The organism is Stenotrophomonas sp. TWI1183 (genome assembly GCF_039673115.1).
GTDB classification, from domain to species: Bacteria; Pseudomonadota; Gammaproteobacteria; order Xanthomonadales; family Xanthomonadaceae; genus Stenotrophomonas; species Stenotrophomonas maltophilia_AA.
Genome location: NZ_JBDJKZ010000003.1, coordinates 54069 through 109451, shown reverse-complemented (window position 1 = coordinate 109451; position 55383 = coordinate 54069). Strand labels below are relative to the sequence as shown.

General features: G+C 68.0%; 56 protein-coding genes (2 of these 56 running past the window's edge). 21 read left to right on the top strand and 35 right to left on the bottom strand.

Translation table 11 applies throughout. The features are described from left to right. Positions 1–129 carry the 3' end of a membrane-bound PQQ-dependent dehydrogenase, glucose/quinate/shikimate family gene (locus ABE434_RS04550; RefSeq protein WP_346477983.1) on the top strand. The gene continues 2331 nt to the left of window position 1, outside the view, so 129 of the gene's 2460 nt are visible here — the last part of the coding sequence; its start codon lies beyond the left edge, outside the window; it ends in the stop codon at positions 127–129. A gap of 96 nt (positions 130–225) precedes the next feature. After that, positions 226–1080, top strand: coding sequence for an IclR family transcriptional regulator C-terminal domain-containing protein (locus ABE434_RS04545; RefSeq protein ID WP_346477982.1), 855 nt, complete (start codon positions 226–228; stop codon positions 1078–1080). Between the two features lie 6 nt (positions 1081–1086). On the opposite strand, the gene pcaC is transcribed toward ABE434_RS04545, so the two are convergent. The 15 genes from pcaC to ABE434_RS04470 all read right to left on the bottom strand — a co-directional run bounded on the left by pcaC (position 1087) and on the right by ABE434_RS04470 (position 15852). After that, positions 1087–1479, bottom strand: a complete 393-nt coding sequence (pcaC, locus tag ABE434_RS04540; protein WP_346477981.1) for a 4-carboxymuconolactone decarboxylase — start codon at positions 1477–1479, stop codon at positions 1087–1089. 49 nt (positions 1480–1528) lie between these two features. Beyond that, positions 1529–2305: a 3-oxoadipate enol-lactonase gene (gene pcaD / locus ABE434_RS04535; protein ID WP_346477980.1), complete on the bottom strand. Its 777-nt coding sequence runs from the start codon at positions 2303–2305 to the stop codon at positions 1529–1531. 15 nt (positions 2306–2320) lie between these two features. After that, the gene (locus tag ABE434_RS04530; RefSeq protein WP_346477979.1) at positions 2321–3673 is read right to left on the bottom strand and encodes a 3-carboxy-cis,cis-muconate cycloisomerase; all 1353 of its coding nucleotides are present in this window, start codon (positions 3671–3673) and stop codon (positions 2321–2323) included. A 68-nt stretch (positions 3674–3741) separates the two neighbouring features. Continuing rightward, the gene (gene pcaG, locus ABE434_RS04525; protein WP_346477978.1) at positions 3742–4305 is read right to left on the bottom strand and encodes a protocatechuate 3,4-dioxygenase subunit alpha; all 564 of its coding nucleotides are present in this window, start codon (positions 4303–4305) and stop codon (positions 3742–3744) included. 4 nt (positions 4306–4309) lie between these two features. Continuing rightward, on the bottom strand, positions 4310–5020 hold the full coding sequence (gene pcaH / locus ABE434_RS04520) for a protocatechuate 3,4-dioxygenase subunit beta (RefSeq protein ID WP_346477977.1): 711 nt from the start codon (positions 5018–5020) through the stop codon (positions 4310–4312). A 106-nt stretch (positions 5021–5126) separates the two neighbouring features. Then, positions 5127–6335, bottom strand: a complete 1209-nt coding sequence (gene pcaF / locus ABE434_RS04515; protein WP_346478080.1) for a 3-oxoadipyl-CoA thiolase — start codon at positions 6333–6335, stop codon at positions 5127–5129. Between the two features lie 7 nt (positions 6336–6342). Beyond that, on the bottom strand, positions 6343–6990 hold the full coding sequence (locus tag ABE434_RS04510; protein ID WP_346477976.1) for a 3-oxoacid CoA-transferase subunit B: 648 nt from the start codon (positions 6988–6990) through the stop codon (positions 6343–6345). Beyond that, positions 6987–7676 carry a 3-oxoacid CoA-transferase subunit A gene (locus tag ABE434_RS04505; RefSeq protein WP_346477975.1) on the bottom strand — a complete coding sequence of 230 codons (690 nt, stop codon included), beginning with the start codon at positions 7674–7676 and terminating at the stop codon, positions 6987–6989. Before ABE434_RS04505 ends, ABE434_RS04510 begins: the two co-directional genes overlap by 4 nt. Positions 7677–7826: 150 nt before the next feature. Then, entirely contained in the window at positions 7827–9146 is a 1320-nt protein-coding gene (locus ABE434_RS04500) for an MFS transporter (protein WP_346477974.1), read from the bottom strand. Positions 9147–9195: 49 nt separating this feature from the next. Next, positions 9196–10047, bottom strand: a complete 852-nt coding sequence (gene aroD, locus ABE434_RS04495; protein WP_346477973.1) for a type I 3-dehydroquinate dehydratase — start codon at positions 10045–10047, stop codon at positions 9196–9198. Next, positions 10047–11342, bottom strand: a complete 1296-nt coding sequence (locus ABE434_RS04490) for a carbohydrate porin (RefSeq protein WP_346477972.1) — start codon at positions 11340–11342, stop codon at positions 10047–10049. The genes aroD and ABE434_RS04490 overlap by 1 nt, the downstream gene beginning before the upstream one ends. Before the next feature lie 20 nt (positions 11343–11362). After that, positions 11363–12874 (bottom strand): right-handed parallel beta-helix repeat-containing protein, encoded by a 1512-nt coding sequence (locus ABE434_RS04485; RefSeq protein WP_346477971.1) that lies wholly within the window; start codon positions 12872–12874, stop codon positions 11363–11365. A 311-nt stretch (positions 12875–13185) separates the two neighbouring features. Next, complete coding sequence (locus ABE434_RS04480; RefSeq protein WP_346477970.1) at positions 13186–14751, bottom strand: protein adenylyltransferase SelO; 1566 nt, start codon at positions 14749–14751, stop codon at positions 13186–13188. 37 nt (positions 14752–14788) lie between these two features. Next, on the bottom strand, positions 14789–15481 hold the full coding sequence (locus ABE434_RS04475) for a glutathione S-transferase (protein WP_346477968.1): 693 nt from the start codon (positions 15479–15481) through the stop codon (positions 14789–14791). A gap of 161 nt (positions 15482–15642) precedes the next feature. Next, complete coding sequence (locus ABE434_RS04470; RefSeq protein ID WP_017356920.1) at positions 15643–15852, bottom strand: cold-shock protein; 210 nt, start codon at positions 15850–15852, stop codon at positions 15643–15645. 300 nt (positions 15853–16152) lie between these two features. On the opposite strand from ABE434_RS04470, the gene ABE434_RS04465 reads away from it, so the two are divergent. After that, positions 16153–16620 (top strand): YaiI/YqxD family protein, encoded by a 468-nt coding sequence (locus ABE434_RS04465; protein ID WP_346477967.1) that lies wholly within the window; start codon positions 16153–16155, stop codon positions 16618–16620. Between the two features lie 177 nt (positions 16621–16797). Here ABE434_RS04465 and ABE434_RS04460 read toward each other — a convergent pair whose 3' ends face one another. Then, on the bottom strand, positions 16798–17682 hold the full coding sequence (locus tag ABE434_RS04460; RefSeq protein WP_346477966.1) for a pseudouridine synthase: 885 nt from the start codon (positions 17680–17682) through the stop codon (positions 16798–16800). Positions 17683–17723: 41 nt separating this feature from the next. On the opposite strand from ABE434_RS04460, the gene ABE434_RS04455 reads away from it, so the two are divergent. The 3 genes from ABE434_RS04455 (at position 17724) to ABE434_RS04445 (ending at position 21618) form a co-directional block, all read left to right on the top strand. Further along, entirely contained in the window at positions 17724–18275 is a 552-nt protein-coding gene (locus tag ABE434_RS04455; protein WP_123729025.1) for a YaeQ family protein, read from the top strand. After that, entirely contained in the window at positions 18272–19456 is a 1185-nt protein-coding gene (locus ABE434_RS04450; protein ID WP_346477965.1) for an NAD(P)/FAD-dependent oxidoreductase, read from the top strand. Before ABE434_RS04455 ends, ABE434_RS04450 begins: the two co-directional genes overlap by 4 nt. A 92-nt stretch (positions 19457–19548) precedes the next feature. Beyond that, positions 19549–21618: an EAL domain-containing protein gene (locus ABE434_RS04445; RefSeq protein ID WP_346477963.1), complete on the top strand. Its 2070-nt coding sequence runs from the start codon at positions 19549–19551 to the stop codon at positions 21616–21618. 138 nt (positions 21619–21756) lie between these two features. Here ABE434_RS04445 and fabV read toward each other — a convergent pair whose 3' ends face one another. The 6 genes from fabV to queA all read right to left on the bottom strand — a co-directional run bounded on the left by fabV (position 21757) and on the right by queA (position 28917). Beyond that, positions 21757–23016 carry an enoyl-ACP reductase FabV gene (gene fabV, locus ABE434_RS04440; protein ID WP_346477962.1) on the bottom strand — a complete coding sequence of 420 codons (1260 nt, stop codon included), beginning with the start codon at positions 23014–23016 and terminating at the stop codon, positions 21757–21759. Positions 23017–23246: 230 nt separating this feature from the next. Then, positions 23247–24221 carry a protein translocase subunit SecF gene (gene secF, locus ABE434_RS04435; protein ID WP_176989757.1) on the bottom strand — a complete coding sequence of 325 codons (975 nt, stop codon included), beginning with the start codon at positions 24219–24221 and terminating at the stop codon, positions 23247–23249. Between the two features lie 19 nt (positions 24222–24240). After that, positions 24241–26094: a protein translocase subunit SecD gene (gene secD, locus ABE434_RS04430; RefSeq protein WP_346477961.1), complete on the bottom strand. Its 1854-nt coding sequence runs from the start codon at positions 26092–26094 to the stop codon at positions 24241–24243. 58 nt (positions 26095–26152) lie between these two features. Beyond that, positions 26153–26497 carry a preprotein translocase subunit YajC gene (gene yajC, locus ABE434_RS04425; RefSeq protein ID WP_019183141.1) on the bottom strand — a complete coding sequence of 115 codons (345 nt, stop codon included), beginning with the start codon at positions 26495–26497 and terminating at the stop codon, positions 26153–26155. Between the two features lie 155 nt (positions 26498–26652). Next, positions 26653–27783, bottom strand: a complete 1131-nt coding sequence (gene tgt, locus ABE434_RS04420; protein ID WP_176989755.1) for a tRNA guanosine(34) transglycosylase Tgt — start codon at positions 27781–27783, stop codon at positions 26653–26655. A 66-nt stretch (positions 27784–27849) separates the two neighbouring features. Further along, positions 27850–28917: a tRNA preQ1(34) S-adenosylmethionine ribosyltransferase-isomerase QueA gene (queA, locus tag ABE434_RS04415; protein WP_346477960.1), complete on the bottom strand. Its 1068-nt coding sequence runs from the start codon at positions 28915–28917 to the stop codon at positions 27850–27852. 211 nt (positions 28918–29128) lie between these two features. Here queA and ABE434_RS04410 point away from each other — a divergent pair, with 211 nt between their 5' ends. Beyond that, on the top strand, positions 29129–30625 hold the full coding sequence (locus ABE434_RS04410; protein ID WP_346477959.1) for an aminotransferase class III-fold pyridoxal phosphate-dependent enzyme: 1497 nt from the start codon (positions 29129–29131) through the stop codon (positions 30623–30625). Between the two features lie 237 nt (positions 30626–30862). Then, positions 30863–31456 (top strand): TIGR00730 family Rossman fold protein, encoded by a 594-nt coding sequence (locus ABE434_RS04405; protein WP_123729018.1) that lies wholly within the window; start codon positions 30863–30865, stop codon positions 31454–31456. Positions 31457–31477: 21 nt separating this feature from the next. Here ABE434_RS04405 and ABE434_RS04400 read toward each other — a convergent pair whose 3' ends face one another. Next, a complete protein-coding gene (locus tag ABE434_RS04400; protein WP_346477958.1) occupies positions 31478–34327 on the bottom strand; it encodes an EAL domain-containing protein in 2850 nt (949 codons plus the stop codon). A gap of 203 nt (positions 34328–34530) precedes the next feature. On the opposite strand from ABE434_RS04400, the gene ABE434_RS04395 reads away from it, so the two are divergent. The 5 genes from ABE434_RS04395 to ABE434_RS04375 all read left to right on the top strand — a co-directional run bounded on the left by ABE434_RS04395 (position 34531) and on the right by ABE434_RS04375 (position 38697). Then, positions 34531–35085 carry an RNA polymerase sigma factor gene (locus ABE434_RS04395; RefSeq protein WP_346478079.1) on the top strand — a complete coding sequence of 185 codons (555 nt, stop codon included), beginning with the start codon at positions 34531–34533 and terminating at the stop codon, positions 35083–35085. Further along, the gene (locus ABE434_RS04390) at positions 35082–36023 is read left to right on the top strand and encodes a hypothetical protein (protein ID WP_346477957.1); all 942 of its coding nucleotides are present in this window, start codon (positions 35082–35084) and stop codon (positions 36021–36023) included. The genes ABE434_RS04395 and ABE434_RS04390 overlap by 4 nt, the downstream gene beginning before the upstream one ends. Positions 36024–36067: 44 nt before the next feature. Next, a complete protein-coding gene (locus ABE434_RS04385; RefSeq protein ID WP_346477956.1) occupies positions 36068–36676 on the top strand; it encodes a YigZ family protein in 609 nt (202 codons plus the stop codon). Continuing rightward, a complete protein-coding gene (locus tag ABE434_RS04380; RefSeq protein ID WP_346477955.1) occupies positions 36669–38435 on the top strand; it encodes an ABC transporter transmembrane domain-containing protein in 1767 nt (588 codons plus the stop codon). Before ABE434_RS04385 ends, ABE434_RS04380 begins: the two co-directional genes overlap by 8 nt. Before the next feature lie 67 nt (positions 38436–38502). Continuing rightward, positions 38503–38697: a hypothetical protein gene (locus tag ABE434_RS04375; protein WP_176989748.1), complete on the top strand. Its 195-nt coding sequence runs from the start codon at positions 38503–38505 to the stop codon at positions 38695–38697. Between the two features lie 147 nt (positions 38698–38844). On the opposite strand, the gene ABE434_RS04370 is transcribed toward ABE434_RS04375, so the two are convergent. From ABE434_RS04370 to hrcA, 6 genes are all read right to left on the bottom strand, one after another. Beyond that, a complete protein-coding gene (locus tag ABE434_RS04370; RefSeq protein ID WP_346477954.1) occupies positions 38845–39957 on the bottom strand; it encodes a prephenate dehydrogenase in 1113 nt (370 codons plus the stop codon). After that, positions 39954–40862, bottom strand: coding sequence for a pyridoxal kinase (gene pdxY / locus ABE434_RS04365; protein WP_019183153.1), 909 nt, complete (start codon positions 40860–40862; stop codon positions 39954–39956). Before pdxY ends, ABE434_RS04370 begins: the two co-directional genes overlap by 4 nt. A gap of 108 nt (positions 40863–40970) precedes the next feature. Continuing rightward, entirely contained in the window at positions 40971–42107 is a 1137-nt protein-coding gene (gene dnaJ / locus ABE434_RS04360; RefSeq protein ID WP_121042065.1) for a molecular chaperone DnaJ, read from the bottom strand. A gap of 164 nt (positions 42108–42271) precedes the next feature. Then, positions 42272–44200 carry a molecular chaperone DnaK gene (gene dnaK, locus ABE434_RS04355; protein WP_176989745.1) on the bottom strand — a complete coding sequence of 643 codons (1929 nt, stop codon included), beginning with the start codon at positions 44198–44200 and terminating at the stop codon, positions 42272–42274. Between the two features lie 174 nt (positions 44201–44374). Continuing rightward, positions 44375–44890, bottom strand: a complete 516-nt coding sequence (gene grpE / locus ABE434_RS04350; RefSeq protein WP_176989744.1) for a nucleotide exchange factor GrpE — start codon at positions 44888–44890, stop codon at positions 44375–44377. An 82-nt stretch (positions 44891–44972) separates the two neighbouring features. Next, positions 44973–46040, bottom strand: a complete 1068-nt coding sequence (hrcA, locus tag ABE434_RS04345) for a heat-inducible transcriptional repressor HrcA (protein ID WP_019183158.1) — start codon at positions 46038–46040, stop codon at positions 44973–44975. A 125-nt stretch (positions 46041–46165) separates the two neighbouring features. Between hrcA and recN the strand changes: the two genes are divergently transcribed. Then, positions 46166–47827: a DNA repair protein RecN gene (gene recN, locus ABE434_RS04340; RefSeq protein ID WP_176989743.1), complete on the top strand. Its 1662-nt coding sequence runs from the start codon at positions 46166–46168 to the stop codon at positions 47825–47827. Between the two features lie 124 nt (positions 47828–47951). Here recN and ABE434_RS04335 read toward each other — a convergent pair whose 3' ends face one another. Beyond that, the gene (locus ABE434_RS04335; protein ID WP_346477953.1) at positions 47952–48869 is read right to left on the bottom strand and encodes a LysR family transcriptional regulator; all 918 of its coding nucleotides are present in this window, start codon (positions 48867–48869) and stop codon (positions 47952–47954) included. Positions 48870–48965: 96 nt separating this feature from the next. Between ABE434_RS04335 and ABE434_RS04330 the strand changes: the two genes are divergently transcribed. After that, positions 48966–50207, top strand: a complete 1242-nt coding sequence (locus tag ABE434_RS04330; protein WP_346477952.1) for an SGNH/GDSL hydrolase family protein — start codon at positions 48966–48968, stop codon at positions 50205–50207. Between the two features lie 87 nt (positions 50208–50294). Here the strand turns inward: ABE434_RS04330 and fur are convergent, their stop codons facing one another. Continuing rightward, the gene (gene fur, locus ABE434_RS04325; RefSeq protein WP_070470227.1) at positions 50295–50702 is read right to left on the bottom strand and encodes a ferric iron uptake transcriptional regulator; all 408 of its coding nucleotides are present in this window, start codon (positions 50700–50702) and stop codon (positions 50295–50297) included. A gap of 104 nt (positions 50703–50806) precedes the next feature. Here fur and bamE point away from each other — a divergent pair, with 104 nt between their 5' ends. Further along, positions 50807–51199 carry an outer membrane protein assembly factor BamE gene (bamE, locus tag ABE434_RS04320; protein ID WP_121042056.1) on the top strand — a complete coding sequence of 131 codons (393 nt, stop codon included), beginning with the start codon at positions 50807–50809 and terminating at the stop codon, positions 51197–51199. A gap of 16 nt (positions 51200–51215) precedes the next feature. On the opposite strand, the gene ABE434_RS04315 is transcribed toward bamE, so the two are convergent. Both ABE434_RS04315 and ABE434_RS04310 read right to left on the bottom strand, forming a co-directional pair. After that, positions 51216–51476, bottom strand: coding sequence for an RnfH family protein (locus ABE434_RS04315; protein ID WP_176989740.1), 261 nt, complete (start codon positions 51474–51476; stop codon positions 51216–51218). Between the two features lie 3 nt (positions 51477–51479). Continuing rightward, positions 51480–51908 carry a type II toxin-antitoxin system RatA family toxin gene (locus ABE434_RS04310; RefSeq protein WP_176989739.1) on the bottom strand — a complete coding sequence of 143 codons (429 nt, stop codon included), beginning with the start codon at positions 51906–51908 and terminating at the stop codon, positions 51480–51482. Between the two features lie 57 nt (positions 51909–51965). Here ABE434_RS04310 and smpB point away from each other — a divergent pair, with 57 nt between their 5' ends. Continuing rightward, on the top strand, positions 51966–52469 hold the full coding sequence (smpB, locus tag ABE434_RS04305; RefSeq protein ID WP_179459174.1) for an SsrA-binding protein SmpB: 504 nt from the start codon (positions 51966–51968) through the stop codon (positions 52467–52469). Continuing rightward, entirely contained in the window at positions 52469–52897 is a 429-nt protein-coding gene (locus tag ABE434_RS04300; RefSeq protein ID WP_346477951.1) for a GNAT family N-acetyltransferase, read from the top strand. Before smpB ends, ABE434_RS04300 begins: the two co-directional genes overlap by 1 nt. Before the next feature lie 5 nt (positions 52898–52902). Here the strand turns inward: ABE434_RS04300 and ABE434_RS04295 are convergent, their stop codons facing one another. Next, positions 52903–53202 (bottom strand): metalloregulator ArsR/SmtB family transcription factor, encoded by a 300-nt coding sequence (locus ABE434_RS04295; RefSeq protein ID WP_346477950.1) that lies wholly within the window; start codon positions 53200–53202, stop codon positions 52903–52905. 155 nt (positions 53203–53357) lie between these two features. Between ABE434_RS04295 and ABE434_RS04290 the strand changes: the two genes are divergently transcribed. Together ABE434_RS04290 and ABE434_RS04285 are read left to right on the top strand one after the other, a co-directional pair. Further along, positions 53358–53783 carry a YeeE/YedE family protein gene (locus ABE434_RS04290; RefSeq protein ID WP_346477949.1) on the top strand — a complete coding sequence of 142 codons (426 nt, stop codon included), beginning with the start codon at positions 53358–53360 and terminating at the stop codon, positions 53781–53783. After that, complete coding sequence (locus ABE434_RS04285; protein ID WP_346477948.1) at positions 53780–54217, top strand: YeeE/YedE family protein; 438 nt, start codon at positions 53780–53782, stop codon at positions 54215–54217. Before ABE434_RS04290 ends, ABE434_RS04285 begins: the two co-directional genes overlap by 4 nt. On the opposite strand, the gene ABE434_RS04280 is transcribed toward ABE434_RS04285, so the two are convergent. Further along, positions 54196–54936: a hypothetical protein gene (locus ABE434_RS04280; protein WP_346477947.1), complete on the bottom strand. Its 741-nt coding sequence runs from the start codon at positions 54934–54936 to the stop codon at positions 54196–54198. The two genes, ABE434_RS04285 and ABE434_RS04280, sit on opposite strands and share 22 nt — an antisense overlap. A gap of 167 nt (positions 54937–55103) precedes the next feature. Here ABE434_RS04280 and ABE434_RS04275 point away from each other — a divergent pair, with 167 nt between their 5' ends. After that, on the top strand, positions 55104–55383 hold the 5' portion of the coding sequence (locus ABE434_RS04275) for a hypothetical protein (protein WP_121042052.1). Its footprint extends 74 nt past the window's final position; only the first 280 of its 354 coding nucleotides appear in the window; its start codon is at positions 55104–55106; its stop codon lies off the right edge, out of view.

Here is a 55383-nt window from a genome sequence, read left to right as displayed (position 1 = left end):
GGCACGCCGATCACCTATGTGTCGCCGAAAACCGGTCGCCAGTACGTGGTGATTTCGGCCGGCGGTGCACGCCAGTCGCCGGATCGCGGTGACTACGTGATCGCCTACGCGCTGCCGATGACACGCTGAACCTCGTGCGCCACGGTCCACCGACCGTGGCGCGGCGACTTCGCTTCGCCGCGTGCAGCCCTTACCATGCACGATCACCGAGCACGAACCACCGCCATGTCTGCCGCACCTCCCAGCCGTCGTCCCAAGCGCGCCCCTGCCCCACCGCAGGATCGCGGGCTCAGCCACGAGCTGATGCAGCAGATCCAGGACAACCAGGGCGATCCGGATTTCATGACGTCCCTAGGCCGTGGCCTGGTCGTGCTGAGTGTGTTTTCACAGCACCCGCGCGAAGTGACGATGTCCCAGATCAGCACCGAGACCGGCATCTCCCGCGCGGCCGTACGGCGTGTGCTGTACACGCTGGAGAAGCTGGGCTACGTGGGCGAACAGGGCCGTGGCTTCGTCCTGCTGCCGCGCGTGCTTGGCATCGGTGGCGCCTACGTTGCCTCTTCGTCGATGACCGCCGCCGCCCAGCCGGTACTGGATGCACTGCGCGACGATGTGCATGAATCCTGCTCGCTGGGCGTGCTCGACGGTGACGACGTGCTGTATGTGGCCCGCGCCGAAACCGTGCGGATCATGTCGATCGGCCTGCGTGCCGGCAGCCGCCTGCCGGCGTACTGCACCTCGATGGGCCGCGTGCTGCTGGCAGCGTTGCCGCGCGACACGCTGGAAAGTTACCTGGAACGCAATCCGCTGCGTCCGCGTACCGAGCGTACCGTGACCCGCATGGAGGACTTCCTCGACATGCTGGATCGCGTGCGCCACGAAGGCGTCTCACTGGTGGACCAGGAGCTGGAGATCGGGCTGCGCTCGATCGCGGTGCCGGTGCATGCGCGCAATGGCACCGTGGTGGGAGCGCTCAATATCGGCACCCAGGCCGGACGGATCAGCCTGGGCGTGATGCAGTCGCAGCTGCTGCCGCGGCTGCGCGAAGCGGCACAGCGCTTGGGCAACCTGCTGCATTGACGCCGGTCAGCCGGCCTGTTCGCCGGCCTGCTCTTCGAGGATCGGCTTGGCCAGTGCGAAGGCGTGGTTGGCGGCGGGCACGCCGCAGTAGATCGCGGCCTGCAGCAGAGCTTCCTTGATCTCCTCCGGGGTGACGCCGTTGTTGCGGGCGGCGCGGATGTGCAGCTTGAACTCTTCGTCGTGGCCCAGCGCCACCATCATCACGATGGTCAACAGCGAGCGCGTATGCCGCGGCAAGCCATCTCGGGTCCAGACCGTGCCCCATGCGGTGCGCGTGATGAAGGCCTGGAACTCCTCGGTGAAATCGGTGCGTGCCTGCAGCGAGCGCTCCACGTGCGCTTCGCCGAGCACGGCGCGGCGTACGGCGAGGCCGGCTTCGTATCGTTCCTGTTCGTCCATTGTGGGGTACTCGTTCTGAGGAAGAGGCGTGCCGACCCGCGCGGGCCGGTCAGCGAAGGTGGGCGGCGAGCGCTGCGGTGAACGCGTCGGCGGATTCGATGTTGCAGATGTGGCGGCCAGGCACCGCGATGGCGTGGCCATCGGCCACGCCCTGCGCGATCGCATCGAGATCCGCCGGAGGGCATACCGGATCGTCGTCGCCGGCGATCGCCAGGGTCGGCACCGTGATGCGTCCCAACAGGCCGCGGAAGTCCGCCGTGGCCACGGCATGGCAGCAGCCGATGTAACCGGTCACGCGGGTGGCGACGAAACGCTGCAGGATGTCCTCCACCACGGCGGGCTGCGCCTGGGCGAAGGCCGGGGTGAACCAGCGCTCGGCCGTCCCCTCGCGCAGCGGCAGCAGGCCGTCGCGCTGCACCTGGGCGATGCGCGCCTGCCAGCTTTCCAGCGTGCCGATCTTGGCGGCCGTGGCGGCCACGGTCAGGGTCTGCAGGCGCGCTCCGGCGTGGACGCCCAGCCACTGCCCGGTCAGCCCGCCGATGGAGAGCCCGCAGAAATGGCTGCGCTCCACGCCCAGGTGGTCCCACAGCGCGAGCACGTCCTCGCCCAGCGCCGCGACGCTGTACGCACCCGGCGGCGCGCTGGACTGGCCATGACCACGGCGGTCGTAGCGCAGGATGCGGAACGTCGCCGACAGCGCGTCGACCTGCCGGTCCCACATGTGCAGGTCGGTGCCCAGCGAGTTGCAGAACGTCAACCACGGCGCGTCGGCCGGCCCGTCGATGCGGTAATGCAGGCGGTGCGACTCCAGCTCAAGAAACGGCATGCAACACTCCAGGCATCAGGGGGAACCGCGCTGCGCCAGCACGCGATCAATCCAGGTATCGGCCATGCCACGCCAGCTGTCCGGCGCGAACAAAGCATCCAGTTGCGTCGGCGAGAGCTGCGCGGTGACCTCGGGCATCTGCGCCAGCACCTCGCGCAGGTGCCGCGACTGCGCGAGCGCCTCGCGCGCGGCCTGTTCCACCAGCGCATGCGCGGCCGATTTACCCAGTGTCTCGGCCAGGGTGACGGCCACCGCCTCGGCGTAGAGCAGGCCACCATGGCTGTCCAGGTGATCCTGCATCCGCGCACGGTCAAGCTGCAGGCCCTGCACCACCACGGTCACCTGGGCCAGGCTGCCGGCGCACAGGCGCACGATCTCCGGCACGGTTTCCCACTCGGCATGCCACTGCCCTGCGGCGCGCTCGTGCGGCTGCGGCATCGCCACGAACAACGTGGACAACAAGCCCGGCACCCGGCTGGCCGCGGCGATCGCTGCCACGCAGCCGACCGGGTTGCGCTTGTGCGGCATCGCGGAGGAACCGCCCTTGCCCTCAGCGGCCGGCTCGAACGCCTCGGCCACTTCGGACTGCATCAGCAGCACGATATCCGTGGCGATCTTGCCCAGCGTGCCGGTCAACAGGGCGAACACGCTGCCGAACTCGGCAACGCGATCACGCGCGGTGTGCCAGGGCAAGGCCGGCACCGGCAACTGAAGCTCCTCGCCCAGCGCCTGCGCCACGTCCAGGCCGCGCGTCTGCAGCGACGCCAGCGTCCCCGCGGCGCCGCCGAACTGCAGCACCAGCGTATCGGCACGCAACGCCTGCAGGCGGCGCTGGCTGCGCTGCAGTGCATCGAGCCAGCCGGCGGCCTTCAGGCCGAAGGTCACCGGCACCGCCTGCTGCAGCAACGTGCGCCCGGGCAGGCCGGTATCGCGTTCGGCATCGGCCAACGCGCCCAGGGCATCGCACAGCCGCTGCAGGCGGTCCTGCACCCACCCCGATGCGGTACGCAGCTGCAGCACCGCGCCGGTATCGATGATGTCCTGGCTGGTCGCGGCCCAATGCACCCACCGTGCGGCCTCGGCGCTGTCCCGCGCGACCTGCGCGGTCAGCGCCTTCACCAGCGGGATGGCCGGATTGCCGGCCAGCGCGGTTGCTCGGCCCAGCGCGGGCACCTCGTACAACTCGGCCCGGCAGGCCGCTTCGATCGGACCCAGCGCGTCAGCGGGGATCACCGCACAGCGCACCTGCGCCCGCGCGAGCGCGGCTTCAACGTCGAGCATCGCCTGCAGCCGTGCGGTGTCGGTGAACACCGCATCGACCTCCGGTGCACCGAACAGGCCACCGAGCAGGGAACAGGAATCGCTCATCACGCGTCATCCATCCAGTAGAGGAGCCAGCTTACCCGCGCCCGGTCGGCGCGACATACACGCCAGCATCAGTAATCGAAGAAGACCGTTTCCCGTTCACCCTGCATGCGCACGTCCCAGTGGTACAGGCCATTGCCCTGCGCCTGTGCGATGAGGGTGGAGCGGCGCTCGGCCGGCACCAGCGCCAGGATCGGATCGTCGGCATTGCCGGGCGCATCGCTGAAATACAGCCGCGCACTGGCCGCGCGCAGCAGGCCGCGCATGAAGACCAGCACCATCAGGTGCGGCGCCTGTGCCTGCCCGCTGGGCCCTGCCACGCTGCCGGGGCGCACGGTGGTGAACGCGAAGCGGCCGTGCTCATCGGTCGGCACCCGGCCCCATCCGTCGAACGCCGGATCGTGGTCGGCGTGCCGCGGGTCTTCCGGGTGTGCATAGATGCCCTGCGCATCGGCCTGCCAGATCTCCAGCACGGCATCGGAGACCGGTACGCCCAGGCCGTCGAACACCTGCCCCTGGATCTGCACGCGTTCACCCTGCGCCTGTGCCGGTGCGATGTCGGTGCGGTACAGCGGCTCCAGGCCCAGCCGGTAGTACGGGCCCACGGTTTGCCACGGAGTGGATTGGAAACTCATCTGCTTACTCCCACACGGTCATCTTGCGGCCACGCAGGACGATATCGAAACGATAGCCCAGCGCGAACTCGTTCTCGGTGGTCTCCCAGTCGAAGGAGGACACCATGCGCGCGCGGGCCTTGGCATCGTCCACGCAGTTGTAGATCGGGTCGAACTCCAGCAGCGGATCGCCGGGGAAGTACATCTGCGTGACCAGACGTTGGCCGATGCCCTCGCCATGCAGCGAGAAATGGATATGCGCCGGCCGCCATGCGTTGAAGTGGTTGCGCCACGGATACGCACCCGGCTTGATCGTGGTGAAACGGTAACGGCCGTGCTCATCGGTAAGCACTTGGCCGGTGCCGGTGAAATTGGGGTCCAGCGGCGCATCGTGCTGATCGCCTTTGTGCAGGTAGCGGCCGGCGGCGTTGCACTGCCACACCTCGACCACGCGGTTGCGGACCGGGCGGCCGTTCTCATCCAGCACCCGGCCGCTGACTACGATGCGCTCGCCCAGCGGCTGGCCCTTGAAGCCGGCGGTCAGGTCAGCCGCGTGCTTGCCCAGGGTGATGCGGTCCAGGGTGGGCCCGGTCACTTCGGACAACGTGGCCGGCATCCGGATCGGATCGCGGCCCGGGCCGCGCAGGCGCGTGGACGCATACGGCAGGTGGATGCGGTCCGGCTGGGTGCCGGGATATAGCCTGCGGTAACCGCGCAGGTCAGTGGGATCGCTCATGGCGTACTCCGATTGGCGGGCGGCCGGAAGACCGCGGCTGTGGTGCTACGGCACGCTGCCACGCGGAGGCGACAGCGGCCGTGAAGCGTAGGAAAGGAAGACGGATTCAGACGCGCTCGATCGCCAGCGCCACGCCCTGGCCGACACCGATGCACATGGTGGCCAGGCCGCGTCGGCCGCCGCTGGCCTCCAGCTGGCGCAGCAGCGTGAGTGCGAGCCGCGCACCGCTCATGCCAAGCGGATGACCGATCGCGATGGCGCCGCCGTTGGCGTTGACGTGCGCGGCATCGTCGGGGAGCCCGAACTCGCGCAGGCAGGCCAGCCCCTGCGAGGCGAACGCCTCGTTGAGTTCGATCGCGTCGAAATCGGCGATGCCCAGCCCGAGCCGGCCCAGCAGGCGGCGAGTGGCCGGCACTGGGCCCATGCCCATGATCGCCGGCTCCACGCCGGCACTGGCAAAGCCGAGGATGCGCGCACGCGGCGTCAGCCAGAGCGCCTTCACCTGCGCACCGGACGCCAGCAGCAGCGCCGCGGCCCCATCGTTGATGCCCGAGGCATTGCCGGCGGTGACGGTGCCGGGCTGACGGAACAGTGGCTTGAGCTTGCTCAACGCCTCGATCGTGGTGTCGGCGCGCGGGTGTTCGTCGTACGCCACGCGCACGCTTTCGCCACGTTTGCGACCCGGCGCGTCGACTGCGACGATCTCGCCCTCGAAGAACCCGCGCTGCTGGGCCGCGGCGGTGCGCTGCTGGCTGCGCAGCGCGAACGCATCCTGGTCCTCGCGCGAAATCGCGTAGCGCTCGGCGACGTTTTCCGCGGTCTGGCCCATGGTTTCCACGCCGTGCAGCTCGCGCAAGCGCGGGTTGATGAAGCGCCAGCCCATGGTGGTGTCCTCCAGGGTCTGATCCCGCGCGAACGCGGCACCCGGCTTACCCATCACCAGCGGCGCGCGCGACATCGATTCGACCCCGCCGGCGATGGCCAGCCCAAGCTCGCCGGTGGCGATACCGCGGGACACCGTGCCGATCGCATCCAGGCCCGAGCCACACAACCGGTTGACGGTGCTGCCCGGCACGCTGACCGGCAGGCCGGCCAGCAGCAGGCTCATCCGCGCGACGTTGCGGTTGTCTTCGCCGGCCTGGTTGGCGCAGCCCAGGTAGACCTCCTCGATCAGCGCCGGGTCCAGCTGCGGATGACGCGCCAGCAGCGCCTTGATCGGGAGCGCGCCCAGGTCGTCGGCACGGATGCCGGAGAGCGCCCCGGCGTAGCGGCCGATCGGGGTGCGGATACCATCGACGATATAGATGTCCTGCAGGCTCATGTCAGGCTCCTTCACTCATCTGCAGCGGCAGGCCGGTCAGCTCGCGCAGCTGCGCCAGCGTCACCCCGTCGACCATCTCCAGCACGGTCGCGCCGTCCTTGCCCAGGTCGAACACGGCGACATCGGTATAGACCCGCGAAACGCAGCGCAGGCCGGTCAGCGGATAGCTGCATTCGGCCACCAGCTTGCTCTGGCCCTGTTTGGTGAGCAGGTCCATCATCACGAAGACCTGCTTCGCACCGATCGCCAGATCCATCGCGCCGCCTACCGCGGGAATCGCATCGGCGGCACCGGTGCTCCAGTTGGCCAGGTCGCCCTGCGCCGATACCTGGAACGCGCCGAGCACGCAGATGTCCAGGTGGCCGCCACGCATCATCGCGAACGAATCGGCATGGTGGAAATAGCAGCCCCCGGTCAGCAGGGTCACCGGCTGCTTGCCGGCGTTGATCAGGTCCGGATCCTCCTCGCCATGCGCAGGCGCCGGGCCCATGCCGAGCAGGCCATTCTCCGACTGCAGGAAGATTTCCTTGTCGGCCGGCAGGAAGTTGGCCACCGTGGTCGGCAGTCCGATGCCGAGATTGACGTAGGCACCTTCGGGGATGTCACGCGCGACGCGCGCGGCCATCTGTTCGCGGCTGAGGCGGTTCATGCGCGGTCTCCTGCAGCGGTGGACGCGGGCAGTTCGACCACCCGTTGCACGAAGATGCCCGGGGTCACGACCGCCTCGGGGTCGAGTTCACCGAGTGGCACGACCGACGACACCTGCACGATCGCACAGCGCGCGGCCATCGCCATCAGCGGACCGAAATTGCGCGCGGTCTTGCGGTAGACCAGGTTGCCCCAGCGGTCGCCGTGGTGGGCCTTGATCAGCGCGAAGTCGGCATGCAGCGGGTACTCGAGCACGTAATGGCGGCCATCGATCTCGCGGGTTTCCTTGCCCTGCGCAAGCTCGGTGCCATAGCCGGTCGGGGTGAAGATCGCCCCCAGCCCCGAGCCGGCCGCATGGATGCGCGCGGCCAGGTTGCCCTGCGGCACCAGTTCCAGTTCGATCTCGCCGGCGCGGTAGGCCGCGTCGAAATGCTGCGAATCGGCCTGGCGCGGGAACGAACAGATGATGCGGCGCACGCGCTTGTGCCTGATCAGCGCGGCCAGCCCGCTGTCACCGTTGCCGGCGTTGTTGTTGATGATGGTCAGCCCGCGCGCGCCCTGCGCGATCAGGGCATCGATCAGCGCGTCAGGCATGCCGGCGGTACCGAACCCGCCGATCATCACCGTGGCGCCGTCGTGGATATCGGCCACCGCTGCGTCAGCGCTGGCCACGGTCTTGTCGATCACTGCATTGCTCCTTGCCACGCACTGCGATGCGCGGCCACGTGCGGGAAGACTCTGGAAAGGACCATGGTGCGCAGCGCAGCGCGTACGGTCAATCCGATATTCGGCCACTTGATTCGATAATCGCACATCATTGTGATTCTCCTGCCGGGCTCAGATACGCGTCTGGCCCACGCCCACGCGCAGCCCAAGGCAGGCCCACGCGGCGAGGGCCAGCGGCAGCGCGCACAGCACGTACAGCGCCGCCGGCGACCAACCCGCATCGACCAGCAGGCCCACGCTCAACGGCGAGAGAATCGCGCCGACGCGCCCGATCCCGATCGCCCAGCCGAGCCCGGTGGTGCGCACGTCCGCGGCGAACACCACCGGCGCGGCGGCATACAGGCCGGCCATCGCCCCGAACAACGCTGCGCCGATCACGAAAGCGATCGGGAAGGCGATCTCCAGGCGGGTGTTGAAGCCGGCGAACAACAGCATCGCCAGCATGGCCAGCACCAGGCTGGCGGCGGTCAGCCGCGACAGCGCCCAGCGCGAGGCGAGCCAGCCGAACAGACTGCCGCCGACGATGCCACCGAGGTTGAGCAGCACCCCGCCGGTGATGCCCTGCTGCGCCGAGACGCCGGCGGACACCAGCAGTTTCGGCGTCCAGCTCAGCACGAAATAGAACGCGAACATGTGCAGGAAGAACGCCATCGCGATCAGCACCGCCACCCGCCGCAGATCGCCGACGAACAGCGCCGCATAGCCCTTGCGCCCGTCGGCACGCACCGGCACCGGCGGCAAGGCCTGCAGGGTCGGCATCCGCATGCGCGCCAGCAGCGCATTGAGCCGCGGCAACGCATCCTTCGGCCGACGCGCGACCAGGAAATCCAGCGATTCGGGCAGGCAGGCGATCACCAGCGGGATGCACAGCAGCGATGCACCGGCACCGATCAGGAACACGCTGTGCCAGCTGAAGTGCTCCAGCATCCACGCGGCCAGCAGGCCGCCGAGCGTGGCCCCGATGGGATACCCGGTCGCCTGCATCGCCACCGCCGTGCTGCGCCATTTCGCATTGGCATACTCGGCCGTGATCACCCCTACCCCGGCCAGCATGCCGCCGATGCCGATGCCGGTGAACACACGCAGTGCGGCGAGCTGCCAGGCGTTGGCGGCCAGCGCGGATGCAGCCATGCCCACGGTCAGGATCACCAGGCAGAGCATGATCATCGACCGGCGGCCCCAGCGGTCGGCCAGCGGCGCGAGCAGGAACGAGCCCAGCGCCATTCCGACCAGGCCGGCACTCAGCATGATGCCCAGCACCTTGCCCGACAGCCCCCAGTCGGCGGATACGTGCGGCGCGGTGAACGCCATCACCATCACATCGAAGCCATCGAGCATGTTCAACAGCACGCAGATCGCGATGGCGGTCCACTGGAAGGGACTCATCCGCTCGAGCACGAGCGGGGAAGCGGAGGCGGTGGCATGGCTCATACAGGGATCCTGCGACGACGTGGTGCGGAAAGCGTCCGGCGGGGAGGTCTCAATGACCGGCCTGGCTGGAAGCGTGGATGACCTGGAGCACCGACTGCAGCTGTTCGACCTCGACCTGCCCCGGCGCCGAGGGCGTGCCGATCATGCCGAAGGTCAGCGCCTGGCCGAAGGTTTCACCGGCCAGCCGCGAGACCACGCCGGTGCCGCCCATGGACATGGTCAGCAGGGGCTTGGTGCTGCGCTGGCGCACCTGCCAGGTGGCATCCAGCAGCGTCAGCACATCGCCTGCGTCCTGCGGCATCACCGCGATCTTCAACACATCCGCGCCCATCGCGTCCTGCCGCAGCAGCCGCGCGATGATCTCCTCGCGCGCGGGCGTGGCATGGAAGTCGTGGCTGGACATCACCACCTTGACCCCGGTCTTGTGCGCCTGCGCGACCAGTGACGCCACAAGGGTGGGATCGCGGAACATCTCCACATCGATCAACTGGGCGAAGCCACCGCGCAGCAGCGTGGCGTACAGCGCCGCATAGTCCGCGTCGCGGATGGGCTTGCTGCCGCCTTCGGCCTGGGTGCGGAAGGTGACGATCATCGGCTTGCCGTCCAGCGTGCGCGCGATGCGCTTGCCGAGCGCAACCAGCGCCTTGCCGTCGGTGGCGATGTCCAGGTAATCGATGCGCCATTCGGCCAGGTCGGTCGACGGGCTGGCGGCGATCGCGGCGGCCTGCTGAAGCGCGAGCTCGGCGGTGGCGCCGGTGATCGGCACGATGGTGCGCGGCGCGCCTTCGCCGATGCGCAGTGCACCGACCTGCAACGGCGTCACCGCTGGCGGCGCGGCCTGCGCGACGGATGCCATGCCGCCCAGCACGGCGGCCAACAGATAGGGGGTGAGTGCGCGCATCAGAAGGTGACCTTGGTCTGTACACCCAACGCCCAGGCGTTGTCGGTGCGGGTATAGGCGAACGTGCCGGGATTGACGATGTACTGCACGTCCGGGCGGATCATCAGCCAGGGCGTGACCTGGATGCTGTAGGACAGTTCGAACAGTTCTTCGGCCTGGCTGAGCTGGTACAGCGGCGAATCGCCCGGCACACCCATGCCGACGAGATCGGCGCGGCGCGCATCGACCAGGCGGCGGTTGATGTCCGCACCGACGTACCCCAGCGCGATGCTGTCCTGCGCGCGCGAGCCGATGCCCTGGTAGACGCCGCCCAGCGCGTACCAGCGACGGATCTGCGCGGTATCGGTGTCGGACACCATGTACTGCGCGAACGCGGTCAGCCCGCGCTGCGGATCACCTGCTTCGCGGGTCAGGCGCTGCTCGGCCAGCAGGTAGGCGCCGTGGCGTCCCGTGGTCGGCGAGGTATCCAGGCCACGCTGGTTGACCCGCGAGGTGTCGTAGTAGCCGCCGAACTTGTACACGCCCGGATGGGTGCCGACCTTGTCCGGGGTCCAGGTCACTTCCAGCGGGAACAGCGAACCGGTGGTACCCGACACGAACGGACGGAACGCGTTGCGTTCGATGTTGCCGCCGAGGTTCGGGTTGACCTGGAACCAGCCGGTGCGCACGTTCAACGCCGGGCTGACCTGCTGGGCCACTTCACCGCCCCAGCGTGCCGTGGGGTAGTTGTACCAGCCGCTGTTGCCGGACATGGCCAGCGGATGCGCGCAGAAGGCCGCGTTGACGAAGTGGGTCAGCAGGCTGTGCAGGCCGAACTGGTTGCCCATCGCGTAGTAGCCCAGCTTGAAATACGACTGGCCCGCGTTGAAGGTCTGGTCGTAGCTGGCTTCGGTGAGGCGGGTGTACTGGCCACCGTAGGCTTCCTGGATCGGGAAGCGGTTGCCGACCAGATCGGCCGAGGTGCTGTTGCCGCGACGGTCATTGAGCGTGACGTGGAACGCTCCGCCGCTCCAACCGGCCAGCGTGCCCATGTCCAGATCGATGCCCACGCGCACCTGCTGGGCATAGCGCGCGCCGGTACGGCCGTAACCGCCGTCGACCACGCCCATGGCTTCGCCGACATAGTCGCCGCGGAAGCGGATGCCGCGTTCGTCCAGCGCGGTGCGGGTGCCGCCCCAATCGCCGGTAAGGGTGGTGCCGTCGTAGCGGTTGGCGCTCTGCGCGGTGGCCAGCGCCGGGCACAGCAGCGCAGCGGCGGCCAGCGTGGACAGGGAGGTTCGGATCAGGGCAGCCATGGGTATCTCTCGTAGGGGGATCAGCGCAGCGACAGCGGCGCGCTGAGGGGCGACGTCGCGCCCAGTGCGGAGGTCGCGGTGGCGGTCACGGTGGCGATGTCGGCCGCCTCGCCGTTGGCCGGCAGCGCCAGCGTGAACCGGCCCTGCCCCTGCGCATCGGTGATCGCTTCGACCGTGCCGAGCAGGCGTTCGGCTTCGCGACCGTGGGGGGCGCGGTTGCCGAAGACCTCCAGCTGATAGCGCTCCCCGGGCACGCCCTCGAATACCCCCTGCACCATGCGCGCTGCACCCTTGCCCTGCACGGCCTGCAACGTCGGCGCGGCCTGGCCGAGATTGGGGGCCGGCTGGCACTCGGCCTGACCCGGCGCGGTGCAGATGCGCGCGCGCTTGGCGGGATCGCTGTCCACCCCGCGCCCGCGCGAACCGACGAAGTTCGCATGTTCCAGCCCGGGTACGCCGAATACGATGGCGCCGCGCGGCTGGCCCTGGGCGCAGGCACCCCCGGCCTCACAGCGCTCGATCCTCAGCCCGTTGTCGAAGAGGCGGTTGGCGCTGAAGCGGTTCGGTGCGCTGACCGGCTGCGGTCGCACTGCGATGCCGATGCCATTGCCGGTGATCGTGTTGCCATCCACCACGTTTTCGCTGCCGGTGATGCTCAGCCCGATCGAATTGCCGGTGAACGTGTTGGCCGCGATGTAGTTGCGGTTGCCCCAGTTGATCTGCAGGCCATCGGAGTAATCGACGAAACGGTTGCGCACCACGGTGTTGTCATTGCCCCACAGGATCTCGATGCCCTGCGACGGTTCGGGATTGGCGGCGGTGGACTGGAACAGGTTGTCGGCCACCAGGTTCCAGGCCGCACCGCGGGTCAGCTCAAGCCCATCGCCGTTGTCCACGAACTGGTTGCGCACGATCCGGTTGTGCACCGTGGTGGTGGCGGTGGACTGGCCTTTGCCGTCGTCGCCGGTCAGCATGATCCCGGCACCGCCCTTGTTGGCGACGATGCGGTTGTCGTGGATCTCGCTGTGGCTGCTGCGGTTGATCAGCACGCCGATGCAGAAATCGCGGATCTCCAGCCCGGTCAGCTCAACACCGCGGGTATCACGCAGGACCAGCCCCGGCAGCGTGGTGGTACGCACGTTGGTGCCGGACTGGCCGGGTTCGGCCCCCGGGCAGGCATCGGTCCCGGTGCCGGTGACATAGGCCGAGCCGTCGATGGCGACGTACTGGCCTTCGCGCGCCAACGGCGTGCCGACGATCTGCACCGGTCCGACGATCTCCGGCAGCGGCGTGGCCGGACGGATCACGTAGGGGGCGTTGCCCACCGCGGCGATCTCGATCCGGTAGCGCCCCGGCGCCTGGTTGGCGGTGCTGATCGCCCAGCGCAGCGAGCCAGGGTTGGCATCATCGGCATAGCGCTCGACCCGCAGCACCTCCAGCGACGTGCGCGCGGGCTCGGCCTGGAAGGCCTGCGCCAGCGACGGCAGCACGGCAAGCAGGGACAGGGACACAACAGACAGACGGCAACGCATGCGCATACTCCGCACAGGGAAGGGAACTCCTGCGGTCTTCCCCTGCACCTGGCTTCAGTACCGGTTCGGCACTGCCCTCGCCCGCCAGAGGTGGATCGCTTGGAACGGGATTGAAAGTAGGTTTATCGCACTGCACCATTCAAGTGCGTTTATCGACTATGCGTGCGATTATCGAACAATGCCCGTACGACCATTGTCGTAGAAGCGGCCGCGACGACGCCCACGGCCCTGCTGCAGCGAGGCTGCGACAGCGCGATCAGCGAGGGAATCAGGTGTGGCCGGCGGCATCCACTGCGCCGCCCCGGGAGTCCTTACGAGCTGCAGGACAGCATCGAGCAGCCGGCCTTCTCACGCGCCCACTCGGGCCGCTTGCCTGCGAAGTGCTCGCGCCCGGGCTGCACGTCATAGGGGTGGCGCAGCACCTCCAGCAACGTATGCACGCCACCGAGGTCACCCTGCTCCGCCCGTTCGATCGCCTCCTGGGCCAGCCAGTTGCGCAGCACGTAGACCGGATTGGCACGGCCCATCTGCTGCTGCCGCGCCTGCACACTCAAGTCATCGGCACGCAGGCGCGCCGCATACTGCTGCAGCCACGCCTGCAGTGACGGCAGCACCGCTTCGCGGCGTGCCGGGCTGTAGAAGGCCTCCTCCAGCACCGCCACGGAAGGCGACGCGGGATCGAGCGCCATCAGGCCGCGGAAAGCGAGGGTCATGTCCATCTCGCCCTCGTGCAGGATCTCCAGCCAGGCCGCCATCAACGCCACATCGGCATCGCGGCAGCGGTCCAGGCCCAGCTTCGCGGCGATATCGGCGCGCTCGCAGTCGGCATGCACCTGCTGGAAGCGCGCCAGCCCGTCGTGCAGCGGCGTGACATCCTCGAACAGCGGCGCCAGCGCCTGTGCCAGCCGGGTGAGATTCCAGTACGCCACCTGCGGCTGCGTGCCGAAACGATAGCGTCGCCCCTGCGCGTCGGTGGTGTTGGGCGTCCACTCCGGATCGTAATCCTCGACCCAGCCATACGGGCCGTAATCGATGGTGAGCCCGAGAATGGACAGGTTGTCAGTGTTCATCACCCCGTGGACGAAGCCGACCCGCATCCAGTGCGCGACCAGCACCGCAGTGCGTTCGCAGATCTCGGCGAACCAGCGTGCATGGCGCGCGTCGCCCAGCTCGGCGAGCGCAGGAAAATCCCGCGCTATGCAGACATCGGCGAGTTGCCGCAGCAGCGCGGTGTCGCCGCGCGAGGCCGGCAGCTCGAAGGTGCCGAAGCGGATGAAGGACGGCGCGACGCGGCAGACGATCGCACCCGGTTCGGCCTCGGGGTGGCCGTCATAGAACATGTCGCGCACGACGTCATCACCGGTCCCGACCAGGCTCAATGCGCGCGTGGTCGGCACGCCGAGATGATGCATCGCCTCGCTGCAGAGGAACTCGCGGATCGACGAACGCAGCACCGCGCGTCCGTCGGCACCGCGCGAGTACGGCGTGCGCCCGGCGCCCTTCAACTGCAGTTCCCAGTGCGCACCGTCCGGCGTGAGCAGTTCGCCCAGCGAGATCGCGCGGCCATCGCCGAGCTGCCCCGCCCAATGCCCGAACTGATGGCCACCATAGTTGGCCGCCCACGGTGCCATGCCGGCATACAACGCATTGCCGCCGAACACCCGCGCGAAATCGGCGCTCTCGATCAGGTCCTCGCCCATGCCGAGCAGTGCGGCCACCTCCGGCGAGTACGCCAGCAGCCGGGGTGCCGCGACCGGGGTCGGCATCACCGACGACCACGCGGCCTCGCGCACTTCACGCACGCGCGGGCCGGTTTCCGGGTCGCCGGGCAGGTCACGGATGAAGCGATTGTCGAAACGCAGGGGCTGGGTGCTCATCGGTATGAAATGGGGAAAGCCAGGCTGCCCCGCAAGCTCAGCGCGAACCGCCGCCGAGGTTCAACGGACCACCGCGTTCCACCGCACGCTGGTACCCCGGGCGCTGCTCGATCCGCGCCAGGTACGCCTGCAGCCGTGGGTAGGCGGCCATGTCGCCACCGCGCGCGGCGGCGGCCTGGATCGGGAAACTCATCTGGATATCGGCGGCAGTGAAGCGCTCACCCGCGAACCACGGCGACTGACCAAGCTCGCGCTCCATCCAGTCCATGTGCAGCTTCACCTGCGGACCGACGAAGCCCTTCATCACCTTGTCGGCGATCGAGCGCGCGATCGGCTTGGCGAAGAACGGCATCGGCGCCTTGCGCAGCCGCGCGAACACCAGCGTCATCACCAGCGGTGGCATCGCCGAGCCTTCGGCGTAGTGCATCCAGTAGCGGTAGCGCACGCGCTCGGGCGCCTGCGCCGGCATCGGCTCGGGCGAGAACTGGCGGCCACTGTCGTAGCGATCGGCCAGGTATTCCAGGATCGCGCCGGATTCAGCGAGGACCAGCGCGTCGTCCTGCAGCACCGGGGACTTGCCCAGCGGGTGCACATCGCGCAACGCCTGCGGCGCCAGCCAGGTCTTGGGGTCGCGCTGATAGTTGACGACCTGGTACGGCAGGCCCAGCTCTTCGAGCATCCACAGCACGCGCAGCGAGCGCGAGTGGTCCAGATGGTGCACCTTGATCATCGACGGTTCCGCAGGGTCAAAGCGGCATCGTAACCGGGCGGCCGGGAGGATGACGTCGTCAACACAGTCTGCGTCGACCAGGGCCGAATGCCGCCCAATAAAAAACGCCGGAAGCTTTCGCTTCCGGCGTTTTAGGCGACCTTACGGTAGCGGGGGGTCGATTAGACCGCCTGCACCTGGTCAGCCTGCATACCCTTCTGGCCCTGGACGGCGACGAACGTCACCTTCTGGCCTTCCTGCAGCGACTTGAAGCCGGTGCCCTGGATCGCGCGGAAATGCACGAAGAGGTCCGGGCCGCTTTCCGGGGTGATGAAGCCGAAGCCCTTGGCGTCGTTGAACCACTTCACGGTGCCCTGCTGACGATCAGACATGTACTAACTCCTGAAACAATAGTTGAAATAATCGCGGCCGCCGCGTATCGGAGCCGAGACTGAGTTGCAGGCGTTGGTAAAGCGGATCGATGAGCAGATCGTGAGATCAACTGCACCAGGCCACGATTCACGGTGACCCTAGCAAACACAGTGTGGGTGACGATACTCGTGTTTTACCGAAAAAGCGATAGCTGGTTTATTCAGCCATCCCCCCTTCTCGCCTGACAGGACAAGGGGTCGGGCGATCTTACACGAAATCCCACCCCCTATTCAGATTTTTCCTACCTTAAGATCAGCCAAATGACCGATGCCCCTCCCCCTAAAGTTCACATCTGGGTGGACGCCGACGCCTGTCCGGCCGTCATCAAGGAGATCCTGTTCCGCGCGGCCGAACGCGCCGGGATCGAGATGACCCTGGTCGCGAACCACTGGCTGCGGACGCCGCCGTCCCGTTTCATCCGCTCGATCCAGGTACCGCCGGGGCTGGACGTGGCCGACAGCGTGATCGTGGAACGGGTTCAGCCCGGCGATCTGGTCGTCACGCAGGACATCCCGCTGGCGGCGCTGGTGCTGGACAAGCACGCGGTCGCGCTGAACCCGCGCGGCGAGCTGTACACCCCCGACAACATGGCCGAGCGGCTGTCGATGCGCAATTTCATGGAGGAACTGCGCGGCTCGGGCATCCTGACCGGCGGACCGGCGCCCCTGCACGCGCGCGACAAGCAGGCCTTCGCCGCGCAGCTGGACCGTTGGCTGGCCAAGCGTTAAGGCTGATGAACCGTTATCACCCTGATGAACCGTCAGCAGGCGGAGGGTCCGGCGTGGAAGGGGTCCGACGTGGCTGAGGGCCCGCTGTAGGTAGTGCCGGCCGCTGGCCGGCTCCTCCGTAGCACCCGGTGACCACAGGACCGACCATGGACCCCGGCAGCCGGCCAGCGGCCGGCCCTACAGGTGAAGCGACAGGCCGCTGGAGAACGTTCGCCGCTCCCCGGTCAACGGGTCATCGAACGCCAGTTCCTTGGCCAGCAGCTGCAGCCGCACCCCCGCCGGCGCATCCGCGAGCAGCTCCGGGTACAGATCGTCGCCCAGGATCGGCGCGCCCAGTCCTGCCATGTGCACGCGCAGCTGGTGCTTGCGGCCGGTGACCGGGTGCAGCCGGTAGCGCCAGACCGGTCCAGCGCCGTCGATCACCTCGACGCGGGTCCGCGCATTGGGCTCACCGGGCACCTCGGCCATGCGGAAGAACGGCTCGCCGGGGACCAATCGGGTATGCCGCTCCAGCGGGAACGGAAATTCGGGCAGTCCCGGCGCCAGCGCCTCGTACACCTTGTCGATCCGGCGCTCGCGGAACAGCCGCTGGTAGGCATCACGACTGTCCGGCCGGGTCGAGAACAGCACCAGCCCGGCGGTCAGCCGGTCCAGGCGGTGCAGCGGCACCAGGTCGCGGTTGCCGGTGCGCGCCACCAGCCGGGCCAGCAGCGTCTCGCGCACGTAGCCCCCGGCCGGGGTGACCGGCAGGAAGTGCGGCTTGTCGGCCACCAGCAGGTGCGCGTCCTGGTGGACGATGGCCTCCACGAACGGAATCACCGGCTCATCGGCCACTTCACGGAAATACACGATCTCCAGCCCGACCTGCCAGGCATCATCCGGCCGCAGCGCCCTGCCCTGCACATCCTGCACCCGCCCGCGGGCGAACCGGTCCACCCACTGCGCGCGGTCGATGCGAGGGAAGCGCGCGCACAGCCCGTCCAGCAGGCTGGGCCAGTCGCCGGGCGGCAACTGCAGGCGGCTGGGCGCGGGGGCAGCGAGGATCGGATCGGACGGACTCATGGCGAACCATTATCATGGCGCTCTTTGTTTCAGGTATCCCCATGGCCCTCACCGCCACCATCCGCAAGGCCGAACTGCAGATCAGCGACATGGACCGCGGCTATTACGCCAGCCACACGCTGACGCTGGCCCAGCACCCGTCCGAGACCGATGACCGCCTGATGGTGCGCCTGCTCACCTTCGCGCTGAACGCCGATGACCGGCTGGAATTCGGCCGCGGCCTGAGCGTGGACGACGAGCCGGACCTGTGGCGCCGCGATTACACCGGCGACGTCGAACTGTGGATCGAACTGGGCCAGCCCGACGAGTCGCGCCTGCGCAAGGCCGCCGGCCGCGCGCGTGCGGTGCAGCTGGTCACCTACGGTGGCCGCGCCGCCGATATCTGGTGGGACCGCAACGCCTCCGCGCTGAAGAAGCTGTCCACGCTGGAAGTGATGGACCTGCCGGGCGAGTTCGTCACCGAATGGGGCGCGCAGATCGAACGCACGATGCAGTGGGACGTGCAGATCCAGGACGGCGAAGTGCAGTTGACGTCCGACAAGGCGCAGCTCAGCGTCATCCCGACCTGGCGCAAGCAGAAGCCGCAGGCGTGAGTGTGATCCGCTGCGACGTGCTGGTCATCGGGGCCGGTGCGGCCGGGCTGATGTGCGCGCTCACGGCGGGCCGGCGCGGACGCATCGTGCAGGTGATCGACCACGCCAACAAGGTCGGCAAGAAGATCCTGATGTCCGGCGGCGGGCGCTGCAACTTCACCAATACCGGCACCACGGCGGCCAACTTCCTGTCGGCCAACCCGCACTTCTGCAAATCCGCGCTGGCCCGCTATACGCCCTGGCATTTCATCGAGATGGTGGAGCGGCACGGCATCGCGTATCACGAAAAAGAGCTGGGCCAGCTGTTCTGCGACATCTCCTCCAAGCAGATCGTGAAGATGCTGGTGGACGAATGCCAGGCCGCCGGCGTGCAGATCCGCACCGACTGCGGGGTGCAGAAGGTGGAGCGCGGCGCGGACGGCTTCCACGTGCACACCGCGCAGGGGCATTTCCATGCCGCCTCGCTGGTGGTGGCCACGGGCGGCCTGTCGATCCCGAGCATGGGTGCGACCGGCTTCGGCTATGAGCTGGCCCGCCAGTTCGGCCATGAGGTCCTGCCGACCCGCGCCGGGCTGGTGCCGCTGACCCTGAGCGGCAAGCACCAGGAGCGCTTCAATGACCTCAGCGGGGTGGCGCTGCCGATCACGGCGCGCTGCAACGACGTCGAGTTCCGCAATTCCATGCTGATCACCCACCGCGGCATCAGCGGCCCGGCGATCCTGCAGATCTCCTCGTACTGGCAGCCCGGCGACGAGCTGCGGCTGGACCTGCTGCCCGGCCAGGACGCGCTGGAGTGGCTGCGCCGGATGAAGGCCGAGCGCGGTGCCGCCGAGCTGCGCACGGTGCTGTCCGAGGTGCTGCCGCGCCGGCTGGCGCTGCGCCTGTGCGAGCACTGGCTGCCGGATCGGCTGGTGCGCCAGATCGACGAACCGCAGCTGCGCCAGGCGGCCGATCTGCTGCAGAATTTCCCGCTGGTGGCCAGTGGCACCGAGGGATACCGTACCGCCGAGGTGACGCTGGGCGGGGTCGACACCCGCAAGGTGTCCTCCAGTACATTTGAATCCCAATTGGTTCCCGGCCTGCACTTTATTGGGGAAGTGCTGGACGTGACCGGCTGGCTGGGCGGCTACAACTTCCAGTGGGCCTGGGCCTGTGGCCATGCCGCGGGCAGCGTGGCCTGAGCCGGAACGAACGTTCCGTGATCGGCTGCCGTTTGCCGCATGGACGTAGTCACACGCATCGTGTATCAAGTTTGCAGTCCGGGGAGTAGTGAATGCAGAACGCGAATGACATGACGGTCCGCCTGCTGATCGTGGACGACAGCGGCGAGAACGCCGAGACCATCGTCAGCACGCTGCGCAACAGCGGCATCGCGGTGCGCCCGACGCGCCCGCAGCACAGCGAGGAACTGGCCCAGGTGCTGGGCACCCAGCCGATCGACCTGGTGCTGGTCACCGCCGCGCAGAGCATCCCGCTGCTGCAGGTGACCCAGCAGATCGCCGCCAGTGGCAAGGACATCCCGATGATCCTGCTGGCCGAATCGATCAACGAAAACGAGTGGGTCGAGGCCGGCGCCAACGGCATCCGCGCCATTGCCCTGCGCCACCGCCCCGAGCACCTGCTGGCGGTGGTCCGCACGGAATGGACCGATCTGCATGCGCGCCGCGGGCTGCGCCGGATCGAGGCGCAGATGCGCGAGACCGAGCGCCGCTGCGACGCGCTGATCTCCTCCTCGCGCGATCCGATCGCCTACGTCCATGAAGGCATGCACATCCGGGCCAACGAGGCCTACCTGGAGATGTTCGGCTACGAGACCTTCGACGACGTGGAAGGCATCTCGCTGCTGGACATGGTCGCCCCGCAGCACGTGGACGGCTTCAAGCAGCTGCTCAAGTCGATGAGCAAAGGCGATGCCCCGCCCCCGCAGTACCAGGTGGATGCGCGCAACCAGGACGGCGCGGTGTTCCCGGCGACGATGGAGTTCACCCAGGCCAGCTACGAGGGCGAGTCCTGCCTGCAGGTGGTGTTCCGCCGGCGCATGGAATTCGACCCGGAGCTGGCGCGCGAGGTCGAAGACCTGCGCCAGCGCGACCAGGTCACCGGCCTGCTCAACCGCCCGACCTTCATGCTGCACGTCGAGAACGCGGTCGCCCAGGCCGGCCGCAGCGAAGGCCGTTTCGGCCTGCTGCTGATCGAGCCGGATCACTACGCGCGCCTGCTGCCGGAGATCGGGCTGGACTCGGCCGATGCGCTGATCGGCGCCCTCGCCCGCGTGCTGGCCCAGTCCGTCGGCGACAGCGCCCAGGTAGCCCGCTTCGGCGAACACAGCTTCGCGGTGCTGACCGAGGGCGCGTATGCGCAGACCGTCGCGTTGGCCGATCAGATCCGTGACGCCTTCGCCGCGCAGGTGTTCAGCATCGGCGAGCGCTCGGCCACGGTCACGGTCAGCGTGGGCGGCGTGCAGGTCGGCGAGAAGATCGCGAGCATCGGCCAGGTACTGGCCCGCGCGACCGAGTGCACGCAGGCCGCACTGGAGCTGGGCAACACCACGCGGGTATTTGACCCGGCCGCGGTGGACCGCGTGGAGGAAGAGCGCATCCAGCACTGGGTGGCACGCATCCGCCAGGCGCTGGAAGGCGATGGTTTCCAGCTGCATTACCAGCCCGTGCTCAACCTGCAGGGCGAGGCGCTGGAGCTGTACGAGGCGTACCTGCGCCTGGAGCACAACGGCGAGCTGCTCAGCCCGACCGCATTCCTGGGCATCGCCGAGGATCACGGCCTGCTGGCCGACATCAACCGCTGGGTGGTCACGCACGCGATCGGCATGCTCGCCGCGCGAAGCCGCGAGGGCCATGTCACCCACATGATGGTCAAGATCACCCCGGAGTCGTTCAACGATCCGCAGATGATCGCCACCCTGCGCCGCGAACTGCAGGCCCAGGGCGTGCCGGGCGAACAGCTGTGGCTGCACGCGCCGGAGGCCAAGGTGTTCACCCATCTGCGCAACGCGCAGCAGTTCCTGGCGGCGGTCGCGCCGCTGGGCTGCCGGATCGGCCTGGAGCAGTTCGGTTCGGGGCTGGATTCGTTCCAGCTGCTGGCGCATTTCCAGCCTCAGTTCCTCAAGCTGGACCGCGATTTCACCTGCGATTTCGCCAGCACCCGCGAACACAGCGAGAAGATCACCGAGATCACCGCGCGTGCGCAGGCGGCCAACATCCAGACCATCGCCGAGTTCGTCGCCGATGCCAATTCGATGAGCCTGCTGTTCAGTGCCGGCGTGGATTACGTGCAGGGCGAGTTCGTCGGCCCCGCCGGCCCGGCAATGAATTTCGATTTCAGCTGAGGGGGAGCGTCACGACCAACGGTCGTGACCCACCGGTCATGCGGTGCGGGGGCGGATCATGCGGTGCGGGGCGGCGCGACGATACGCCGTGACACCCGCCGGTAGATGCCGACCGTTGGTCGGCATCGTTGCCTCCGATCAGGCCATCTCGACCAGGTTCGGAATCTTCACATCGGTCGCGACGTCGGCGTCGTAATCCACGCCTTCCACGCCGAACCCGAACAGGCGCAGGAAGTCGGCCTTGTAGCCGGCCAGATCGCTGATCTCGTACAGGTTCTCGTTGGTGACCTGCGGCCACAGCGCGACCACCTCACCCTGCACCTCCGGCGCCATTTCCTTGTAGTCCGCGCGCAGGCGGCCGGCGTCATCGATCAGCGCGACCTGGCGGCCGCCGTCGGTGACCAGGTCATGGCGCAGGCGCTCGGTAGCAGTGCCCGCGTCCTTGCCGCCGTAGAGGATGTCGTACAGCGTATCGAGCTGCTCGATGCAGCCTTCGTGCGTGCCCTTGGCCTTCATCACCTTGAACAGCAGCGACAGGTACAGCGGCATGGTCGGGATCGCCGAGCTGGCCTGGGTGACCACTGCCTTGAGCACGGACACGCGCGCATCGCCACCGATCGGGGCCAGCTTCCGGCGCAGGCCGACGACCTTCTCGTCCAGATCCTTCTTGGCCGCGCCGATGGAGCCGTTCCAGTAGATCGCCTGGGTGATCTCCTCACCGACGTAGGTGAACGCCGTGGTGGTCGCGCCTTCGGCCAGCACACCGGCCTCCAGCAGCGCATCGATCCACATCTGCCAGTCTTCGCCGCCCATGACGGCGACGGTGCCGGCGATCTCTTCCGGCGTCGCCGGCTCGATCGTGGTCTCGGTGATCACTTCCTTGTCGGTGTCCAGGCCACGCAGCGTGATCGGCGCACCGATCGGCTTGAGCGTGGAGCTGATCACTTCGCCGGTCTTGGGATGCTTGCGGCGCGGCGCGGCCAGGCTGTACACCACCTGGTCGACCTGGCCGAGATCCTGCTTGATCAGCTCGATGACCTTGGCCTTGACCTCGTCGGAGAAGGCATCGCCATTGACGCTCTTGGCATACAGGCCGGCCTGCTCGGCGTACTTGTGGAACGCGGCGGTGTTGTACCAGCCAGCCGTGCCCGGCTTGGTCTCGGTGCCCGGGCGCTCGAAGAACACCCCCAGCGTGGCGGCATCGCTGCCGAAGGCGGCGGTGATGCGCGCGGCGAGGCCGTAGCCGGTGGAGGCGCCAAGCACCAGCACCTTCTTCGGGCCGTTGGCGATCTTCGGCTTGGACTGGATGTAATCGATCTGCTGCTTGACGGCCGCATCGCAGCCGACGGGATGGGTGGTGACGCAGATGAAGCCGCGCACACGCGGTTTGATGACCATGTAAACCTCGAGGGGGACTGGCGCAGGGCGGACCGGCGCGATGAAAAGGGAGGTCGCGCGCCACCGGAGCGGCTGCGCGGAACGCAAGGGATCGTAGTGCGCAGCGCTGCGGAGTACAACCGACGGGGGTGTATGTTCCCTGTGGCCAGGGGTCGATGTGGGCGGGAGGGCAGCCAAAAGAAAGGCCGCGCAATGCGCGGCCTCCCAGATACTTCATACCACCAGAACCCTTACGGACGACGCTCCAGCGCTTCCACGTCCTTGGCCTTCGGCAGCAGATCCTGCTTGCTCACCGCCAGCGCGCCCATCGTCAGCAGCGGGCAGGCAATGAAGATCGACGACAGCGTACCGATCACCGCACCGATCATCTGGCTCAGCGCCAGCCCTTCCAGCGAACCACCGCCGTACAGGTACAGCGCCAGCACCGACAGGAAGAACACCAGCGAGGTGATGATCGTGCGCGACAGCGTCTGGTTGATCGACCGGTTCATCACTTCCAGCGGCTCGACACGCAGGCTGCGGAAGTTCTCACGCACACGGTCGAACACCACGATGGTGTCGTTGATCGAGAAGCCCATCACCGACAGCAGGCCGGCCAGCACGGTCAGATCGAACTCGCGGCCACTCAGCGAGAAGTAACCGGCCACCACCAGCACGTCGAACAGCGTGGTGATGATCGCCACCATCGCGAACTTCCACTCGAAGCGGAAACCGATGTAGATCAGGAAGCCGATCAGCACGAACAGAGCCGCGTACAGACCGTTCAGGGCCAGCTCCTTGCCGACCTGCGGGCCCACGAACTCGGCACCCACGATGGCGGCCTGGTTGCCCTCCACCGAGATCGCCTTCTGCACGGCTTCCGCGGTGCGGTTGTTGGCTTCGCCGGCGTTCTCGCCCGCGGCCATCTCCTGCGGCTGCAGACGGATCAGCAGGTTGCTGCCGCTGCCGAAGCTCTGCACCTGGGCACCGGCATAGCCGGCACCTTCCAGATGCTCGCGGACGGCATCAACGTCAGCGGGCTTGTCGAAGCGCACTTCGACCACGGTGCCGCCGGTGAAGTCCAGCGCGTAGTTGAAGCCCTTGAAGGCAATGCAGCCGATGGCGGCAATGAACACCAGCGCCGCCAGCGACACGGCCACCCAGCGGGTGCGCATGAAGTCGAACTTGGTGTCGTTCGGGATCAGATGCAACGGGAAAAGTTTCATGGTTTCTATTCGCTTCCCGTCAGATGGCCAGGGTCTTGAGCTTCTTGCGGCGGCTGTAAAGCAGCACGGCAAGGGCACGCGAGACGGTGATTGCAGTGAACATGGAGGCCAGGATGCCGACGATCATGGTCACGGCGAAGCCCTTCAGCGGGCCGGTACCGAACGCATACAACGCCACACCCGCCAGGATGCCGGTGAGGTTGGCGTCCAGGATGGTCCCGGAAGCCTTCTCGTAACCGGCGACGATGGCCGACTTGGGCGGCATGCCGGCCCGCAGCTCTTCACGGATACGCTCGTTGATCAGCACGTTGGCGTCGACCGACAGGCCGATCGACAGCGCCAGACCGGCGAAGCCCGGCAACGTCATCGTCGCGCCGAACAGCGACATCACCGCCACCACGATCAGCAGGTTGAACAGCATGGCCACCGAGGTGATCATGCCGAACATGCGGTAGTACACGGTGAAGAAGATCAGGGTGAACAGGAACGCGAAGCCGACCGCGGTCACGCCGCGCTCGACGTTCTCCGCACCCAGGCTCGGGCCGACGATGCGCTCTTCGACGAAGTCCATCGGTGCGGCCAGCGAGCCGGATTTCAGCAGCTTGGCCAGGTTGTCCGCTTCGAGCTTGTCCAGGCCGGTGGTCTGGAAGTTCTTGCCGAACACGCCGTTGATGTTGGCGACCGAGATCACCTCTTCCTTGACGCGGAAGCTGCGCACTTCCTTGCCGTCGACCACGTTCACGGTCGGGATGCGCTCGGTGTAGACCACCGCCATCGGCTTGTTCACGTTGGCGCTGGTGAAGTCGAACATGCGCTGGCCGCCGACGTTGTTCAGCGTCACGCTGACCGCCGCCGAACCGTTCTGGTCGGTGGTGGCCTGCGCGGCGACCATCTGGTCACCGGTCACGATCACGCGCTTGTTGAGCAGGATCGGGCCACGGTTGTCGCGCTGCTGGTAGACCTTGGCCTCCGGCGGGATGCGGCCGCTGGTGATCGCATCCTGGGCATTGCCCTCGACCACGGCGCGGTATTCCAGCGTCGCGGTGGCACCGATCATGCGCTTGGCTTCGGCGGTGTCCTGCACGCCCGGGAGCTGCACGACCACGCGGTCGGCACCCTGGCGCTGGATGATCGGCTCGGCCACGCCGAGCTGGTTGACGCGGTTGCGCAGGGTATTGACGTTCTGCTCGATGGCGCCATTGGCGATCGCGGTCAGTTCCGTCTCCGGCATGCTCACGGTGATGCGGTTGCCCGCCACGTCGTAGCCCAGCGTGGGCTGTGCCTTGACCATGACGTCGCGGGCACGCGCGGCTGCATCGGCACCGGCGGACGGGCTGATGGTGGCCACGATGGTGTTGTCGCCACGACGTTCGACCGACTGGTAGGCGATGCGGGCATCGCGCAGGCTGGTCCGCACGTCTTCGGCGTAGGCATCCAGACGCTTGTCCAGGGCCGCCTTCTGGTCGACCTGCAGCACGAAGTGCACGCCGCCCTGCAGATCCAGGCCCAGCACCATCGGCTTGGCGCCAAGGTCGCTCAGCCAGTCCGGCACGGTGGAGGCCAGGTTCAGGGCGACCACGTAATCCTCGCCCATCTCGTCGCGCAGGGCGTCGTTGGCGGCGGTCTGCGCCTGCAGCGTCGGCAGGCGCACGATCAGGCTGTCGCCTTCCTTGGCCACCGACAGCGGCTCCACGCCGGCCTGCTTGAGGTCACCCAGCACGCGGTCGCGCAGGGCGTCGTCGATCTGCCCGCCACGGTTGGCGGTGATCTGCACGGCAGGGTCCTTCTGGTAGATGTTGGGCAGTGCGTACAACGCACTGACCGCCAGCACGATCAGGATGAGGAAATACTTCCAGCGTGGAAATTCGAGCATTGCTTGGGTCCCGCGCGGTGCCCGTCCCGGCACCGCGGTTGAACGGAAAGGGAGTGGATCAGTTGGCCGACTTCAGCGTGCCGGTCGGCAGCACATTGCCCACGGCGCCCTTCTGCACGCGGATGCGCACGTTCTCGGCCACTTCGATGGTGATGAAGTTGTCGCCGATGTCGGTGACCACGCCGGCGATGCCGCCGTTGGTCAGCACTTCGTCACCGCGCTTGACCTTCTCCAGCATGGCCTTGTGTTCCTTCTGGCGCTTCATCTGCGGGCGGATCATCAGGAAGTACATGATCGCGATCAGGATGATCGGGAACAGCAGGGTGGTCAGACCCATGCCCTGCGGCTGGCCACCGGCGGCCTGGGCGTTGGCGGTGGGAATCAGGAAGGCGAGCAGGTTCATAGTGTGTCCTTGGGTTGGGAGGCGCCCTGCCCCCTTTGAGGGTCAGGGAGTCGCCGCGAAACGGGGGTCAGCCTCGAAGTATGCCATGGCCCCGGGAGTTCGTCCTTGGGCCGTTTGGCAGGGTCGGCGCGCCGGAGCGGCCGGCCGGGGTCACTTTACAGCGCGGGCGTGACCGCACCACGGGCCGCGTAGAAAGACTCGCGGAAGGCGGTAAAGGTTCCCGCCGCGATCGCCTCGCGCATGTCGGCCATCAACTTCTCGTAGTAATAGAGGTTGTGGATGGTGCCCAGCATGGGCGCCAGCATCTCGTTGCACCGGTCCAGGTGACGCAGGTACGAGCGCGTGTAACCGCTGGTGCAGGCATGGCAGCCGCAGCCGGGCTCGATGGTGTCCATGTCGCGCTCGTAGCGGGCGTTGCGGATGCGCACCGTGCCGAACGAGGTGAAATAGTGGCCGTTGCGGGCGTTGCGGGTCGGCATCACGCAGTCGAACATGTCCACCCCGCGGGCGACGCCTTCGACCAGATCTTCCGGGCGGCCCACGCCCATCAGGTAGCGCGGGCGGTCGGCCGGCAGGATCGGATGCATGTGGTCGAGCATGGCGTTGCGCTCGTGCTCGGGCTCGCCGACGGCCAGGCCGCCGATGGCATAGCCGTCGAAGCCGATCTGCTGCAGGCCTTCGGCCGAGCGGCTGCGCAGATCGTGATGGACACCGCCCTGGACGATGCCGAACAGCGCCGCGTCGTTGCCCAGCTCATCGTGCGCGTTGCGGCTGCGCTGGGCCCAGCGCAGGCTCAGCTCCATCGAGGTGCGCGCGACCGGCTCGGTGGCCGGGTACGGGGTGCACTCGTCGAAGATCATCACCACGTCCGAGTCGAGCACCTTCTGGATGCGCATGCTCTCTTCCGGGCCCAGGAACACGCGGGCGCCGTCGGTCGGCGAGGAGAAGGTCACGCCCTGCTCGGTGATCTTGCGGCGGTGGGCCAGCGAGAACACCTGGAAGCCGCCGGAGTCGGTCAGGATCGGGCCGTTCCAGCGCGCGAAACCGTGCAGGCCACCGTGGTCGGCGATCACGTCCAGGCCCGGGCGCAGGTACAGATGGAAGGTGTTGCCGAGGATGATCTCCGCACCCAGCGCGCGGATCTGCTCCGGCAGGATGCCCTTCACCGAGCCATAGGTGCCCACCGGCATGAAGGCCGGGGTTTCCACGGTCCCGCGCGGGAAGGTCAGGCGGCCGCGGCGGGCGCGACCATCGGTGGTCTGGAGCTGGAACTGGAGTCGGGACATGGAGCGGTCATTCGGGCAAATAGTCTGCCATTGTCGCCGAAAACGGCCGCGCCTGCCCCGCCAGCCTCATTCCCCCTGCGGGAACAGCAGCATCGCATCGCCGTAGCTGAAGAACCGGTACTTCTCCGTGATCGCGGCCTGGTAGGCCTCGAACACCCGGGCCTGGCCGGCAAACGCCGAGATCATCATCAGCAGCGTGCTCTCCGGCAGGTGGAAGTTGGTCACCATCGCGTCCACGCTGCGGATCCGGTAGCCCGGGGTGATGAAGATCTGGGTTTCCCCGGCGTACGGCAGCAGCTCGCCCTCGCGCATGGCGCTTTCCAGCGCCCGCACCACGGTGGTGCCGACCCCGATCACCCGGCCGCCGGCGGCGCGCGTGCGGCGCACCTGCTGGACCAGCTCGGCGCCGACGTTCAGCCACTCGCGGTGCATCACGTGTTCCTTCAGGTCGTCCACGCGGACCGGCTGGAACGTGCCCGCGCCCACGTGCAGGGTCACATGGCCGAAGTCGACGCCGGTGTCCTTCAAGGTGGCCAGCAGGGCCTCATCGAAGTGCAGGCCGGCGGTCGGGGCGGCCACCGCGCCGATCTCGCGGGCGAACACCGTCTGATAGCGCTCGCGGTCGTCCACCCCCGGCTCGCGCTGGATGTAGGGCGGCAACGGCAGCCGGCCGGCGTGCAGCAGCCACTGCTCCAGCGCCTCGGGCACATGGAACTGCAGCACATAGAACTCGCCATCGCGGCCCAGCACCTCGGCCTCGCCACCGGCATCCAGGGCGATGCGGCTGCCCGGCTTGGGCGACTTGCTGGCGCCGACCTGGGCGCGCGCCTGCTGCCCGCCGAGCAGGCGCTCGATCAGGATCTCGACGCGGCCGCCGCTGGCCTTCTGGCCAAACAGGCGGGCTGGAATCACCCGGGTGTCGTTGAACACCAGCAGGTCGCCCGCACGCAGCAGCTGCGGCAGGTCGCGCACCTGGCGGTGCTCGAAGGGGGCCGGCGCCGGCGGCACCACCATCAGGCGGCTGGCCGAGCGCTCGGCGAGCGGAGCCTGGGCGATCAGTTCGGGCGGCAGGTCGTAGTTGAAATCGGACTTCTTCAAGGGAGCGCACGGCAACGTGTAGGCAATGTCGGCCATTGTACGACTGGCCCTCGGTGGCAATGCAGCTTTGGGCGAACGTCGCGCAAAATGCTGCTCTGCAACAGTTTTTGACGGGGTTATCGCGCGAAAAACCGCGTGCTAGCATCGAGCCGGAAGTCTGATGCACGAGCAGGAATGCCCGAAGCGCGCGCGAATAGACGCGCGTTTTGCTTTTCCGCCGTGCCGCCATCGTTTCAGGAGATCTGCAATGAGCTTCATCGAACGTCTCGCCCCGCTTCGCGCCCAGTCCGGCACCCGCCTCACCACCGGCCTGGATGACGCCACCCTCGAACGCCTGGCCGCCGGCCACCCCGCCCTGGTCGCCGCCATCGATGCCGCCGCCGCTGAATTCGAGCGCGTGCGCGCCGATCTGGGCGACCTGCTGGCCCTGGACGAGCGCGCCCAGATCGATGCGATGCAGGAGGGGTTCGTCAATTTCTATGCCGATGATGCGGTCACCCCGTATGTCGCCCTCGCCGCCCGTGGCGCGTGGGTCGTCACCCTGAAGGGTGCGGTGCTGTACGACGCCGGCGGCTACGGCATGCTCGGCTTCGGCCACACCCCCGAGGCGGTGATGGAGGCGATGGCCGCCCCGCAGGTGATGGCCAATGTGATGACCCCCAGCCTGTCCCAGCAGCGCTTCATCCAGGCGCTGCGCAAGGAGATCGGCCACCGTCGGGGCGGTTGCCCGTACAGCCACTTCATGTGCCTGAATTCCGGCTCCGAAGCGGTCGGCCTGGCCGCCCGCATCGCCGACGTCAACGCCAAGCTGCAGACCGACCCGGGCGCCCGCCACGCCGGTGCGAAGATCAAGCGCGTGGTGGTCAAGGGCAGTTTCCACGGCCGCACCGACCGTCCGGGCCTGTATTCCGACTCCAGCCGCAAGACCTACATGCAGCACCTGGCCAGCTACCGGGGCGAGGACACGGTCATCGCGATCGCGCCGTATGACGAAGACGCGCTCAAGCGCGTGTTCGCCGAGGCCGAGCAGAACCGCTGGTTCATCGAGGCCGTGTTCCTGGAGCCGGTGATGGGCGAAGGCGATCCGGGCCGTTCGGTGCCGCCGACGTTCTATGCGCTGGCCCGCGAGCTGACCCGCCAGCACGGCAGCCTCCTGCTGCTGGATTCGATCCAGGCCGGCCTGCGCGCGCACGGCGTGCTCTCGATCGTGGATTACCCGGGCTTCGAAGGCCTGGACGTGCCGGACATGGAGACGTATTCCAAGGCACTCAACGCCGCCCAGTTCCCGCTCTCGGTGCTGGCCGTGACCGGGCATGCCGCGCAGCTGTACCGCAAGGGCATCTACGGCAACACGATGACCTCCAACCCGCGGGCGCTGGACGTGGCCTGCGCCACGCTGTCGCTGCTGACGCCGCAGGTGCGCGAGAACATCCGCGTGCGCGGTGCCGAAGCGGTGCGCAAGCTGGAGCAGCTGAAGACCGAGCTGGGCGGGCTGATCACCAAGGTGCAGGGCACCGGCCTGCTGTTCTCCTGCGAGCTGGCCCCGCAGTTCAAGTGCTACGGCACCGGTTCCACCGAGGAATGGCTGCGCAACCACGGCATCAACGTCATCCATGGGGGCGAGAACTCGCTGCGCTTCACCCCGCACTTCGGGATGGATGGCGAGGAGCTGGACCTGCTGGTCGGCCTGGTCGGCCGCGCGCTGAAGGAAGGCCCGCGCAGGGAGCAGTCGCAGGCGGCCTGAGTTCGGCGGCCGTGCGGGTGTGAGCCCGCACGGTGGGTAGCCGACCGACGGGAGGAGAAAAGGCAGCCGACCAACGGTCGGCTCTATCCCGGTGGGCGATTGGCCCCGGCGGCGCAAACGCGCGATAATCCGGCACCGCACCTGCGGAACGACACCCCGTCACGAGACCAGCGCACCGGTCATCGGCGGGGCTTTTTCGTTTCCGGTCGCTACAGATACGAACAACAGGAAGATCCAATGAAGTCGATTTGCGTTTACTGTGGTTCCAACCCCGGCAGCAAGCCGGTCTATACCGAGCGCGCCATCGCGCTGGGTGACCGCATCGCCCGGGACGGCCTGCGCCTGGTCTACGGCGGGGGCAACGTCGGCCTGATGGGCACCGTGGCCAATGCCGTGCTGGAAGGCGGCGGTGAAGTCACCGGCGTGATCCCGCAGCAGCTGGCGGACTGGGAAGTGGCCCACCGCGGCCTGACCGAGCTGGAAATCGTCGGTTCGATGCACGAGCGCAAGTCGCGCATGTTCGACCTCTCCGATGCGTTCGTGGCCCTGCCCGGCGGCTTCGGCACCATGGAAGAAATCTTCGAGATGCTGACCTGGCGCCAGCTGGGGATCGGCAACAAGCCGTGCGCGTTCCTGGATGTGGACGGCTTCTACGCCCCGCTGATCGGCATGATCGACCGCATGGTCGAAGAGCGCTTCCTGCACCCGGCCCAGCGCGCGGACCTGTGGTACGGCTCGGACATCGATGAAATGCTCGCCTGGATGCGCGCCTACGAGCCGGCGCAGGCGTCCAAGTGGATCGATGAGAAGCGGGCCAACGCGCTGCGTTGATCCACCCGCTGCCGCGACGGTTCAGGCCGTCGCGGTCGCCGCCATCGGGGCCGGCCGGCCGAGCAGGTAGCCCTGGCCGTAATCGCAGCCCAGCTGCAGCAGCGTGTCGTGCTGGGCCTGGGTCTCGATGCCCTCGCCCACGGTTTCGATGCCCAGCGTGCGCGCCAGCGACAGCACGCCCTGCACCAGCGCGTGCGTGCTCTGCATGTCCTGCCCGTGCAGGCCGGCAATGAACGATTGATCGATCTTCAGCGTCGAGATCGGGAACCGGTGCAGGTAGGACAGCGCCGAGAATCCGGTGCCGAAATCATCCAGCTGCACCAGCACGCCGCGGTCACGCAGGGTCTGCAGGATACGCAGCGTACGCGGGCCATCATCGAGCAGCGCCACTTCGGTGATTTCCAGGCGCAACCGATGCGGATCGGCGCCGGCCGCTTCGATCAGTCCGAACAGGCGGGCGCTGAAGTCGGCCGAGCGGAAGTGCCGCGGCGACACATTCACCGACAGATAACCGCGGCCGCCGCGCGCGAGCTGGGTGATCACCTGCTCGTACAGCAGCCAGTCCACCTGCTCGATCAGGCCGCTCTCCTCGCCCAGGTCCAGGAACGCACTGGGCAGCAGCAGCCCGCGACGCTCGTGCTGCCAGCGCAGCAGGGCCTCGTGGCCGACCAGCTCACCATCGCTGAGCCGCATGATCGGCTGATAGAACGGCACGAAATCGCGGTTGATGATGGCCCGGCGCAGGTCCGCTTCCAGGTCCAGGCTGCGCAGCGCCTGCTCGCGCATCGCCTCATCGAACACCGCGCAGCGGTCATTGCCCTGCGCCTTGGCCCGGTACATCGCCGCATCCGCATCGCGCACCAGCTCTTCGCCGTTGCGGTAACGCGGATTCCACATGGCGATGCCCAGGCTGCCGGACGGGAACAGCTCGCGCCCCTTCACCCACATCGACTCCTCCAGCGCCACCAGCATGCGCTGCGAGAACTCCAGCGCCGAGGCCAGGCCATCGCCACACTGGAGCAGGATCGCGAACTCGTCGCCCCCGAGCCGGGCGACCACGTCCTGTGCGGAAATCATCGAGACGATGCGTTTGGCCACCTCCACCAGCATCTGATCGCCGGCGGCATGGCCGATGCTGTCGTTGACCAGCTTGAACCGGTCCAGGTCCAGGAACAGCACCGCAAAGCCCTGCCCTTCGCTGCCGCGCGCACGCGCGATCGCATCTTCGAGCCGATCCAGCAGGTGCAGCCGGTTGGGCAAACCGGTCAGCGCGTCGTGCATGGCCTGGTGGGTCAGGCGCTGTTCGGCGCGCAGGCGTTCGCCGATCTGGCCGAGCAGTTTGTCGTTGACGTCGGCCAGCTCGCGGGTGCGCTCATCCACGCGCTTTTCCAGATCGGCATGCGCATTGCGCAGCCGCTCCTGGTCGCGCTGGCGGGACAGGCCGTTGCCGATGTTCTGCGCGACGAAGGTGAGCAGGCGCTGGTCGTGGACGGTGAACACCACCTCCGGCGAATAGCTCTGCACCACGATCACGCCGACCACATCGTCATCGCTCAGCAGCGGCACCCCGAGCCAGCAGTTCGACCGGGCGCCGAACTCACGGACCACGCCGCTGTCGCGCAGCGCATCGATGCGCTCGCGGGTCGCCAGCAGCGGTTGCCGGTTGCGCACGATGAACTCGGTCAGTCCTTCGCTGAAGGGACGCGGCGCGCGCGAAGGGTTGTACTCGTCCACCGAGTACACGAACTCCAGCCCGTCGCCCTTTTCGTTGACCAGCGCGATGTAGAAATTGCGTGCGTCCAGCAGCGTGCCGACGACGCCATGCACCTGGCCGTAGTACTGCGACAGCGACTCGGCGCTCATCGCCAGTTCGGCGATGTTGAACAGGGCCAGCTGCAGTTTCTCGGCGCGGCGGCGCTCGACCACCTCCTCCTGCAGGTTGCGGTTGGCGCGCTGCAGCTCCACCGTGCGGCGCTCGACCTGGCGTTCCAGCTGCACCTGCGCCTGGCGCCGGTCCATCGCGGTGAGAATATGCTGGGCGACATAGCCCAGCAGTGTGCGGTCGGCCTCGTCATAGCGCGCGCGATGTTCGTAGCTCTGGACCACGATCGCGCCGCACACGCGCCCATCGCGCAGCATCGGGACGCCGAGCCAGTCCAGGCTTTCCGGCCCTCGCTGCGGATCGTGCTCGTCATCGAGGATGGCCAGCAGCTCGCGCGAGGGTCCGCTCAGCGGCTGGCCGTGCCGCAGCAGCGCGAAGGTCAGGCTGCGCGGCATTTCGTGTTCTTCGTAGCTGCGGTCCGGGTCGGCGACGAAGTCGTCCTTCTGGTCGGCGAAGTACAGGAACCGCACCCGGTGCCGGATGTCGTCGTACTCGACGATGAAACAGTTCTGCGCGTACATCAGCGAATTGAGCACGCGGTGGAAGTGGCGCAGCATCTCGGCCATTTCCAGATCCGCCCCGGCCAGATCGGCGATCTCGTACAACGCCTGCTGCAGGCGTTTGGATTCCTCCAGCGAGGCGATCTCGCGGCGCTGCCGGGCCAGCGACAAGGTGCTCTGGACCAGCAGGCGCGCGGCCGTCCACCAGCTGTCCGGCGGCGGGCCGGCGGCCAGCGTCACGCTCACGCTCAACCCGGCACCGTCGTGGGTCCAGCGCTGCTGCCATGGCGGCCCGCCCTGCATCGCCGTGGCGCTGCCCTCCGGCTGGCCCTGGCTGCCCTCGCCGAGCACCGGATCCGACCAGGCCAGCGCGACCGCCGCTCCGGCCGGCAACAGGGCGCACAACGCCGTGGCGACTGCGGCAGGGATCACCGCATCACCGTCCCGTTGCACTGAAGAGGTCACCATCTGGCTGGACACGTCGCTCATCTCTCGGGTGCCGGCTGCCCGGCACCTCCCCTGTCCTGCGAGCATAACGCGCGAACCGGGGGGCAGTGGAAGAGCCGTAACCCCTCCCGGCACCGCGGGACGTTGTTACTGCCATGCCCCAGGTCATCGCCATCCCCGCCCGTTCCGCCACCCGGCACGCCATCGACTATGCGAACACCCCCGCAGCGCTTACTCTGTGCGCCGTGGATGCCCTCGCCCTGCCGACCGACGAAGCACTGATGCTGGCCTGGGCCGGCGGCGACCTGCGTGCATTCGAGACGCTGTATGGCCGCCATCGCAGCCGCCTGTACAGTTTTCTGCTGCGCCAGCTGCGCGATGGCGCGCTGGCCGATGAAATGTTCCAGGATGTCTGGCAGCGGGTGATCGCGGCCCGTGCCGGCTGGCAGCCCGAGGCGGCCTTCACCACCTGGCTGTTCCGGATCGCCCACAACCGCCTCAACGACCACTGGCGTGCCGCCAGGCACCGTCCCTCGGCACCTATCGACGCCGACGAGCGCGTCGCGGCGATCACCGATGCACGGACCCCGGAAACCCAGTTGTCCGATTTCGAACAGCGCCGCCAGCTGCAGTTGGCGATGGAGCAGCTGCCGCCGGAACAGCGCGAAGTCCTGCAGCTGCGCCTGGAACAGGAACTGAGTCTGGAAGAGATTGCCGAGATCACCGGTGTGGGCCGTGGGACGGTCAAGTCACGGCTGCGCTATGCCATGGACAAACTGCGTGCGGGGTTGAGCGGATGAATCGCCAGGATCCGCTGACGCCCGAGGAACGCGAGCTGGCCCGGCTGCTGGGTCGGCCAAGCGCGACCGGCCCGGCGCCGTCGATCGACGAGGCCGTGCTGGCCGCCGCGCGTACCGCGGTGGAAGCACCGGCCGCGGACGCGGCCACCTGGAAGCTGCCACCAGATGCCCCGGCACGTTCGCGGCGCCCGCGCTCGCGGCTGCCGGCGGTGTTCGGGCTGGCCGCCTCGGTGATCTTCGCCGTCGGCATCGCCTGGCAGCTCAAGCCCGACGCCCCGCCCGCGCCTCCAATGGCCGAACCGGTCGCCGCACCCGCATCGAGCGCCGCCGTGACGGAGGCTGCACCGGCGATGGACGCCGCGCCGCTGCCGGCCCCGGTCGCTGCACCACCGCCCGTCCCGCAGCAGCGCGCGGCGAAGGCGGCAGTAGAGGCGCCGGCACCGGCCAGTACGACCGCTGCGCCCGCGCGTGCGCGCGCCGTGTCTGCGCCGCGCCCCGAACCCATTGCCGCACCTGCGCCGCCGGCACCGGCACCGGCACCGGCACCGGCACGGGCACCGATGATGTCCGCCCCCGCACCCGAAGCAGCGGCGTCCCATGCCATGGATGCAGGCGAACCGGCGCTGGACGCCGTCGCGGTGACCGGCTCGACGATCGAGCGCTCGGCGCCGGCCAAACCCGCCCCGGGTGCTCCCGGCGTGATGCGTCGCGCCGCCGCGCCGATGGCCGCACCTGTCTCGGCAGACGATGCCGTGCGTGCACTGCACCAGGCCGTTGCCGCCGATGCCGGCCTGCCCCGCAAGCAGTGGCTCAAGCGCATCCGCGAACGCCGCGACGCCGGTGACGTGGACACCGCGCGCGCCAGCCTCGAGCGCTATCTGCAGCACTACCCGGAAGTGCGGATCCCGCGCGATCTGCGCCAGCTGCTCGAGAACTGATGCTGCGCGTACGGTGACCGGGCATCCCCACTAGAATGAGGGGAATGCCCGATACGCTCGCCACCCCCGTCAGCCACAGCCTGGAGATCAAGCACAGCCGCTTCATCGCCCATGCCGCGCCGATCCCGCATGCGGCCGCCGCGCTGGAGTTCCTGCAGCAGGTTGCCGTCGTGGATGCCACCCACAACTGCTGGGCCTACCGCTACGGCAACGAATACCGCTCCAGCGATGACGGCGAGCCCTCCGGCACCGCCGGCCGTCCGATCCTGGCCGCGATCGATGGCCAGGGCTTCGATCGGGTGATGGTGGTGGTGACCCGCTGGTATGGCGGCATCAAGCTGGGCGCGGGCGGCCTGGTACGCGCCTATGGCGGCACCGCCGCCGAATGCCTGCGGGTCGCGCCGCGGCTGCCGCTGATCGCCATGGCCGAGCTGGACGTGCACGCCGGCTTCGAGGATCTGGGCCCGCTGCACGCCGCCCTGGGCATGCATCTGGCCGAGAAAGTGGACGAAGCATTCACCGCCGACGGCGTGAACCTGCACCTGCGCTTGCCGGCCGATCAGGTCGAGCCGTTGAAAAATCGCCTCCGCGACGCCACTCGTGATCGTGTCCGTATTGAATCCCGCACCGAACCAGGCCCATCGAATGACTGACGCACCCGCTCCGCACGACACGCCGATGCGCCGCCTGGGCAGCTTGAACACCCTGTGGCCGTTCGTACGCCGGCATGTCGGGCTGTTCAGTGCCTGGCTGGTGGCCCTGGCGATCTCCTCGGTCGCCACCCTGAGCCTGCCGGTCGCGGTCCGCCAGATGATCGACCACGGCTTCACCAGTGGTGGCCAGATCAACAAGGCCTTCGCACTGCTGTTCCTGGTCGCGGTGGTGCTGGCCCTGGCCACTGCCGCGCGCTTCTTCTTCGTCTCCCTGCTGGGGGAAAAGGTGGTCGCCGATCTGCGCAGCCGCCTGTACGCGCACCTGATCACGCTGGGCGCCGGCTTCCATGACCGCAGCCGCAGCGGCGAGCTGGTCTCGCGCCTGACCGCCGACAGCGAACTGCTGCGCAGCGTGATCGGCTCGACCATGTCGGTGGCGCTGCGCAGCACCGTCACCGTGATCGGCAGCCTGGTGATGCTGTTCGTCACCAGCCCGCACCTCGCGGCGTGGTCGCTGGTCGGCATTCCGCTGGCGGTGCTGCCGATCATCATCGGCGCCCGTCGCCTGCGCAACATCGCACGCGCCAGCCAGGACCGCATCGCCGATGCCAACAGCCTGGCCTCGGAAACCCTGGGCGCGGTGCGCACCGTGCAGGCCCACGCGCGTGAGCCGTATGAGCGCGGCCGCTTCAACGCCGCCCTCGGCGATGCCATCGGTGCCGCGCGTCGCCGCATCCGCGCGCAGTCGATCGTCACCGCCAGCGCCATCGTGCTGGTGTTCGGCGCCATCGTCGGCGTGCTGTGGCTGGGCGCGCACGAAGTGATCGACGGCAACATGAGCGCCGGCACGCTGGGCCAGTTCGTGCTGTATGCGCTGATCGGCGGCGGTTCGGTCGGTGCCCTGGCCGAAGTCTGGAATGAACTGCAGCGCGCGTCGGGTGGCATGGGCCGCATCGCCGAGCTGCTGCAGGAGGACGTGGAGATCACCGCGCCCGCCCATCCGACACCCTTGCCGCAGCCGCTGCGTGGCGAAATCCGCTTCGAGGATGTGGTGTTCCATTACCCGCAGCGCCCGGATACCGCCGCGCTGGACCATGTGGACCTGCACGTGCGCCCGGGCGAGACCGTCGCACTGGTCGGTCCGTCCGGCGCCGGCAAGAGCACCATCCTGTCGATGCTGCTGCGTTTCCACGATCCCGCGGCCGGCCGCATCCTGATCGACGGCGTGGACCTGCGCGAGGTCGATCCGGCGCAGCTGCGTGAGCAGCTGGCACTGGTGCCGCAGCAGCCCACGTTGTTCGCGAGCAGCGCGTTCGAGAACATCCGCTACGGTCGCCTCGAAGCGACCGATGAAGAGGTGCAGCGCGCGGCCGAAGCCGCCGAGGCCGATGAGTTCCTGCAGGCCCTGCCCGAGGGCTATGCCAGCGAGCTGGGCGAGCGCGGTGCGCGCCTCTCCGGCGGCCAGCAGCAGCGCATCGCGATCGCCCGCGCCCTGCTCAAGGACGCACCGATCCTGCTGCTCGACGAAGCCACCAGCGCCTTGGACGCCCAGAGCGAGCGCGCCGTACAGCAGGCCCTGGAGCGGTTGATGGCCGGCCGCACCACGCTGGTGATCGCGCACCGCCTGGCCACCGTGCTCAAGGCCGACCGCATCGTGGTCATGGACCACGGCCGCATCGTCGCCCAGGGCACGCATGCCGAGCTGCTCGCCGAGGGCGGTCTCTACGCCGAACTGGCACGCCTGCAATTCATCGATTGATGACGGGCCGGTAACACCGGCCATCGCATCCTGCAGCCCTCACTGGATGCGCTACAGGAGGTGTTTCATGTCGTTCCGACAGTTCCCCGCCACCGACGCCAATGGCGACGATTACGTCATCATCGAGTTCAAGGACGAGCAGCCCGATGCCTCCGCAGGCAACGGGCAGAGTGCACGCTACGAGCTGGCCGATGGCCGCCATCTGATCCGCGACGGCCGCGAGTTCCGGACAGCGGGAGGCGAACTCACCCTCGTCACCTGAGGCGTTGAAAAAAAGTTACGCGGATGTTGGTCAATTTTTGACCAAGCATCTTGACAGCCTTTACCCGCAAGGCGCGTACGCACTTATCCACACGTTTGTGCGCAGATCATCCACACCCCCTGTGGATGAATGCTGCAGCGCACCGTGTCAGCGGACCAGCACGCGGCCGATGCCCGAGGCATCGATCTCGATGGCCGCCGCCTGCAGCGCGAGCGCATCGCTGCCCGCTACGAATCCGACCCGGAAGTGCACTTCACCGGCGGGCGTGCGCGAGGAATGGATCGAGGCCAGGCTGACCCCATGCCGCTCGAACACATGCAGCAGTTCGCGCAGCGAACCGGGCCGGTCTTCGGGCAGGTGCACGCTGATCGCGTTGCGCTCGGTCAGGTCGGCCAGCAGGTAGCCGACCCGCTCGAAGGTGTAGTTGCCGTCGGCCAGCACCTCCGTCCCCATGCTGTCACGGTTGTCCAGCAGCAACTGCTGGCGGAAGGCGGTGCGCGCTGCGTCATCGCCCTGCTCCAGCTGTGCCCGCAGCTGCTGCAGCTGCGCCAGCAGGCGATCCAGCATCGGTGCCACATGCGGATTGCCGAACTGGATATCTTCGTAGATCGCCGGATTGAGCGAGAGGATGCGCGCGATGATCGCGGTATCCAGCTCGAACGAGGCCGACCGGTACGGCATCAGCGCCGGCAGCGCGCCCAGGATCGGCGCGTACTCGCGCAGCACGCCAGCCTGCGCCAGATGCGTGGCATGCACCATCGCCTGGACCAGCGCCATGACCTGATCGTGATGTTCGGGCGTGGCGCGCACGCACTCCGCTTCCAGTGCCTCGCACAGCTGCTGCACGAACGGCTGCCACCGCGCCAGCCGCGCCTCGCAGACCACCATCACCCTGCCCTTCAGCGTGGGCGCCTTGGGCGGGGCCGTCATCGGATGCAGGCCCACCACCTCGGCCTGCGAGGCAAGCATCGCCTCCACCGGTGCGGATTTGACCGAGGTGACATCCAGCCACAGGCGACCGGCTTCACGACCCGCCGATCGCGCGACGTAGTCGGCGATCAGCGCGGGCGTGTGCCGGATCGGTGCCGAGAAGATCAGCACCTGCGCGCGCTCGAGCAGGGTTTCCGGGCTGTCCGACTGCGGGTCGGCTGGATCGTGGCCGATCACCTCCAGACCCAGGCGCTGCGCCAGGAACCGGCGCAGCCAGCGCCCGTAGGCACCGTCGCTGCCGACGATGCCGACCACCGGCGTCAGGCTCACGCCAGGCGCTCGGGGACGAAGCGATCCGGCAGGGCCAGCGCTGCCGGCGCCGCCGCCAGCACATCGAACTCTTCATGGCCGTTGGCCAGGGTGGTCTCCAGCGCGACGTGCACGCCGGCGATGGCGCGCGAGATCGCCTGTTCGAAGGTTTCCCCACGCAGCAGGAAGGCGACCAGCAACGACATCAGCACGTCACCCGTGCCCGCCACGTCCACCGGCAAATGCGGCGAGGACCAGCGCCAGATCGCGTCGCGGCTGACCGCCAGCGTGACCAGCTGGCCCGGATCGCCACCGACGCTGTGCGCCAGCACCCACTCCGGGCCACGCGCCAGCAGCGCCTGTGAGGCGGCGATCGCATCGTCCTGGGCCAGGCTGGGCATCCCGGTCAGGCGGCCGAGTTCAAAGGCATTCGGCGTGACCAGCCAGGCATGCGGCAGCAGCCGTTCGGCGAAGACCTTTTCCAGGCCCGGCTCGACATAAGGGCCGGTGTGGGTGTCGCCGATGACCGGGTCCAGGCAGTAACGCAGCTGCGGCGAGGACGGCAGCACCGCATCGAGCCAGTCGGCGAAGGCCGCACCGTTGCCAACGCTGCCGAAGTAGCCGGACACCAGCATCCGTGCGCGCTGTGGAAGACCGCGCTCACCGGCGCCGAGCAGCAGATCGGCGAACCAGTCCGAGGGCAGCACGCGACCGCGCGTCGTTTCGTAGAACGGCGCATTGCTGAGCAGCGTGGTGGGAATTTCGGCCACGCGCACGCCCAGCGCGCGCAGCGGCGGCACGGCAGCGCTGTTGCCGGCATAGCCGTACACCAGCTGGGACTGCACCGAGATGACGTCGACCGGCGACGGACCGTCCGGGCGCTGGCGGCGGCCGTGGACCAGGTGGCTTTCGAGGGATTCGTTCATGCGGACATTTTACGCCCGGTGCCGCCCGGTAGAGGTAGAGCCGTCCGCGCACAAAAAAAGCCCCCTGTCGCCAGGGGGCTTTCGCTACTTCACAGGAACCGTCGTCGCTTACGACGTCATCCGGTCCCAGAAGCCCTTCACGCCATCGATGAAGGTCGCCGACTTCGGCGAGTGCTTGCGGGCTTCCTCACCGGTGAAGGTGGTCTCGAACTGTTCCAGCAGCTTGCGCTGCTCCGGGGTGAGATTGACCGGGGTCTCCACCACCACGCGGCAGTACAGGTCGCCTTCGCTGCGGCTGCGCACCGAGCGCACGCCCTTGCCGCGCATGCGGAACAGCTTGCCGGTCTGGGTCTCGGCCGGAATGCGGATTTCCGCATAGCCACCAAGGGTCGCCACGCGCACGGTATCGCCCAGCGCGGCCTGCGAGATGCGGATCGGCACTTCGCAGTGCAGGTCGTCGCCATCGCGCTGGAAGATCGCGTGCTCGCGCACCCGCACTTCCACGTACAGATCGCCTGCCGGGGTGCCGGCCGGACCGGCCTCGCCCTCGCCGGACAGCCGGATGCGGTCGCCGGTGTCGACGCCCGCAGGCACCTTGACCGACAACACCTTGTCTTCCTCGACACGGCCATTGCCGTGACAGGTCTTGCAGGGGTTCTGGATGATCTGGCCACGGCCGTTGCAGTGGTGGCAGGCCTGCTGCATCGCAAAGATGCCGCGCTGGATGCGCACCTGGCCCTGGCCACGGCAGACCGAGCAGGTCTCGACCTTGCCATCTTCCGAACCGCTGGCGTTGCAGTCATCGCACTCGACCAGACTCGGAATCTCGATGCGGCGTTCCACGCCCATCACCGCTTCTTCCAGGTCCAGCTCCATCACGTAACCGATGTCGGCACCGCGACGGGCCTGGCGCGGACCACCACCGCCGGCGCCACCGCCGAAGATGTTGCCGAAGATGTCCCCGAAGATATCGCCCATGTCCGGGCCACCCGGACCACCGCCACCGCCGCCCATGCCGTGCTCGAACGCCGCGTGGCCGTGGGCATCGTACATACGGCGCTTGTTGCCGTCGGACAGGGTTTCGTAGGCTTCCTTGCATTCCTTGAACGCGGCCTCGGCCTCGTTGTCACCCGGATTGCGGTCCGGATGGAACTTCATCGCGCAACGGCGATAGGCCTTCTTCAGTTCTTCGTCGCTGGCGGTGCGGGACACGCTCAGCACTTCGTAGTAATCGCGCTTGCTCATAGCTTGAATCGGTTTCCGGAAGTCGGGATTCGTCAAAGCGGAAGAGCGGCACCAGGTCCGCTCTTTCGCCGGGCGCCCCGACAGGCCGGGATACGGCTGTCAGGACCAGAAGGGGGAGACGACAACGGGACGTTGCCTGCGCAACGTCCCGTGTCATGGCCGGATCAGGACTTCTTGTCGTCCTTGACTTCGGTGAACTCGGCGTCGACCACATCGTCGTGCGCGCCGTTGTTGCCACCGGCATCCGGACCCGGTGCGGCGCCACCCTGCTCGGCCGCCGCGGAGGCCGCGAACAGGGCCTGGCCGGCTTCTTCCAGCACCTTCGACTTGGCTTCGATCTGGGCCTTGTCGTCGCTCTTCATCGCGGTCTCCAGATCGGCCAGGGCCGACTCGACCTTGCCGATCACGTCGCCACCGACCTTGCTGCCGTGCTCGGTGATCGCGGTACGCGTACCGTGGATCAGCGCGTCAGCCTGGTTGCGGGCCTGGACCAGCTCATGGAACTTCTTGTCTTCTTCGCGGTTGGCTTCCGCGTCGGCGACCATGCGCGCGATCTCGTCCTCGGACAGACCCGAACCGGCCTTGATCTCGACCTTCTGTTCCTTGTTGGTCTTCTTGTCCTTGGCCGACACGTGCAGGATGCCGTTGGCGTCGATGTCGAAGGACACTTCCACCTGCGGCAGGCCGCGCGGCGACGGCTCGATGCCGGAGAGGTCGAACTTGGCCAGCGACTTGTTGAAGCGGGCCTGCTCGCGCTCACCCTGCAGCACGTGCACGGTCACGGCCGACTGGTTGTCCTCGGCGGTGGAGAACACCTGCGAGGCCTTGGTCGGGATGGTGGTGTTCTTCTCGATGATCTTGGTGAACACGCCACCCAGGGTCTCGATGCCCAGCGACAGCGGGGTCACGTCCAGCAGCAGCACGTCCTTGACGTCGCCGCCCAGCACGCCGCCCTGGATCGCGGCACCCAGTGCCACGGCTTCGTCCGGGTTGACGTCCTTGCGCGGTTCCTTGCCGAAGAACTCGGTCACGGCCTGCTGCACCTTCGGCATGCGGGTCTGGCCGCCGACCAGGATCACTTCACCGATGTCGCTCGAACGCAGGCCGGCATCGTTCAGCGCGATGCGGCACGGCTCGATCGACTTCTTGATCAGGTCTTCCACCAGCGCTTCCAGCTTGGCGCGGGTCAGCTTGATGTTCAGGTGCTTCGGGCCCGACGCGTCAGCGGTGACGTACGGCAGGTTCACTTCGGTCTGCTGGCTGGTGGACAGCTCGATCTTGGCGCGCTCGGCGGCGTCCTTCAGGCGCTGCAGGGCGAGCGGATCCTTGCGCAGGTCGATGCCCTGGTCCTTGTTGAACTCGTCGACGAGGTACTCGATGACGCGGTTGTCGAAGTCTTCGCCGCCCAGGAAGGTGTCGCCGTTGGTGGCCAGCACTTCGAACTGCTTCTCGCCGTCGACGTTGGCGATCTCGATGATCGACACGTCGAAGGTGCCGCCGCCCAGATCGTACACAACGATCTTGCGGTCACGGCCGTCGCCCTTGTCCAGGCCATAGGCCAGGGCAGCCGCGGTCGGCTCGTTGATGATGCGCTTGACTTCCAGGCCTGCGATGCGGCCGGCGTCCTTGGTGGCCTGGCGCTGGCTGTCGTTGAAGTAGGCCGGCACGGTGATCACGGCCTCGGTGACGGTCTCACCCAGGAACGCTTCGGCGGTCTTCTTCATCTTCTCCAGCACGCGGGCGGAGATTTCCTGCGGGGCCATCTTCTTGCCGTCGCTGGTCTGGACCCAGGCGTCGCCGTTGTCATGGGCCAGGATGCCGTAGGGCACGTGCGCGATGTCCTTCTGGACTTCAGCGTCGGTGAACTTGCGGCCGATCAGGCGCTTGACGGCGTAGAAGGTGTTCTTGGGGTTGGTCACGGCCTGGCGCTTGGCCGAGGCGCCGACCAGGACTTCGCCGTCCTTGGTGTAGGCGACGATGGAGGGCGTGGTGCGATCGCCTTCCGCGTTTTCGATGACGCGGGCCTTGCCGCCGTCCATGATCGCCACACACGAGTTGGTGGTGCCGAGGTCGATACCAATGATCTTGCCCATGAGGGAGACTCCTGAAGTTCTGGGTACATCCGGCAGCTGCCGGGTTATGAATGGGATGTGTGGGACGCTGCGGACACTTTCAAGCCGTCCATCAAACACAGTGTTCGATGGCGACCCAACGCGTTCAGCGTCCGGTCGAGCCGCCGGGACAGGCCCGGCAGACCGGGATGCGGGTCAGTCGCGGGCCACCACGACCAGCGCCGGACGCAGCAGGCGGTCGTTGAGCAGGTAGCCCTTCTGGAACACCTGGACCACGCTGCCGGGCGCCGCGCCGGGCGCGTCGACCTGGCTGATCGCCTGGTGGTGGTCCGGGTTGAAGGTCTGGCCGGTCGGGTCGAGCAGGGTCAGGCCATTGTCGGCGGCGACCTTGAGCAGCTGCTTGTAGGTCAGTTCGAGACCTTCGCGCAGCGGGCTCGGTTCGCTGCCGGCGGCATTGAGGCCGGCATCGAGGCTGTCGAACACCGGCAGCAGCTCGCCGAGCAGTTTTTCATTGGCGAAGCGGCGCGCCTGTTCCACGTCGCGGGCAACGCGCTTGCGCTGGTTGTCCAGGTCGGCGCGTTCGCGCAGCGACTCCGAGCGCAGCAGGGCAAGCTCGTTGTGCAGGCTGTCCAGCTGCTGCTGCAGGGACGGCTCAGCGGCCGGCTCGCCGGCGGGATTCTGGGATGCGATATCTGACTGATCTTGGTTCATTTCCGGATCCTTGGCGGTGACTCTCCGCCTCCACCCACCCCTATGTGGGCGCGGCTACGGGATTCAAGAGTCCAGGGCCGCTTTATGCGCGATCGCGGGACAATCCGCCGCCGCCGGGCGAGCCCAGCGCGGCCCCCAGTACCTGGGCGGTGGCTTCCACCAGCGGGATCATGCGGTCGTAGGCCATCCGCTTCGGGCCGATCACCCCCAGTACGCCCAGCACCTGGCCATCGGCCGAGTACGGGGCGGTGACCAGCGAGACGCTCTCCAGCGGCATCACCCCGGTCTCTTCGCCGATGAAGATGCGCACGCCCGGGGCCTGGATGGTGCGCTCGAGCAGCTGCAGGATCTCGCGCTTGCTGGCGAACACGTCGAACAGCTCGCGCAGGCGCTCCAGGTCGGAGAGGTCCTGCACGCCCATCAGGCGGGTCTGACCGGCCAGCACCATGTCATCGGCCGGTGGCACCATCGCCTGCTCGGCCAGCTCGATGCTGTGCGCCAGCAGCTGCTCCATCTCCGACTGCGCATCGCGCAGCTCCAGCAGCAGCCGGGCCCGGATCTCGGCCAGCGGGCGCCCGGCGCAGTTCGCATTGAGATAGTTGGCGACCTGCTCCAGCTCGCCCGGGTCGAAGCTGCGGCGCGGCTCGATCACCCGGTTCTGCACTTCGTTGTCGGCGAACACCAGGATCGCCAGCACCCGGCGCGCGTCCAGCGCCACGAAATCGATGTGCCGGAACGCGAACTGCTCCCGGCGCGGGGCACTGACCACCCCGACGAAGTGACTCATCGCCGAGAGCAGCTCCGAGGCACTGCCGAGCAGGGCCTGGGTGCCGGTGCCGGTGGCCAGCTCGGTGCGCAGGCGGCTGAGTTCGCCCTCGCCCGGCGGCTGCATCTTGACCAGGCTGTCCACGAACACCCGGTAGCCGTGCGCGGTCGGCACCCGGCCTGCGGAGGTATGCGGGGAGCTGAGCAGGCCCAGGTCTTCCAGGTCGCCCAGGATGTTGCGGATCGTGGCCGGGCTGACGTCCAGGCCGGCATGCCGGGCAAGCGTCTGCGAGCCGACCGGCTCGCCATCCTGGATATGGCGGGCGATCAGCGTCCGCAGCAGATGGCGGGCGCGTGGCGCGAGATGTGACGCGGAAGGATGCATGGAATCAGCCTGTGAGACGCCCACTTAGATAATGGCTGCACGGGGCGTTGGCAAGTCATTGGAGACGCCCCCGGCCCATGCTAGCGTGCGCGGCTTGGAGACACCCCTCGTGTACAACGTAGACCATGCTTAGACATCTATCGATCAAGGATTTCGCGGTCGTCCGCGCCACCGAGCTGGAATTCGGCGCCGGCATGACCGTGGTCTCGGGTGAAACCGGCGCGGGCAAGTCGCTGATGGTGGACGCGCTGGGCTTTTTGTCCGGGCTGCGCGCCGACAGCGGCGTGGTCCGCCACGGTGCCGCGCGCGCCGAGCTCTCGGCCGAATTCGCGCCATTGGCCGACGCCCCGGCGCGCCAGTGGCTGCGCGACAACGAGCTCGACGACGAAGAACAGTGCCAACTGCGACGCGTGATCCGCGCCGACGGTGGTTCGCGCGCCTTCATCAATGGCCGCCCGGTGACGCTCTCCCAGCTGACCGAGCTGGCCGGCATGCTGGTGGAGATCCACGGCCAGCACGAACAGCAGGCCCTGCTCTCGCGCCCCTCGCAGCTCTCGCTGCTGGACGCCTTCGCCCGCAACGACGCCGAGCGCGCCCAGGTCCGCCAGACCGCGGCACGCTGGCAGGCGCTGGTCGATGAAGCCGAGGCCTTGTCGCGCCAGGGCGACGTGAGCGACCGGATCGGCTACCTCGAGCACCAGCTCGGCGAGCTCAAGCGCGAAGACCTCGATCCCGCCTCGATCGCCACCCTGGGCAGCAGCCACCGCCGCCAGGCCCATGCCAGCGCGCTGATCAGCGCCTGCGACGTGGCCGTCAGCCGCCTCAACGGCGACGACGAGGTCTCGGTGCTGCAGCTGCTGCAGCAGACCCGCCACGATCTGACCCGCGTGGCCGAACACGACAGCCGTCTCGGCGAGGTCGACGCCCTGCTCGACAGCGCCGCCATCCAGCTGGACGAAGCGCTGTCCCTGCTCGATCGGGTCCACGACGACCTGGATGCCGACCCGGAGCAGTTCGAGGATATCGAACGCCGCCTGGGTCGCCTGCATGATCTCGCCCGCAAGCACCGCGTGCCGATGGAAGCGCTGGGCGAGCACCGCGACGCGATGGAGGCCGAAGTCGAGCAGCTGCGCGGCGCCGATGAGCGCCTGCAGGCCCTGGCCGGTGAGATCGACCGCGCCGCCGGGCAGTGGAAGACCGTGGCCGAGGTGCTCAGCGCCAGCCGCCGGAAGGCCGCGAAAGCCCTGTCGGACACCACCACCACCCTGATCGGCGAGCTGGGCATGGGCGGTGGTCAGTTCCTGATCGATATCGAGCCGCAGACCGTGGCCAAGCCGGACCCGAACGGCGCCGAGCGGGTCGAGTTCCTGGTCGCCGCCAACGCCGGCCAGCCGCCGCGTGCCCTGCGCAAAGTGGCTTCGGGCGGTGAGCTGTCCCGGATTTCGCTGGCGATCGAAGTCGCCGCGCTGGGCCTGGATGCGGTGCCGACCATGGTCTTCGACGAAGTCGACTCGGGCATCGGCGGCGCCGTGGCCGATATCGTCGGGCAGAAACTGCGCGCCTTGGGCGAGAAGCGTCAGGTGCTGTGCGTCACCCACCTGCCGCAGGTCGCCTCCAAGGGCCACGCCCACTACCGGGTCAGCAAGGCCCCGGTGGACGGCATGACCCAGAGCGCGGTCGAGAAGCTCGATGCCAAGGCCCGCGAGGAAGAGCTCGCGCGGATGCTGGGCGGCGTGGAAGTCAGCAAGGAAGCCCGCGCCGCCGCGCGCAAGCTGCTCCAGGTCTGACCGGTAGTGCCGGCCGCTGGCCGGCTCCTCCGGATGTCGGCCCGCCCTGCCGTCACCGGCCGCTGGCCGGCTCCTCCAGATGCCGGACCGCCCTGCCCTCGCCGGCCGCTGGCCGGCTCCTCCATCATCCCAGCGGCCTGGACAGGTCCACCCGCGCCACCAGGAAATCCAGCAGCGCGCGCACCCGCAGCGGCAGGTAACCGCCCTGCCCCTGGAACACCGCATGCACCTCTTCCAGATCGCCGGGATTGGCGTGCTCCAGCACCGGCAGCAGCCGCCCCGCCGCGACATCGGACTGCACCTGGAATGCCGCCAGCCGCGCGATGCCCACGCCGCCGAGCACCAGCCGGCGCAGGGCCTCGCCATCACTGGCGCGCACGTTGCCCTCGGTCGGGACGACCCTGCGTTCGCCGTTGAGCTCAAGCGGCCACCCCGTATACGCGCGTGGATGCCCGATATCGAGCCGGTTGTGCGCCAGCAGCGCGTCGGCGTCTTCCGGCAGCCCATGCCGGGCGGCATAGTCGGGGGCGGCCACGATCATCATCCGGGTCGCACCCAGCCGCCGCGCGACCAGGCTGGAGCTCTTCAGCGGCCCGGCCCGCACCGCCACGTCGGTGCGCTGCTCGAGCAGATCGATCACCTCGTCGGTCAGCACCAGGTCCACCCCGACCTGCGGGTGCAGAGCGAGGAAGCTCGGCAGCAGCGGCAACAGGAAATGCTGGCCGAACGGCACGTTGGCGTTCACCCGCAGGCGCCCGCGCGGCTCGGCATGTGCGCTGGCACAGCGCTCGGCCTCGTCCAGATCGGCCAGGACCCTCAACCCGCGCTCATAGAAGGCGCAGCCCTCCTGGGTCAGCTGCAGCTGGCGGGTCGAGCGCTGCAACAGGCGCGTGCCCAGCCGCTGCTCCAGCCGCGAGACCAGCTTGCTGACCGCCGAGGGACTCAGCTCCAGCGAGCGGGCCGCCGCCGAGAACCCGCCGGTTTCGACAACCCGGACGAATACTTCCAGTTCGCCGGAACGGTTGATGTCAGTGCCTGCCATGGGATGAATCCAGTTCACAGATGATTGTCCGCAGGCAGTCTAGTTCACAGGTGAGCCGCAGATCACCATGGCGTCCCCTCGCCCACGGATTGCCCGATGAATACCCTCGCCCGCCTCACCGCCACCGCCCTGCTTGCCACCGCCGGGGGTGCAGCAGCGGCCCCTCCGACGACGTGGGCAGCCAGTTGGCAGGCCAGCCCGCAACCGGTCTGGGACGCAGGCTTCCTGTTTCCCACGCTGATTCCCGGGCACCTGGAGGCACAGACCTTCCGGCAGACCGCGCGCCTCGGCCTGGGGGGCGGGAAGCTGCGCGTGCGCCTGAGCAATGCGTATGGCAGGCAGCCTCTGCGGATCAGCGCGGCCAGCGTTGCTGCCGGAGCGGGGCGCCCCCCGCTGGCGCTCTCGTTCGACGGGCACAGCGACACCCTGATCGCGCCCGGCAAGGAACGCCTGAGCGACCCGCTGGCGCTGGCGACCGCCGATCTGCAGGCCGTGCAGGTGAGCGTCTACCTTGCCGAACGCACGCCGCTGCAGACGTTCCACTGGGACGGTCGGCAGACCGCGTCGTTCGCCGCTGGCGACCAGACCCTCGCCCCCACCCTGACCGCCACCGCGACCACGACCGCCCGCCTGTTCGTCTCGGGCATTGATGTGGAAGCGCCCGCCGATGCCCGGAGCGTGGTCGTGATCGGTGACTCGATCACCGATGGCGCGACCGCCAGTCTGGACCGCGACCAGCGCTGGACCGACCACCTCGCCGCGCGCCTGGCGCCGCAAGGGGTGGCCGTGGTCAACGCAGGCATCTCCGGGGGACGCCTGCTGCGCGATGGCATGGGCGAGGCAGCGCTGTCGCGGTTCCAGCGTGACGTGCTCGATCAATCCGGCGTGGCCAGCGTGATCGTGCTGCTGGGGACCAACGACATCGGCTGGCCCGGCACCGCGTTCGCCCGCACCGCGCCGGCGCCGACCCTGGCCGAGCTGCAGGCGGGCTATCTCGCCCTGGTCGAGCGCGCCCATGCGCGCGGCGTCCGCATCCTCGGCGCAACCCTGCCGCCGTTTGAAGGCGCCCTGCCCGACACTCCGCTGGACGATTACTACCAGCCCGACAAGGACGCGCTGCGCCGTCGGCTCAATGACTGGCTACGGCAGGACAGCCCGTTCGATGCCGTGATCGATCTCGATGCCGTGCTGCGCGACCCTGCCGATCCCTCCCGGCTGGCGGCGGCGTTCGATTCCGGCGATCACCTCCACCCGGGCGATGCAGGCAACCGGGCGATGGCTGACGCGGTGGATCTGCAGGCGCTGCTGCCCCGCCAAGTGCCGGTCACGACACCCTGAGAACGAAAAAACCCCCGTGCCGAGGCGCGGGGGTCTGATCAGCAGCCTGTTCTGGCCAGGCCGGTCACCACGACCGGCCCAAAGCCATCACCGGCGCTTCTTGCGCACGTAGAGCACCAGCGAGTGCTCTTCCAGCTCGTAGCCGTGGTCCGCGGCGATCTTGCGCTGCAGCTCCTCGATCTCGTGGCTTTCGAACTCGATGATCTTGCCGCTGTCCACATCGACCATGTGGTCGTGATGACCACCGCGGTCCAGTTCGTAAACGGCCTGGCCGCCCTCGAAGTTGTGCTTCAGCACCAGGCCGGCGGCCTCGAACTGGGTCAGCACCCGGTACACCGTGGCCAGGCCGATCTCGTCACCGTGCTCCAGGAGCTGGCGGTAGATGTCTTCGGCGGTCATGTGGTGGCTGGCATTGCGCTGCTCGAGCAGCGCCAGGATCCGCATACGCGGATGGGTCACCTTCAGGCCGACTTTGCGCAGGTCGTGGGTTTCCATAGTTCTCCGTTCATTGGCGATTTAGCGCCAGCTGCCTCGGATTGGGTCGCGGCGACACGTCAGGAGTGTATCATCGACTCGATTTCCCCAAACGCCATTCCCCGATGCGCAATCTCCTGCTGGTCGCCGCCGTTGCCCTGTCCACCACGGGCTGCGGCATCATTTACAAGCAACCCATCTATCAGGGCAACCTGATCCGGGAGCAGGCCGTCGGTCAGCTGCAGGTGGGCCAGAGCAAGCAGCAGGTCAGTGCCCTGCTCGGCACGCCCTCCGTCGCGGACCCGTTCCACGCCCAGCGCTGGGACTACACCGCCAGCCAGCGCGTGAACCGCGTCGGCAAGACGGACGTGAAGAACTTCACCGTCTACTTCGAGAACGATGCGGTCACCCGCTGGGACGGCGAGTACTTCGCCAGCGATGATGCCCAGCTGGCCCGCAGCACGGTGCGCCAGTTCGGCCGCAACCTGCCCAAGGACAAGAAGAAGCGCGGCCGCTGAGGCCCCCCTTCTTCAGTCAGCTGCCGGCGCGTGCGCGTCGGCGGCGATTGTCTTTCGGGTCGGCCAGCAGCGGACGCAGCAGCTCAACCCGGTCGCCCTCACGCAGCCCCTGATCTGCCTTGGCCAGCAGGCCATGCACGGCCACGGCCGGGCACCGGTCACTGCCTTCGATGGCGGCCAGCGCGACGGCGTCGGCAACGGTGGCCCCCTCGGCCAGCGTCAGCACCCGCGACTCGACCCGATCAGGCCACGCCAGCACCACCTCGACCGTGATCACGGCTCACTCCTGGGCGTCGGCGACGCGGACGAAATCATTCACCATGCGATCGGCCAGACCCTGGAAGCCCAGCGCCAGGGCCGGACCGAGCAGGCGTGAGGTCGGCTCGAACTCCAGCGTCAGCGTGACCTTGCAGGCGTCCTCGGCCAGCGCATGGAATTCCCAGCGCCCGTGCAGGCGCTTGAACGGCCCGTCCTTGAGCTGCATATCGATGCTGTGCGGGCGCTGCAGCGTGTTCTCGGTCATGAACCAGGTCGAGAACGAACCGAAGCCCAGATCCAGGCGCGCGACCAGGCGGTCCGGGCCGGACTCCAGGATCTGCGAGGCCGAACACCAGCGGAAGCGGCGCGGATAGGCGTCAATATCATTGACCAGGTCGAACATGCGGGCAGCCGAATGTTCGACCAGGGCACTACGGCGGATAGTTGGCATGCGATACAGATGTCTGATGAATCGACCGGGCGTGCCCGAATCGGAGACAATAGGGAAATGAGCAAGAACAGCGGCAAGGATAAAGCAAAGGACGCGACGGCCAACAAAACCATCGCGCTCAACAAGCGTGCCCGTCACGAGTACCACATAGAAGATCGCTTCGAAGCCGGCCTGGCCCTGCAGGGCTGGGAGGTCAAGTCGATCCGCGCCGGGCGCGGCAACATCATCGATGCGTACGCCTACGTGCGTGATGGCGAGATCTACCTGATCGGTGCGCAGATCACCCCGTTGATCCAGGCCTCCACCCACGTGGTGGCCAACGACCGCCGGGAGCGCAAGCTGCTCCTGCATCGCAACGAGATCGACAAGCTGATCGGCAAGGTCCAGCGCGACGGCTACACGATCGTGCCCACCGCGATGTACTGGAGCAAGAACAAGATCAAGCTCGAGATCGCGCTGGCCAAGGGCAAGCAGACCCACGACAAGCGCGATGCCGAGAAGGACCGCGACTGGGCGCGCGAGAAGTCGCGCACGATGCGCCGCCACAACCGCGACGCCTGATGACGCGCACGGTGCCCGCGCCGGGCATCCAGCCGGCCAGCGCCGAGGACACCCGCGCGGTGTTCGCCGGTCTGCTGGCCTTCAACCAGGCCGCCAGTGGCGATGCCCTGGACGACCAGCCGGTCAACCGCGTGATCCACGACGACGCCGGCCAGGTGGTGGCCGGGATCGCCGCCGATGTCTGCGGGGGCTGGCTGATGGTGCATGCGCTGTGGGTCGACGACACCCGTCGCGGCGAAGGCCTGGGCCAGGCCCTGCTGGCCGATGCCGAACAACAGGCCCGCACGCTCGGCGCACACGCCGTGACGCTGGATACCTTCTCCTGGCAGGCCGAGGGCTTCTACCTCAAGCAGGGCTATGAGGTGTTCGGCCGGCTGCAGGCGTTTCCGCCCGGCCATCAGCGGCTGTATCTGCGCAAGCGGCTGTAGGGCCCCTACGCAGCGCCGGCCTCGCCGTCCGGACAGTAGGCGTCATGCAACGCCGCCAGCACGCGCAGTGCCGGCGACTCGGCCAGCGCATAGAAAATCGTCTGGGCCTCGCGCCGGGTGGTGACCAACGCCATTCCCCGCAGCACCGCCAGGTGCTGGGACAGCGCCGACAGACCCAGCCCACTGAGCGGCTGCAACTCCCCCACCGACGCCTCGCCTTCCACCAACCGACACAACACCCGCAGCCGTGCCGGATGTGCCAGCGCCTTCAACAGGGCAGCGGCCTGGTCCGCTTGGGCGGCCATCTCTGCAGCACGGGAGGTCACAGGGGAATGTCGAGTCGGGTTCGAATCACGCATGACTTGCACTTTACCTGAGACAACCCTAATTTAGATTTATCTGAATTACAGGGCGAACCCATGTCGCATCCAGACGTTTCTACCGCTGCCGTTGATCGCCCATGACGCCGGGCTGGGTGACCGCCCTGGCGGGCGGTGTATTGATTGGCCTTGCCGCCACCGCCCTGCTCTGGCTCAACGGCCGCATCGCCGGCATCAGCGGCATCACCGCCGGCGCCTTGTTCCCGAAACGTGGCGAGACGGCGTGGCGCTATGCATTTCTACTGGGGTTGATCGCGGCCGGTGCACTTGCGCTGCACTGGCTGCCCTCCGCCGCGCCCTCACGCACCGGCTTTCCGCCGGTACTGCTGATCGCAGGCGGCCTGCTGGTGGGCTTCGGCACCCGGCTGGGCGGCGGCTGCACCAGCGGCCATGGCGTCTGCGGCCTGGGTCGCCTGTCATTGCGCTCGCTCGTCGCCGTAGGGGTGTTCATGGTCACCGCGATACTGACCACCTTCATCGTGCGCCACGTCGCGGGGATCGCATGAACCGACAGAGTCTGGCCGCGCTCTGTGCGGGCGCCCTGTTCGGTCTCGGCCTGGCAGTATCGGGCATGACCGATCCGCTGCGCATCCTCGGTTTCCTGGATGTCACCGGCGCGTTCGACCCGTCGCTGCTGTTCGTTCTCGGCGGCGCCGTCGCCACCACCGCGCTGCTGTTCCGGTTCGTGCTGCGCGCGCCGCGGCCGCGCCTGGCCGATCACTTCCATCTCAGCAACAGCCAACGGATCGACACCCGCCTGCTCGGCGGCGCAGCGTTGTTTGGCATCGGCTGGGGCTTGGCGGGCTATTGCCCCGGGCCGGCGCTGGTCGGTCTCGGCTATGGGGCCCACGAAGCCCTTTGGTTCGTGCCGGCGATGCTCGTTGGCATGGCAGTGCACCGGGGGTGGGAACGTCAGGCTCAGCGCGCGTCGTCGACCTGATACGGCCGCATCTCCACCGGCGGCGGGTCCACGCCGTGCTTCTGGCGATACAACGCATTGAGATGGAGGTTCAGATGCAGCGCCTCGGCCTCGGCCAGCAGGCGCTGCTCGCCGCTCAGCCGCGCCCCCAGCATCATCTCCCGGTGCAGCGCCGTGGTGAGATCACCACGCATCTCGGCCACGCGGGATATCGCGTAGGCCTCGGGAATCCCTGCCGCATGGGTACCCGCCTTCCAGGACGACAGCAGGCTCAGCGCGAACAGATCGCCTTCCGCGCCGGCGGCCAGCAGACGACTTTCGGCCTTCGGATCCGCGCCCAGCCGCCGCACATTGCGCATCGTTGCCGCCACCGTGTCGCCTGCCCGTGCCGCCTGGTCGAGCTCGGCGTCGGAGGCCTGCTGATAGCGGGTCCATTGCGCGCCATTGGGGAAGCCGTGCTGGTCGAGCCAGCGCCGCTCCTCCGGGTGACCGGTGCTGAAGGGGTCCTGGGCGATATCCAGGCCCTCCCGCGAGCGGGGGAGATCGGGGAAGGGATGGGGCGGCTTGGTCGAGGGGGTCGGCGCCACTTCAACCGAAGGCGTGACCGCGTGTACGGCCGGTTTCGACGCCCGCCCTGCCCCGCCAGGCGCCTGCGCACCCGACGTAGACCGCCAAACGCTGGCCGCTCCGATCGCCGCCACCACCAGCACCGCCACTGCAATCCACACCTGCTTCTTCAACGCCTCGTCCCTGTCAGCAACCACTCTTCCGGGGCCGGATTGTAGTCCGCCCGTGCGCCCGGGTGCCCGCCCCGCCTGACCCGCGGACGCCAGCGGGACAACGATCTTTCCCCGCCAACCCCGCACAACTGTCAGAATCCCCGCATTGATACGGAAAGGATCCGCGCGTGACTCTCGAAACTACCCCGGCACCCGCACTGGCGGCGGACGAACTGACCACCCTGCGCGCCGACGTGGCGGCGCTGGAGTTCATCTTTGACGAACTCGCCCGCGCCATGGACCCGGCCGCGCTGCTCAAGGTGCTGACGTACCTGATCCGCAACGCCAAGCGCGTCGCCTCGGAGACGCAGAGCTACGACAGCCTGGAGCACCGCCGCCTGGTGGCCCAGGTGGAGTCGCTGATGGCCCGGGTCGAACCGCAGGCCAAGAAACAGGCGATGACCGTGC

Excerpts from the sequence above, each read along its gene's own strand:
- queA (WP_346477960.1), bottom strand. The coding sequence starts at position 28,917 with ATGGCCGACATTGCCTACACGTTGCCGTGCGCTCCCTTGAAGAAGTCC.
- ABE434_RS04290 (WP_346477949.1), top strand. The coding sequence starts at position 53,358 with ATGACGCCGGGCTGGGTGACCGCCCTGGCGGGCGGTGTATTGATTGGC.
- secD (WP_346477961.1), bottom strand. The coding sequence starts at position 26,094 with ATGCTCGAATTTCCACGCTGGAAGTATTTCCTCATCCTGATCGTGCTG.
- ABE434_RS04295 (WP_346477950.1), bottom strand. The coding sequence starts at position 53,202 with ATGGCCGCCCAAGCGGACCAGGCCGCTGCCCTGTTGAAGGCGCTGGCA.
- ABE434_RS04460 (WP_346477966.1), bottom strand. The coding sequence starts at position 17,682 with ATGAGTCCGTCCGATCCGATCCTCGCTGCCCCCGCGCCCAGCCGCCTG.
- ABE434_RS04335 (WP_346477953.1), bottom strand. The coding sequence starts at position 48,869 with ATGGCAGGCACTGACATCAACCGTTCCGGCGAACTGGAAGTATTCGTC.
- secF (WP_176989757.1), bottom strand. The coding sequence starts at position 24,221 with ATGAAACTTTTCCCGTTGCATCTGATCCCGAACGACACCAAGTTCGAC.
- aroD (WP_346477973.1), bottom strand. The coding sequence starts at position 10,047 with ATGCGCGCACTCACCCCCTATCTGTTGGCCGCCGTGCTGGGCGGCATG.
- ABE434_RS04470 (WP_017356920.1), bottom strand. The coding sequence starts at position 15,852 with ATGTCTGATCGTCAGCAGGGCACCGTGAAGTGGTTCAACGACGCCAAG.
- recN (WP_176989743.1), top strand. The coding sequence starts at position 46,166 with ATGCTTAGACATCTATCGATCAAGGATTTCGCGGTCGTCCGCGCCACC.
- ABE434_RS04410 (WP_346477959.1), top strand. The coding sequence starts at position 29,129 with ATGAGCTTCATCGAACGTCTCGCCCCGCTTCGCGCCCAGTCCGGCACC.
- dnaJ (WP_121042065.1), bottom strand. The coding sequence starts at position 42,107 with ATGAGCAAGCGCGATTACTACGAAGTGCTGAGCGTGTCCCGCACCGCC.
- ABE434_RS04390 (WP_346477957.1), top strand. The coding sequence starts at position 35,082 with ATGAATCGCCAGGATCCGCTGACGCCCGAGGAACGCGAGCTGGCCCGG.
- dnaK (WP_176989745.1), bottom strand. The coding sequence starts at position 44,200 with ATGGGCAAGATCATTGGTATCGACCTCGGCACCACCAACTCGTGTGTG.
- tgt (WP_176989755.1), bottom strand. The coding sequence starts at position 27,783 with ATGTCCCGACTCCAGTTCCAGCTCCAGACCACCGATGGTCGCGCCCGC.
- ABE434_RS04445 (WP_346477963.1), top strand. The coding sequence starts at position 19,549 with ATGCAGAACGCGAATGACATGACGGTCCGCCTGCTGATCGTGGACGAC.
- ABE434_RS04480 (WP_346477970.1), bottom strand. The coding sequence starts at position 14,751 with ATGAGCACCCAGCCCCTGCGTTTCGACAATCGCTTCATCCGTGACCTG.
- hrcA (WP_019183158.1), bottom strand. The coding sequence starts at position 46,040 with ATGCATCCTTCCGCGTCACATCTCGCGCCACGCGCCCGCCATCTGCTG.
- pcaG (WP_346477978.1), bottom strand. The coding sequence starts at position 4,305 with ATGAGTTTCCAATCCACTCCGTGGCAAACCGTGGGCCCGTACTACCGG.
- ABE434_RS04310 (WP_176989739.1), bottom strand. The coding sequence starts at position 51,908 with ATGCCAACTATCCGCCGTAGTGCCCTGGTCGAACATTCGGCTGCCCGC.
- pcaD (WP_346477980.1), bottom strand. The coding sequence starts at position 2,305 with ATGCCGTTTCTTGAGCTGGAGTCGCACCGCCTGCATTACCGCATCGAC.
- ABE434_RS04405 (WP_123729018.1), top strand. The coding sequence starts at position 30,863 with ATGAAGTCGATTTGCGTTTACTGTGGTTCCAACCCCGGCAGCAAGCCG.
- pcaC (WP_346477981.1), bottom strand. The coding sequence starts at position 1,479 with ATGGACGAACAGGAACGATACGAAGCCGGCCTCGCCGTACGCCGCGCC.
- ABE434_RS04375 (WP_176989748.1), top strand. The coding sequence starts at position 38,503 with ATGTCGTTCCGACAGTTCCCCGCCACCGACGCCAATGGCGACGATTAC.
- ABE434_RS04455 (WP_123729025.1), top strand. The coding sequence starts at position 17,724 with ATGGCCCTCACCGCCACCATCCGCAAGGCCGAACTGCAGATCAGCGAC.
- fabV (WP_346477962.1), bottom strand. The coding sequence starts at position 23,016 with ATGGTCATCAAACCGCGTGTGCGCGGCTTCATCTGCGTCACCACCCAT.
- ABE434_RS04465 (WP_346477967.1), top strand. The coding sequence starts at position 16,153 with ATGACCGATGCCCCTCCCCCTAAAGTTCACATCTGGGTGGACGCCGAC.
- ABE434_RS04500 (WP_346477974.1), bottom strand. The coding sequence starts at position 9,146 with ATGAGCCATGCCACCGCCTCCGCTTCCCCGCTCGTGCTCGAGCGGATG.
- ABE434_RS04510 (WP_346477976.1), bottom strand. The coding sequence starts at position 6,990 with ATGAACCGCCTCAGCCGCGAACAGATGGCCGCGCGCGTCGCGCGTGAC.
- bamE (WP_121042056.1), top strand. The coding sequence starts at position 50,807 with ATGCGCAATCTCCTGCTGGTCGCCGCCGTTGCCCTGTCCACCACGGGC.
- pdxY (WP_019183153.1), bottom strand. The coding sequence starts at position 40,862 with ATGAACGAATCCCTCGAAAGCCACCTGGTCCACGGCCGCCGCCAGCGC.
- grpE (WP_176989744.1), bottom strand. The coding sequence starts at position 44,890 with ATGAACCAAGATCAGTCAGATATCGCATCCCAGAATCCCGCCGGCGAG.
- pcaH (WP_346477977.1), bottom strand. The coding sequence starts at position 5,020 with ATGAGCGATCCCACTGACCTGCGCGGTTACCGCAGGCTATATCCCGGC.
- ABE434_RS04380 (WP_346477955.1), top strand. The coding sequence starts at position 36,669 with ATGACTGACGCACCCGCTCCGCACGACACGCCGATGCGCCGCCTGGGC.
- ABE434_RS04330 (WP_346477952.1), top strand. The coding sequence starts at position 48,966 with ATGAATACCCTCGCCCGCCTCACCGCCACCGCCCTGCTTGCCACCGCC.
- ABE434_RS04530 (WP_346477979.1), bottom strand. The coding sequence starts at position 3,673 with ATGAGCGATTCCTGTTCCCTGCTCGGTGGCCTGTTCGGTGCACCGGAG.
- ABE434_RS04485 (WP_346477971.1), bottom strand. The coding sequence starts at position 12,874 with ATGCGTTGCCGTCTGTCTGTTGTGTCCCTGTCCCTGCTTGCCGTGCTG.
- ABE434_RS04400 (WP_346477958.1), bottom strand. The coding sequence starts at position 34,327 with ATGAGCGACGTGTCCAGCCAGATGGTGACCTCTTCAGTGCAACGGGAC.
- smpB (WP_179459174.1), top strand. The coding sequence starts at position 51,966 with ATGAGCAAGAACAGCGGCAAGGATAAAGCAAAGGACGCGACGGCCAAC.
- ABE434_RS04475 (WP_346477968.1), bottom strand. The coding sequence starts at position 15,481 with ATGATCAAGGTGCACCATCTGGACCACTCGCGCTCGCTGCGCGTGCTG.
- ABE434_RS04545 (WP_346477982.1), top strand. The coding sequence starts at position 226 with ATGTCTGCCGCACCTCCCAGCCGTCGTCCCAAGCGCGCCCCTGCCCCA.
- ABE434_RS04285 (WP_346477948.1), top strand. The coding sequence starts at position 53,780 with ATGAACCGACAGAGTCTGGCCGCGCTCTGTGCGGGCGCCCTGTTCGGT.
- ABE434_RS04490 (WP_346477972.1), bottom strand. The coding sequence starts at position 11,342 with ATGGCTGCCCTGATCCGAACCTCCCTGTCCACGCTGGCCGCCGCTGCG.
- fur (WP_070470227.1), bottom strand. The coding sequence starts at position 50,702 with ATGGAAACCCACGACCTGCGCAAAGTCGGCCTGAAGGTGACCCATCCG.
- yajC (WP_019183141.1), bottom strand. The coding sequence starts at position 26,497 with ATGAACCTGCTCGCCTTCCTGATTCCCACCGCCAACGCCCAGGCCGCC.
- ABE434_RS04385 (WP_346477956.1), top strand. The coding sequence starts at position 36,068 with ATGCCCGATACGCTCGCCACCCCCGTCAGCCACAGCCTGGAGATCAAG.
- ABE434_RS04300 (WP_346477951.1), top strand. The coding sequence starts at position 52,469 with ATGACGCGCACGGTGCCCGCGCCGGGCATCCAGCCGGCCAGCGCCGAG.